Genomic DNA, 57,671 nt, shown 5'->3' on the forward strand with positions numbered 1-57,671 from the left:
AAGACCCCTTGAAGACGACGAGGTTGATAGGTTCGGGGTGGAAGCACAGCAATGTGTGGAGCTGACGAATACTAATCGGTCGAGGGCTTATCCTACAATCACCCCACAAAGTGAAGCAATTGCTACGAGGATTATTCCGAGTACTTTGCGGGGACCCCGGTGTAAGATCGGGAAAGAATTGACCAGCTAAGTTTTGCATGAATCATATTCAGTTTTTACGGTGTTATCTTTTTATATGAAGAAGCACCCACATTGTAGTGGGTTTTTTACTGCTCTCAATCTACTATTCCCTGATAGCTCAGTTGGTAGAGCACTCGACTGTTAATCGAGTTGTCACAGGTTCGAGTCCTGTTCGGGGAGCCATATAGAGAGGTGTCCGAGTGGTCGAAGGAGCACGATTGGAAATCGTGTAGGCTCTAACCGGGTCTCGAGGGTTCGAATCCCTTCCTCTCTGCCATTAACTTTTCTTACAATGTAGATCTTGCTTGGCAAATTTCAAGGCCCGTTGGTCAAGGGGTTAAGACACCTCCCTTTCACGGAGGTAACAGGGGTTCGAATCCCCTACGGGTCACCAATTACTTCATCCCAAAAAGTGAAGAAGTGCTTCGAAGGCTATTCCGATTACTTTTCGGGGATACCGGAGAAAATATGGAGGCTTAGCTCAGCTGGGAGAGCATCTGCCTTACAAGCAGAGGGTCGGGGGTTCGATCCCCTCAGCCTCCACCATATAATATTTTTTTCAATGACGCGGGGTGGAGCAGCCCGGTAGCTCGTCGGGCTCATAACCCGAAGGCCGCAGGTTCAAATCCTGCCCCCGCAACCAAAACTTTATCTTTGGTTTATACCGAGAACACGATGTGGAGCTGTGGTGTAGAGGCCTAACATGCCTGCCTGTCACGCAGGAGACCGCGGGTTCGAATCCCGTCAGCTCCGCCATTTTATCAAACATCAGGCTCGGTAGCTCAGTTGGTAGAGCAGAGGACTGAAAATCCTCGTGTCGGCGGTTCGATTCCGTCCCGAGCCACCATGTAAGATGGTTCAAAATTTCAATATGCCGGTGTAGCTCAGTTGGTAGAGCAACTGACTTGTAATCAGTAGGTCGTGGGTTCGACTCCTATCGCCGGCACCATAGTTTTTGGAGGGCTAGTGAAGTGGCTAAACACGGCAGACTGTAAATCTGCTCCTTCGGGTTCGGTGGTTCGAATCCATCGCCCTCCACCATTTTTCTTTTTGAGAGCCATTAGCTCAGTTGGTAGAGCACCTGACTTTTAATCAGGGTGTCGAAGGTTCGAGTCCTTCATGGCTCACTTTTACAAGTTTTTATCATGCGCGTATGGCGGAATTGGCAGACGCACCAGACTTAGGATCTGGCGGGCGACCGTGGGGGTTCAAGTCCCTCTACGCGCACCATATTTTTTTGCGGTCATGGCGGAATTGGCAGACGCGCTAGATTCAGGTTCTAGTGTCAGCAATGACGTGGAGGTTCGAGTCCTCTTGACCGCACCATAAGCGGAAGTGGCTCAGCGGTAGAGCATCGCCTTGCCAAGGCGAGGGTCGCGGGTTCGATTCCCGTCTTCCGCTCCATTTTTCGGGATGTAGCTCAGCTTGGTAGAGCACCTGGTTTGGGACCAGGGGGTCGCATGTTCAAATCGTGTCATCCCGACCATTTTGCATGATAGCGGGCGTAACGCCTGATTTTTAACGGAAGTCTCTTATCTAGTTATAGATAGGGGACTTCCTTTTTTGGTTTTTGTTAACTCCCTCCATTAGGCAGGATAAACAGGAGAGGCAGCGAATATTGTGTTGTTCCATACTTGTGTGTGAGGTGATGGAGGTGCAAGGCAAACGCATGTTCAAGTCTCCCGGAACGGTTCATAAGAAAATAGGCATTTTGTCCATGCTGCGTAATCGGTTTGTTTTCTCCTCTCTTCGCAAACGTATTATGGTGTTGCTGACGGTGGGCTTTGTAGGCTGCGCCATTCTGATGGCTTCCGTCTCCTACAATGCGATCTACACCATGCAACGCGATAAAATAAAGACCTCTATGGCTTTTGATCTGTATCAACAAACAACTAAGCAGAACCAGGTGTATAACAACCTGCTTCAGGTTACGCAACAAATGACGCCGGAAGGCACGGTGGGTCATCTGATGGAGACATATATCTCTACTGAAGACATTTATAGTCAGCGTGTTCTCTCCCGTGATATTTCCTATAATATTGGATTAGTTACTTTCTCAAATCCGGCTATGCAGCTGGTTATGTATTATAATCCCGCAAGCGGACGGGCGTCCTATTCGAATTTGCCGCTGCGCGCGGACTTTACGCTGCAATCTTTGCCTAATGTCGCCGGTATGGGAGAGCTAAAATACCAGTCTCCTCATAAATCCTTATGCCGGTTCAGCGATGATCTGGTGGTGTCGGTAACCCGGGAGGTCGAATTTCCGGACGGTACAGAGCTCGTTGTATATGTGGAAGCAAAGACCGATATCACGACAGATATGAATTCGCTTACAGAGAGCTTAAATATGCCGTATTCACTGATACTTACCGATACAGCGGGCACGGTGACCTATAGCAGCAATCCGACAGCCTTTGAGGCAGGCAGGCATCTTGAGCTTAAGGGGCAATCGGGCACAACGGATGATTATGTATGGAATCGAATGACGGGTGATTATGGCTATGACATTACGCTGCTTCTTCCCGTCTCTTATTACAACCATGAGCTCTATACGTGGAAAAATCATATGTACTGGATTCTCGCTATTGCCCTCTTAATGATGTTTATCCTTACTCTTGTCTTGCGCCGCCTCATCAACAGGCCATTTCTGTTAATCGAGAAGGAAATGAGGACGTTTGGCAAAGGATACATGGGCACCAGCCAATACCATACGGGGATTGATGAATTCGACCGGATATTCGATCAGTTTAATATTATGAAGCGGCAGATTCAGCAGCTCATCCTGGATGTGGAGCAGAAGGAAAAGCGCAGGCATCAGCTGGAGATCGAAAAGCTTGCCTACCAGATCAATCCGCATTTTCTGATGAATACGCTCAACTCTGTGCGCTGGCTGGCGGTCATGCATAAGCAGGAGGAGATTGAGAAGTTTGTATCCTCTCTCATTATTTTGCTGAACTATAACTTGGGGAAATCGGAGGAAAAAGCGACCTTCCGCTCAGAAATTCAGGTCATGAGAACCTATCTAGAGCTGCAGCAGATGCGGCATGATTTTGAAGTGAAGCTGGACATTGCAGAGGGAGCTTATCTGGACAGCCCGGTCGCGAGGTTCATCCTGCAGCCAATCGTGGAAAATGCCGTCTGTCACGGTCTCGACGATAACGGCATGCTGGAAATTAGCATTGACTCTGACGAGGCAACGCAGATGGTGCGTATTATAATCCGCGATGATGGCAAAGGACTTAGTCAGGAGACGCTGGCCCTGCTGCAGCGCGATACACCTGATCAGCAGCAGACGGGCTGGGGAATTGGACTCCGTTATGTCCGTTCCATGCTGGAATCCTTTTATGGCTACAAAGCTCATATGGGTATAGACAGCACTCCAAATCAAGGCACTACGGTTACGTTAAACCTTCCTTTTCTTGACCAACGAAAGGAGAGAGCCATGTGATACGTGTACTCATTGTTGACGATGACAAGTTGGCGCGCAAAGGCTTCATTTCCATTATGCCTTGGTCTAATCACGATATGATTGTTGTTGGAGAAGCAGCAAACGGCGCGAAGGCGCTGGAATTTATGGAGCAGCATGAGGTGGATCTTATGTTTGTGGATCTCTCGATGCCTGTAATGTCAGGAATGGAGCTGCTCCAGGTTACGCGTCAGAGATTCCCGGGTCTTCGTTCCGTCATTTTATCGTTTCATGAGGAGTTCGAGAACGTGCAGACGGCCTACCGAATGGGCGTGCTTGACTATATCTCTAAGGTGCGTCTGGAATCGGAAGATGACGAGCAAATCCTGAACCGAATCCAGCAGCAAATGGCAGGAGAGGTGATCCTTCGTACGTCGTCCAAGCCTCTCGTGACGGAGAAGCCTCTACATGCTTCCGAGCAAAACGTCGGTTCACAGGAGGAAGAGGAGTGGAGTGAGCTGGAGCAAGAATGGCGCACTCACTACTGGCTTTTTAATGAACCGGTCTTTCAGCGCTTATGCAAACAGACCGTTGCTACGAAGGTATCTTTTCGCCGTGTGGAAGGGCTGTTTATGCGTCTGCTGTCGCAGCTGGAGAGTGACCTGGCACTCCGTGCCGAGCTCCGTTCCGATGCGGATGACATCCGTTCGACGGTTGAGTGGCTGCGCGATTACAGGACACGGGTGTATGCGCAGGTTGCGGCCTCCGCCGAATTTACCAATACGACGACAAGTATTCTGAAGGCCGTGTTGTTTATCCGCGAACAGGCTTCAAATACGCTGCATGCTGAGGACGTCGCCGATCATGTGCACATGAGCCGGAGCTATTTCAGCCAATGCTTTAAGAAGCTGACAGGCTCGACGTTTAATGATTACTTGAAGCAGGAGCGGATCAGAGCCGCAGAGCGCCTGCTGTGCGAGACGAATCAGTCTATCGCATGGGTTGCGCATGCCGTTGGTTACAACGACTCCAAATATTTCTCCCAGCTCTTCTATGAACAGACCCGCTTGCTGCCCTCCGAGTTCCGAGCGCAATTCATAGGGGGGAAGATTGATTACAATTGACCGAACAAATACCTACCTTCGTTTTTACATCTCTCACAAAACAGGGCACAATCGTCCGACTCATTTTAAGCGCTTACATTGTACAATGAGTAGGCAAAGAACGAATGGTTCACAAAGAATGGCTTCACAAATCTTAAGTTAATGCTTACGAAGTAAGAATTTTTTTAGGAGGGGTTAGATGAAAAGGAATTTGGCATTATTGCTTTCTGCTGCATTACTTGGCGTAAGCTTGACAGCATGTTCTTCTTCCAATGATTCATCGAACAACAATGTGAAAGCGTCTTCAAGTCCAGATTCAGATAGTTCCGCAAGCCCAGCCTTGTCTGGGGATGACTTGGCCTTCTCCAAATTTCCGAAGCCTGTTGATGTTCACATCGGCATGGTGGTGGACCCGACGGACAAAACGCTGCCAGAAGGCGACAGCGTAAGCAACAACCAATATACCCGTTACCTCAAGGATAATTACAATATCAACGTTATTGTGGATTGGACCGCTGCTACCGGTAACGACTTCAAGCAGAAGGTCAGCCTGACTATCGCATCGGGCAAGCTGCCTGACGGTATGGTGGTCGACGACCGCTCCTTCATGACGAAAGCCGCAAGTTCAGGGCTGCTGTACGATATTGGCGATCTCTTTGATCAATATGCGTCCAAACAGGTTAAAGATATTATGGCAAGTACCGAAGGACGTGCCCTGGAAAACGCCAGCTATAAAGGCAAAATGGTGTCGCTCCCGAACATTACGGTAGACACCGACGGCGTGCACGTGATGTGGATCCGCAAGGACTGGCTCGATAAGCTGAGTCTGCCGGTGCCGAAGACGATTGCCGATCTCGAGAAAACGGCTAAAGCGTTTATGGATAACAAGCTGGGCGGGGACAAAACCATCGGTATTGCCGGCCCTTCCAAAAATACATTCCCTTATTCCACTTTCCTCGTATCTTCCAACAATATGGCTGGATTTGACCCGATCTTTGGCGCAAACGATGCGTATCCAGGCTACTGGCTCGACAATGGCGACGGGACGGTATCGTACGGAACAACGTCGGAGAATACGAAGAAAACATTGGCCGTGCTGGCTGACTGGTACAAAAAAGGACTTATCGATCCTGAAGTGGGCACTCGCGATAACACGGGGGATCCGATCAATGCCAACCAAACGGGCATTTTCTTCGGACCTTGGTGGAACGGCGGCTATGGCAATGGCGACTCCTTCAAGAACGATCCTACTGCGAACTGGCAGGCTTACCCCGTCTACTCCGATGACGGCAAATGGAATACGCATATGAAAACGACGGGCAGTACTTACACCATTATTAGCAAAAATGCGAAGCCGGACGTCGTGAAAGCGATTATGATCATGAACAATGCCCTTGTGCGCGATGAAGCGACATTTGACCTGTCCGTTGCAGTGGGGTGGTATCCGCTCCGTAACGTAATGGCTGCGGCTAACGAGACGGAATACGAGTACACCGAGCTGACGAAAGTTCTGAAGGGCGAGGCAGAACCAGAGGATTATAACGTACCGAACAGCTTGTACAAACTGATGTATGCGGATGCGAAAAAAGTAAGAGACGTCGTGAAGCCTCCGTATGACGAGCTTGGCGTCAGCAATTTCAGCACGGCCAACTTCGGCGACTTCCAGCGTTTGTATTCGCTCTTGATTGGCGATCGTCCGTTTGCAACAACTCCAATCGACAAGAAGGTCTACAGCGTCACTTACAACCAGACGCCAACGATGGAAACCAAATGGGCCAACCTGAAGAAGATGGAAGATGAGACCGTTCTGAAAATCATCCTTGGCCAGCAGCCTATCGACTCCTTCGACAAATTCGTGAAGGACTGGAAGTCTCAAGGCGGGGACGAAATCACGGCGGAAGTTGCAGAGCTCTTGAAGAAATAACGATGCGTAAAGCTTGCGGAGGGCACATATGTGTCAGTGCTTTTCGCAAGCTTTACATCCTGGTAGAGAGACAGGAGGTTATCCTTGATGAGAAAATTAGGCCATCAGAAGCACTATTATTTGATGCTGCTGCCGGGAATGGTCTGGCTTGTAATGTTCAGTATTGTGCCTATGTTCGGAATTCTGATGGCATTTCAGAATTTTAATCCGGGAATGGGGTTGTTCAAATCTGAGTGGGTAGGACTTGAAAACTTCAAGTATATGTTTCAGCTGAATGACAGCAAAACGGTTATCGTGAATACTTTTATTATCGCCATCGGCAAAATCGTGATGAATCTGATTGTACCACTTGTCTTTGCCATTCTATTGAACGAACTTCGCAGCCTTCGCTACAAGAGGCTGGTACAGACCGTTGTTTACCTGCCGCACTTTCTATCGTGGGTTATTATGTCCACGATTGTCATTGGAATCTTCGGCTATTATGGCGTTGTAAATACAGTTATCGGTTACTTCGGTGTTGACCCCAAGCTGTTTATGGCGGATTCGAGCATATTCCGTCAGTTGATCATCGGAACCGATGTATGGAAGGAATTTGGCTATAACGCGATTATTTACCTGGCGGCATTGACAGGCGTCAATCCTAATCTGTATGAGGCAGCCGCCATTGATGGGGCTAACCGCTGGCAGCTGGTCCGTAATGTTACGCTGCCTGCACTGACAACTACGGTTGTCCTGCTTGGGGTATTGAGCCTCGGCAACGTGCTGAACGCCGGCTTCGATCAGGTATATAACCTGTATAACCCACTTGTGTATTCGACCGGAGATATTTTGGATACATGGGTATACCGGCTAGGCCTGCAAAATCTCCAGTTCTCGCTGGCAACGGCGGCAGGGTTGTTCAAGTCGGTCATTAGCTTTGCGCTGATCTATATATCCTATCGTCTGGCATATCGTTATGCCGATTACACGATATTCTAAGAGGAGGACGCTGCAATGGTCAGAAATACAACGTTAGGTTCACGGGCGTTTGATATTGCTAATATTGTCCTCCTCGCTCTCCTGGTCATTAGCTGCGTATATCCTCTGTGGTACACCTTTTGTGTATCGATTTCCGAGAAATCGGCGGCTAATGCGGGCCTGGTGACGATTTATCCCATCGGATTTTCCTTGACGCCGTATAAGGAAATTATTAACGACAGTATGTTTTTTAACGCGTTTTGGATTTCGATTCAACGTACCGTGCTTGGTACATCGTTCTCCTTGTTTGTAACGGTATTAATGGCTTATCCGCTGGCAAGGCCTAAGAGAGATTTTAAAACGCGTAATATGTTCATGTGGATCCTGGTCTTCTGTATGTTGTTTAACGGGGGATTGATCCCGTGGTATCTGACCATTCAGAACTATCATCTGATCGATACGATCTGGGCGTTAGTGCTTGGCGCAGGTGTTCCGGTATTTGACGTCATCCTGATTATGAACTTCTTCCGAAATCTTCCGAAGGAGCTGAATGAGGCGGCTGTCGTTGACGGTGCTGGTCCATGGTCGGTCCTGTTCCGGGTATATATCCCATGCTCGATTCCTGTACTTGCTGCCGTAGCGTTGTTCATCAGCGTATACCACTGGAACGAGTTCTTTAACGGATTGGTGCTCAGTAACACGCAATCCAGCTATCCGCTTCAAACTTATATCCAGCAGCTTGTCGTCAACATTCCGGTTGGCACGAACCTAACGCCGGAGCAGTACAAGAAGCTCTCTGAGCTGTCTAACCGGACGCTTAATTCAGCGAAGGTGTTTATCGCAATGGTGCCGATGCTGATCGTCTATCCGTTCCTGCAAAAATACTTTGTTTCCGGTATTATGCTTGGTGCGGTGAAGGAGTAAGGGTTAGGTTTGAGTGGGGCGGCACCCCTCAACCACTAAAAACCACATCCATATGAGGATGTGGTTTTTGTTTTGCCTCGATAAGTGTCTTCACCTCCGTCTTATAATCATTAGCTCAGAAAACGCTGTGGGAAAAGGACGATATGAGCAAATGATTGTATCGGAACCGCCGTTTAGACTGATATGCTCTGAGTGCTTCAGAACGGTTGTTGTCTTAAAAACGGAATTTAGGGGAGGTGAAGGGGGAGTTTGCCGCAAGGGTGAAAATTCTTTTTGAGGAGGAATTAATTTTGAAGAAAAGATTAGCAAGTGTAACGGGTTTTGTAATGGCGATGGTGCTTACATTATCCTTATTGGGAGTGTTCAATCCAACTTTGCATGCTGCTGGCCTCGCGGTAACGGACAGTGGGGGCTGGAATGAGACGGCCTATGTAGAATGGTCACCTGTAAGCAATGCTCAGGGATATAATGTTTATGTGAAGCCTGCCAGTGCATCGGATGCAGGATATCAACAATTAGACAATGAATTGATACGGAAATATCCATCTAATTGGAGAGCGGATGCCGTAGGCTTGGCAGCTGGCAGCTATATTTTAAAGGTAGAAGCACTATTATCAGGCGGTTCAAAGGAAAGTGTGGTTACGAGTCCATTAACCGTGACGGCATTTGATCGATCTGGCTTTGCTTTTTCGTCCAACTCGCAATATGGTACGGGCTCAGGTGCTTATAACGATAATGGAACACTGAAGAATGGCGCTCAAGTGATCTACGTCACATCGGATACGGCCCAAACCGTCTCTCTTGATGTGAAGGTCAGCAGCTCCGGTACGGTACAAACTGCTGTTGGTCTAGGTGAAATTATGACACTCAGACAAAAAGGCTATGATATAACTCCATTGGCCATCCGATTGATCGGGAAGATTACTGCGAATGACTTAAGTGGACAGCTTAACGGAAGCGGATATCTTGAAGTCAAAGGGAAAAGCAATTACGCGGAAATGAACATGACATTTGAAGGTATTGGTGAAGATGCTTACGCATATGGCTGGGGAATGCTTCTTCGCTACGTCGGTAACGTAGAGGTCAGAAATCTAGGGGTGATGTTATTCCCTGACGATGGCATTTCGATGGATACAGGTAATGTGAATGTATGGGTGCATAACAATGATATCTTCTATGGAACAGCTGGGGGAGATGCGGATCAGGCAAAAGGCGATGGCTCCACAGACCTCAAGAAGGGTTCAACGTATATTACCATCTCATACAATCACTATTGGGACTCCGGAAAAGCAGCTCTTGTTGGTTTGAGCGAGTCAACCGAGTTTTTTGTAACCTTCCATCATAACTGGTTTGATCATTCGGACTCTCGTCACCCTCGTATAAGAGTGGCATCCACACATATTTATAATAACTTCTACGATGGTGTCTCCAAATATGGAGTTGGTGTTACAACAGGAGCATCCGCATTTGTTGAGTCGAATTATTTTAGACATACGAAAGATCCAATGATGAGCTCTCTGCAAGGTACGGATGCATTAGGGGAAGGCACGTTCTCGGGCGAGAACGGAGGGATGATTAAAGCTTATAACAATATCATTGTTAATGCTGACAGTCTGATCTATGCCAACTCCAATACCGGAACTGCTGCGGCTAATGCAACCTCGTTTGATGCATACTTAGCTTCGTCTAGAACGGAATCGGTTCCGAGCTCTTACAAAGCATTAGTTGGCGGGACCGCTTATAATAACTTTGATACGAGTGTCAATACGGGAGTTAATGTATCCAATATTGATAGCGCAAGCACGGTTGAGCAAGTGGTTACAGCAGAAGCGGGACGCCTGGGTAACGGAGATTTTACATGGGAGTTTAATGACTCTGTTGATGACACTTTGTATACGATTAATACAGCCCTGATGTCCAAAATAACCAGCTACACTACACAGCTTGTATCGGTTGGAGGCAACTCCGTCTCGACAGAACCGACACCTACTCCAACACCAAGTCCAACAGCTACACCAACACCGACGCCTACCCCATCAGCGACACCAACCCCAACCCCGTCGGAAACTCCAACACCGGGAGAAAAAGTTCATAACTTTACTACGAATGGAACAGCAAGTGACTTCTTCACTATTCAAGGCAATCTTTCTACCTCGAAGGGGACTGTGACTTATAATGGTCTAACCCTGACACAATGTTTGAAAATCGAGAGTGCGACGAGTATTTCGTTTACGGCGCCTGCAGCTTCAACTTTAACACTGGTGTTTAATACTGCAGACGGCACAAAAATCAAGATTGATGGAACAAGCTACGCCATGACCAATGGTATTGTCCAGGTATCTCTTGCGGCCGGAGCACACACGATTACAAAAGATGGCGTTACAAATCTTTTCTACATGAAGCTGGTGTAGAGCCCTATAATAGAAGGACCCTCAAGCCATTTGGCTTGAGGGTCCTCTTGTTATTACGGATTATCTAACCCGAATCTCGCCGTCATACGAGGCGATTACGCCGTACAGATCGGGACGGCGATCACGGAAGATGCCCCACTCGATGCGCTGCGACTCGAGCTGATCGAGATCGAATTCAGCAACAAGCACGCCGTGCTCATCGCGGCCAGCTTCTGCAATCAAGTTGCCTTGCGGGCCTGCAATAAACGATGAACCATAGAAGTTAATCGACGAGTCTTCGTCGATCTCTTCGCCGATACGGTTAGATGCGATAACTGGCATCAGATTGCAGGCCGCATGGCCTCTCATGCACATTTGCCAGTGGTCTTTAGAGTCGACAGTGCCGTCCTGCGGCTCCGAGCCGATAGCCGTTGGGTAGAACAGCAGCTCTGCTCCCATAAGGGCCATGCTGCGTGCTGCTTCCGGATACCACTGGTCCCAGCATACGCCAACGCCAATTTTGGCATATTTCGTTTTCCATACTTTAAAGCCAGTATCGCCCGGATTAAAATAAAACTTCTCCTCGTATCCAGGTCCGTCCGGAATATGGCTCTTGCGGTACTTGCCGAGTACTTCACCGTCGGCGTCAATAACTGCAAGCGAGTTATAACGTGCGTAGTTCTTCTTCTCGTAGAAGCTGATCGGAAGTACAACACCAAGCTCTTTAGCGATGCCACGGAAATGGTTAATCGCTTTGTTTTCCTCAAGCTCTGTTGCATAGACGTAATAGTCGGCTTTTTCCTTCTGGCAGAAGTACGGTGTCTCAAACAGCTCCTGCAGCAAAATAATTTGCGCGCCTTTCGCCGCCGCTTCGCGGACCAGCTCTTCCGCTTTGCGGATGTTTTCTTCTATATTGGATGTGCAGCTCATCTGTGTCGCTGCTACTTTAACAGTTCTCATGGGTATGCCCAGCCTCCTTGTAAGCCGAATCTCATTAATTTGTTGTTTAATCTGTTTCTATGCACGTCGAGCGGGCATCTGTTGTGTCGTACAGTGCACGTTGCCGCCTTCGCGGATAACAGCCATGCCGTCAATTGGACGAATGCGGAGATCCGGGAACGCTGCTTGCAGCTTCTCGATCGCTTTGCGATCGGCTTCCTCTGCTGCTCCGCCAAATACAGGCAAGATAATGCCGCCGTTAACGAAGTAGAAGTTCAGGTAGCTGAGCGTCAGACGAGTGTCCTCGTATTCCGCCAGTGGCGGCTGCTCGATCTCGATAATCTGGAGCTTACGGCCTTTTGCATCAACTGCTTCACTTAAGATACGGCGATTTTCCTGCGTGATCGCGTAGTTGTCATCAGATGGATCATCACATACCTGCAGGATCACCTTGCCAGGTGCTGCGAAACAGGCGATGTTATCAACATGCCCGTCCGTCTCATCCCCGCTAAGACCACGTTTCAGCCATACGATGGTGTCCACGTTCACGAATTCTTTTACATACGCTTCGATTTGCTCACGGCTGAGCTCCGGATTACGGTTCACGTTCAGCAGACATTCCTCAGTTGTGAGCAGTGTGCCTTCACCGTCCGTATGGATGGATCCGCCCTCCATGACGAGTGGAGCATCAAACTGTTTGACGTCAACATGCTTCAGAATCTGTGGAGCTACAGCGTCGTCCAAATCCCATGGCGAGTACTTGCCGCCCCATGCGTTAAACTTCCAGTTCACTCCGGCCAGCTCGCCGTCAGGACCCACGACAAACGTTGGGCCATTGTCGCGCAGCCACGCATCGTTATGCTCGATCGGCAGGCATTCCACCGCAGTATTATTTGCGAACAAGCTGCTTACTTTCTCCATATCTGCAGGATTAACAACAACCGTTACAGCTTCGAATTCTGCAATAGCATTGATCAGCTCGGCATAGCCGGCGCTCACCTGTTCATAATGCTCCGGATACACCATGGAGTCTTGGATCGGCCAAGAGATGAAGGTACGCTCGTGCGGCGTCCATTCAGCTGGCATTGTATAATTCAATTGTTTTGGATTCATATAGGGTAGTATTCCTCTCTCATCGCATGAACAATGTGTCATAAGCTTAATTAAACGGTTTAAACCATTTCCTATCATATAACAAAAAGTATGTCATCTCAATTACGAAGCGGCGAAATATCCTATGTTTCGCGGTGTGGCGAAATTTGTCATCTATTTATTATCCCTCATACGGTGGAAATCGATGTAATATCCTTGCTCAATAACTGCATTTGCGTGAAGTCATGTTATAATGAAGTATCCGATCGATTAGGAACAAGAGAGGAACCGATACATGAAGGTATTTGAAGACTGGAACCAAAAATTAAAAAGAGATTTTAACGCAACGAGCATCGTAGATGTATTTACTGTCACGGAGGCAGGCAAGTTACTTGGTCTCTCTAAAGACCAAATGAAGGTATTCGTGGATAAAAATAATCTCACCAAAGTTCCTATCATGAGAAATGTTCATAGATACTTGTTGCTAAAGAGTGAAATCGACCAGGTTTTAGAGAACAGGGTCGTATAGTATGGAACCCCGACCCCTTGAGGTCGGTTTTTTTTTATGTCATTTTTGTGGTGAATTAAAATAAAACAATTAGTTAATCTAATAATGGGATTCCAATGTTCTCGCTATAGTAAAGAGAATTGTAGTAAAATGATAACAAGGCAAGACTATATCATTAAGAGGTGTACGAATGGCACTTAGCTTCACTGCTCCTACGATTACTCGGTTAGAGAAAGAAATTGCTGATATACAGAAGCTTGTCCGCGAGAGTGAGACCAAACGTCAAAAGGCGTTGTCCACGATTAATAAGCTTCAGCGTGACCAGAAATTAAGTCGAAATGCTAATGACTTGAGCAATAAGATAACGCGTGAGAACAAGCTGAAAAAAGAAATTGAGGAGATCAACGGTTTCCTCAAACAATCTTCCAAACAACTTGCAGATAAGAACCAGTTGTTAACCCAGCTTCGTATGAAGACGGATGCAACGAAAAACCCGACCAAGTGAGGTCGGGTTTTGTTCTATTTTGCATTAAGATCCGGTTGATGGATGCCAATCACATTGCCTTCTGTGTCCGTGAAATATCCTTGCCACGCCATACCTGGCAGAGCGTGCTTCGGCAAGGCTAACTCGCCGCCGAGGCTGAGAATTTTGGCAGCCGTCGTATCAAAGTCTTCGACGCCCATTGTACAGGCAAAGCCGTTCATCGCTTGACCCGGCTGTGGAGCAGGTCCCATGCGCTTCATCAAAGCACCATTGATCCCCATGGCCTCCGCATCACCCGTTACGGCTCCGAAGTAAGGCATTCCGGCATAGTCGCTCCAATCCTCGAAGGTCCATCCAAATACCTCTCCGTAAAACTTCTTTGCACGTTCCACATCATCGACATGAATCTCGAAATGAATTACTCTTCCCATGATACCCTCCCAGGTTTTGGCTTCCTAATCTTTTTCTCTAATTAGGCTTTCCTTCCCTGCTTGATCTAAACGGTTTATAGAAATATAGTTTAGTATGAGATGCTGATAATTCAATTGGAGGGCAACAAGATGAGCGATAACCAGCAGGCAAATAACCTTCATACAATTACACTTGGCATGGGGTGCTATTGGAGCCCTGAGGCTTTATTTGGTGCGATGCCTGGTGTGATCAAGACACGTGTCGGCTTTGCCGGGGGGACATCACACGAGCCAACCTATCGTAATATGGGCGACCATACGGAGACAGTTGAGCTGATTGTTGACCCTGCACTCGTCTCTTACGACACGCTGTTAGAAACATTCTGGAACAACCATAATCCCTATAACATCAACGGATATAAGGATCGGCAATACCAATCGCTTCTTCTCTATCATGACGAGGAGCAAGAGGAGGCTTTCCGTAGGATTAAGAGCAGGATGGAGCGGGACAAGGGTAGTCTGGATACTGAATTAGCGCCGTTCCAAACCTTTTACCCAGCTGAAACCAGGCATCAGAAATATTATTTAAAAAGATTCCCAGATGCGGTTGCGAAGTTGAGCACCCTCTACACATCCGACGAGGAGCTGGAGAACTCGACCTTGGCGGCCCGATTAAATGGAGTGGCGAAGGGTTTTCTCAGCTTGGAGCGTCTGCAGCATGAAATAGATCAATGGCCAATAAGCACAAACGAGAAAGTCCAGATAATCTCCTTGATTCGACAAATTCGTTGGTAAGGGTAGTTCTTTTAACTTATTTAATATAACATGATATATCATTAATCTATAGTCTAAAGGATTTAAATACTTATGATATATTGACATAATATTAACCAAACATTATATTATTGAATGACTGAAGCCGATCGTATACATGCATGCGAATCGGCTTTTATTTTTTGCCCAATATAGAGGAGGGATGTTAGTGACTAGTAAAATTAGAAGGTCAAAGCTTATCGTGTTGCCCGTTGTTTTTGCACTCTCGATTAGTCCCTTATTTCCAAACGGAATACCTCAAGCCCATGCTTTCGATGCAGCAGATGCGAAGACAGCGATTGAAGCCTACAACGACACATTCTGGGATGCGAGCGCCAAGTATTTCTGGAAAAACTCCAATCATGACGGATATCAGGATTTTTGGGTGGAGGCTGAGCTGTGGGAGCTCGTGATGGATGCTTATCTCCAGGCTTCAGATCCGGAATTAAAAGCAAAGCTGCGTACCCAGATTGATGAGGTGTTCGACGGTGCTGTTGCGAAGTACGGCCAGGATTGGACGAATAACACGTTCAACGACGACATTATGTGGTGGGCGATGGCGAGTGCAAGAGCCTATACCATTACGAATGATGCGAAATACCTCGAGAGAGCGGAATATTATTTTAACTACGTCTATGATACGCAGTGGGACGATGAGTTTGCGAGCGGCGGTATTTGGTGGAAGAGCGATGACCGTACGACGAAAAATGCCTGCATTAACTTCCCTGCTGCCGAAGCCGCGGTTTTCCTATACAACGCAACACATAACGAACACTATTTGGATGCTGCCGCAACCATCTATCGTTGGAGTAAAACGATGCTGACGGATGGAAATGGCAAGGTATTCGACCGGATTGAAACAAAAAACGGATCTATTCAAGATGCGACTCACTATAATCAAGGCACGTTTATTGGAGCGGCAGTAGGTCTCTATCAGGTTACGGGAGACAAGGTGTACTTGGATGATGCGCTTAAAGGGGCCACCTTTACGAAAGAGCGGATGGTTGATGTGAACAAGCTGCTGCGCTATGAAGGTCCAAACGGCGATTTAAAGGGCGGCAAAACGATACTCGTTCGTAATCTCGGTTATCTTCAGAAGGCGGTAAACGAAAGAACGGAGAGTCAGTACAAAACCTTTGCCGACAGCTATAATGAATGGCTTGCTTTAAATACCGATATGGCTTGGAGTCATCGAAATGCAGATAATCTGGTTGACAGCAACTGGGCAGGTCAGCAGCTGTCCGGGACCTTTGAATCGTGGAGTTCTGCTGCAGCCGTGGAAGCATTGACTGTTCTTAAGCCGCAGAATGCGGGGGAACTGACCTATGCCGTTAAGAACCCATATAGCAGAATGGAAGCGGAAAACTTCAATATCGTAAATGGTCCTGGCCTGGAAGGCAGCATCGAAGGCTCGCTTCAGCTTGGAGGAATCCAAGACAGTAACTATGCCGCTTATAAAAATGTAGATTTTGGTTCGGAAGATGGTGCAAGCGGTTTCATTGCACGGGCATCAAGCGGAACCGGCGGCGGTAACATTGAGATCAGGCTGGATGCTCTAGACGGGCCGAAAGTGGGTACATTGAATGTCGAGGGTACCGGCAACTGGAATACTTTTATTGATGCGGTTACGCTGCTGAAGGATGATCAGGGTAATGCAAGCGCTGTGACAGGCGTCCATGATGTGTATCTGGTGTTCAAAAAAACGAATGATTCGTATTTGTTTAATCTGAACTGGTTTACCTTTACGAAGACAGATCCAACAAAGACGGATGCTTATGCCAAATTACAAGCAGAAGACTTTGTAAGCAGTGACGGATTGAGTATTAACTCAAGCGGAAAATATACAGACGGCATTCATCATAACGCTTATGCTTCTTATGAAGATATTGATTTTGGCTCCGGCGCTGCTGGAATTACGGCACATCTCACCAGTGGCAGTCAGGGCGGCTCGATTGAGGTGAAGCTGGACAGTCTGGACGGTCCGACGGCAGGAGTTATCGAGGTTCCTGCATTAGGCAGCTGGAATGATTGGGTCGACATTACTTCCATCATCGATGATTCGAAGGCTGTTGGTGTTCATGATGTATATCTAATCTTCCACGGTGCAGACGGCAGCGATTACCCTTGTAATCTGGATTGGTTCACCTTCTCTACGATTAAAGGTAAATCAAGGGATGCTTACGGAAAGCTTGAAGCAGAAAATTATACGAACAGCATAAACGCAGGTACGGAAAATGGCGGTAATCAGACGTACCTCGCAGGTATCTACGGTCCGAATAAGCCTTACGCGATGTACAATTATATTGATTTTGGCGATGCGAGCCCTACTCAATTCAACATTCAGGCTGCAAGTGATACGGCAGGAGGAACAATTGAAGCTCGTATTGACGGTATCAATGGACCTGTCATTGCAACGGCCGAAGTAAGCGGCACAGGTGGCTGGCAGAAGTTCCAGGTATTCTCCGGTAATGTAACCGCTCCTGTAACGGGTAAACATCTCGTTTACCTCCTATTTAAGGGGAATGACTGGTTATACAACTTCGACAAATTCACCTTTGGAGATCCCTCTGTCTTTACCGCAGAACCTCCTGCGCCTGAACCTGTCGAAGATCATGTTGCGCCGGGAGAGGTAGAGAATGTTCATGTTACCCGAGATAACAGCGAGCTGACGGTACAGTGGGATGGACCATATGCGGTGGATGGGGATGTTGTCCACCTTAAGCTGGTTCGTAATGGTCAGCAGGTTGGCGCAGTTAAAGAAGTGAAGCGTGGCGTTCAGACGACCGTATTGACTGGAATCGAAGCCGATCTGAGCTATAGTCTCGTTATAAGCGCTGCAGATAAGTCCGGTAATGAATCGGCAGGAGTGACAGTTGCTGTTCCTGCAGTTCCCGTCTATTCTTTGACGGCTAACGGGTCCAAATTGGTGGAAGGTGCGGTGCTTGAGGATGATTCGTATCTGCGCTTCCAGGTTGGTGATGGCAAGACCGCGATTCAATCGGCTAGTCTTATTTTTGATGGTAAGACGTATACAGTAACTCCTAAGAATTCACGGGAGCTAAGCATTGAACTTGCAGGTCATCTGGGAGAGAAATCGGTTGCCATTGCAGTAGAGGATGCAGCGGGGAACAAGCTTCAGAAGACGATTCATGTCCAGGTGAAGACGAGTATTAAGAGCATGAACAATCTGGTTGATCGATACAAAGCCTCGAATGAGGTGAGTAAATCACTAGCTTCACAGCTTTCGGCTAGTCTGAAGCAAGCTCAGCAGCATTTGGACAAAGGGAAGCGGGATCAGGCGATCAAGCAGATGGAGAACGTTATGAAGCAGCTGAATAAGGCAAGTAAAAAGGACGTTTCGGATCATGCTAAAAGTGTATTAAATATCGATGCGAATACCCTTATTGCTAGCTGGAAAAAGAAATAGAATAAAATGAAGGAAAGACGCTCCCGCCACACTTAACATGTGAAGGGAGCGTCTTTTGAATTAGGAAATTACAGCTTCCAGATGCGGTACAGAATGACTGCTGCTCTGCACGAGTGAGTTGATCTGTTGGTGCAAGCTTGCCGCCATTGCTTTTGCAGTTCAGGTGCTCTTACAAGAAGGGCGATATAATGGCTTTCGTCGGCCTCTCCGAAATACTCTTTTCGAGGCTCAATCACTTTCAAGCCTGTTCTCTGGCGGTCTATGCTTAACGTCTGAAATTGCTCTCAACCGTCCAAGACTGGGCTTGCCCTTAGCCTTTCCAAGCAGGATTTCCACCTACTAAACTCCACAACCAAGCTTAGTCGCACCGAATGTTGAGCTATAAAATATAGTAGTTTCTTCTTTAATTTGTATACTGTAAAGCGCTTTCATGTGGATTATCATTGAATTGACCTATCACGCAAGGAGGACATGATCGTGATACTATGTAAAGATTCGAAAGGGGGCCCCTTTTTTTATCATGTAAGTGTAAGCGCTTTACCTTGAGATGACCCTTATTTAAGGGAGATACAACATGTCCAAAAGGATTTTGGCGCTGCTATGCAGCCTATTGCTGGTCGTTGCATCGATACCCTTCGCCTCGTTGACAGTAGCGGCGGCTGACAGTTCCGGCAGAACGGTTCTTTGGTAGATGGAGTCGAACATGTTGGGCGCTCCGGGTATGACTAGACAATAAGATTGTGAGTCCCGCTGTCATGACAAGGAGCTACAGAATGGATGTGAAATGTGCTCATTCCTCTCGTAACAGGTTTGGTGGTAAAAGAAAACCCTTGTTCCGCAAGCCTCGGCGAATGGCCAAGAGGCTTTATAATATTTTTGGAGGGGAAGTAACGCGATGAATATAAGGTTAAAGCAGATTTTGATGATAGTGTTTGCGGTTACATTGTTGTTGCCGCAGTTTGGGATCGCCCAGAAGGCGAGTGCGGCAGATAGTTCCGGCAGCACGAATGAAAATTATACTTTAAAAGTTCAAACCACAGGCGGGAACCAGTGGGATGGCGCGCAAATAGACACAGGGGCAAGCGGCTTAAACCTCGTTGCCGGCACAACCTACACCTTCTCATATGACTTATACACCCCTGACCAAGATGTGGCGGGCATTGTTTTGCAGACCAACGGAAACTACAACTGGATTAAAAATACGGGAGCTTTAAGTGCTGCAAGCCCCGGTTGGACTTCATACACTGCGAATTATGATTACTTAGCCGCAAGCGGCGCACAGATTCAGTTTGTTAAAAGCGGTGATAGCGGTGCTACGGATGCAAAGAATATAACTTACTACATCGACAACTTTGTTGTTAAAGACACTACAACCGGCAATATTGTTTACACTGCCGACTTTGACGACCAATCTACTGATGGTTTTGCACCAAATGGGAATGCTACACTGTCTACTGTTGGTGCTGTAACAACACCAACGATCAACCCAGATGTACTCACCTTGCAAAGCATTAAGAATACGTACCCGAATTATTTGATGGGCAACATCATCGGCCCCTATTACATGCATGACCCAATCATGCCCGTCCTGAAAGCCCAGTTCGGCGTTGTGACGCCTGAAAATGCGATGAAGCCGGCTTCGCTGATCGGTACCAGCGCCTCTACGCATGATGTTGCGGATCTGAACTATACCGAAGCGGACACGGAGCTTCAGAGCGCGATCGACAATGGCCTAAAAGTACATGGGCATACGCTCGTCTGGGAAGGGCAATCGATTCCGTGGCTGAACAACGATAAGATCTCCGACTCCGACTCGACTCCGTCCAACCCAGGTCTGACCGCGGATGGGGCTTATGCGAACATGAACGCGTATATTAACACGGTGCTCAAGCATTTTGACGACAAGTTCAACGCGAGCACGCAGAACATTATCTCGTGGGACGTCGTCAACGAAGCGATGGGGGGCTCCGTCCGTGACAGCTCTCTTAGTCCGACAGACTGGCACAGCTACCTGAAATCCACCCCATGGCTGAAGGCGACGGACGAGAACTACGTCGAACAGGCGTTCAAGTACGCCCGTGCAGCGGAGCCGAATTACAACGTCCTGTTGTACTACAACGACTATAGCATGGACGACCAGAATAAGGCCGCGGCAGTTCGCGACATGGTAAAAGACATTAATGACCGTTGGGCTTTGGATAACCCTGGCAAGCAACTCATACAGGGCGTCGGCATGCAAGAGCATAACGGCCTCGGCACCAACCCTAACAATACGCGCAAGACGATCCAGATGTTCAAGGATATTGGCGTCAAAGTCTCGATCAGCGAGCTGGACATCTCCGCTGGCACGGGCGGAACGCAGACTGCCGATCAGAAAACAGCCCAAGCCGCACAGTACGCACGGTTGATGCAAGTTTATACCGATCCCGCTTTCAAGGACACAGTGCAGCGCATCACACTCTGGGGGCTGACAGACACTAACAGCTGGTTGGCTTCCGGTAGTCCGTTGCTGTTCGACGGCAACCTGTACCCGAAAGACGCGTTTTACGCCGTGATTGACCCGGCCGGATATCTTGCGGATTACCAAGCTCCGACAAAACCTGCTGGGGGCAAAACCTCAACAGCCGCAAAGGGAACGCCGACCATTGACGGCAATATGGACGGCATTTGGAATACAGCAACGCCTATCGATATCAATGTAACCCAGGCAGGCAACACGAAGGCAGAAACACACATGCCTGCGGCTACCGCTCGCATGTTGTGGGATAACTCGAACCTGTACGTAATCGCGCAGGTGACCAAAGATCCGTCCGAACCGTTGGACAAGGGGAACGCAAACCCTTGGGAGCAGGATTCAGTGGAAGTGGTTGTTGACCTGACGAACGGCTCCAGCGCCATGTACTCGAACGCTTCCGGGCATTATCGCGTTCGGTATGACGGCTTTGCGTCGGTAGACGCAGCCATGACGGATAATCAGGGTATTGCAACGAAGATGACTTCTGCGACGACGTATGACGAGACGACGAACTCCTACACCGTCGAGATGAAGATTCCATTTATCCAGATTACGCCTGAGATTGGCACTCAGATCGGCCTTGATGTTCAGGTGAATGACGCGAAGGCCGGTGCGCGCATTGGCGCGTTTGCTTGGAACGACGCTACCGGAACGGCTTATCAGGATCTATTCAAGATTGGCACGTTGCAATTTGCTGCAGCAGGGTCGATCACTCCACCATCAAGCGGCGGTACAACATCGCAGGGATCTAACATCACAGTTGATAAAAATCATATCACTGCGAAGGCTCAGCCGGACAGCAACGGTACAGCTTCCGTAACCATCAGTTCGAGTGATTTCCATCAAGGAGTCAGTCAATCAACAGACAAATCCGTGACGATTCAAGTGCAACTCGCTGCCGGCGTTAAAGAAGTTCAAGTCAACCTGCCGACAGATCAAGTTCTAGCGCTGTCGGATCAGATCAAATCGATCGCCATCGACACCGGTTTGGCCACTGTTTCAATCGATCCGAATTTGCTGAAGCACAGCGATGCGAGCGGAACCGGTAACGTTCAATTGTCCGTATCCGTCGTTGACCCGGCTTCGCTGTCCGACGCGGCAAGGAGCCAAGTAGGCGGAAATACCGTCTATAATTTCAACTTAAGCGTCAACGGCACAAAAATTACGAAATTTACCGGAAATGACGTTAAAGTCAGCATGGATTACACCCTGAAGCCGGGTGAAAATCCAAACAATGTCGTTGTCTATTACATCGATGATAACGGCAAGCTGGAAATCGTCAAAAACGGGAAGTACAACAAAGCGACGGGCAAAATCGAATTTACGCCGAAGCACTTCAGCAAATACGTCGCCAAGGTCAATGGTTCTACATTCAAAGACGTGAACAATATACCTTGGGCGGTGGAAAGCATCCAAGCTCTCGAAGCGCGGGGTATTGTTTCCGGAGTTAAAACTGGAACTTTCGCGCCCAACAATCAGGTTACCAGAGCCGAGTTCATCCAAATGCTGATGAATGCACTTGATCTGAACATTGATAAGGCAACCAGCACCTTTACAGATGTCAAGGAAGGCGCCTGGTATTATCAGGCCATTGCTTCGGCCCAACAGCTCGGTATCGTTAACGGGAAAGCGGATGGATCTTACGGCATCAACGATGCAATCAGCAGGCAGGAAATGGCCGCAATGCTGTATCGTGCCATAGCGAAGACAAATGTAAAACTTCCGAATTCTGTTAATGAACTCAAGTTTGCCGATGATTCAAGCATTTCGGCCTATGCAGCACAAGCAATTAAAGCATTGCAGCAAGCCGGAATCGTGAGCGGTATGGAGAACGGGACGTTTGCCCCTGCCAGCAACGCAACGCGCGCTCAAGCAGCAGTTATCATTTACGGATTGTTTAAATTAATGTAAGTTCAGACATCACAAAAAAAAGAAGCCTTCCTCCCCATTGCCGTGGGGGGGAAGGCTTCTTTTTAAAAGTCATGTTTTCGCGTTCTTATAGTCGAACCTTCTTTTTCTCCCGAAACAATAGAAAGAACAGCATCGAAGCCGTTACGTATAAGAACCCCGTAATGCTGAACGTAATGGCATATCCCCAGTAGTAGCCATAAGCCGTAATGAGATGGGAGTGGATTGGACCCATGGTGGCCCATCCCATCATGAAGGCAGTCTGCATGCAGGAATTAGCTAAGCTTTGTTTCTTGACCGAGACCCGGTCCATAAGAGTAGCGGATAGGAGCGGATTAGCTGCGTTCATAAGAGCCTGCCGGAACAAGAAGCTGATTGAGGCTACAATAAGCATATTCGTAAAGCCGGTTATGAGCAGGAATGGAAGCGACAGGGTCTGGAAAATCACGATCGCTTTCACTTGTCCAACCCGGTTGACCAGCTTTGGACCAATCAGCATGGAGAAGATCGTCATGACTTGTCCAAGCGCCAGCAGGAAGCTCATCCCGCTTAACGAGGTCGAGAATCGATTCGTGAAATACAAATTTAAATAAGGAATGACAAGTCCGGAACCAATTCCGATTAGCAGCTCTACAGCCGCAAACGCTGCGATAAAGCTAAATTCCCCTTTTGTCGGAGTAGATTGGTTGATGGTCGCTGTTACGGCAGGTTTCTCGGGATGCTTCGTTTCCTTCATAGCCTGCAGCGGCAGGAAGGACGCTATTGTCGCTATACTGCCTGCAAGTAACACAAGCTTGAACGAAAGCCTTTCGCTTAATCCCGCAGCTTGCAAGACATCGGATATGACACCTCCGCCAAGGCTTCCGGCCACTTGGGCAGCAAGGACAAAGGCAGAGTAGATACTGAATATGCGCAGCCTGTCCGTCTTCGCCACATTGGCGGCAAGGAAGGGGATCGCGAGTACTTGAAAGATGGTAGCAAATAAGCCAGTTAGGACGGCGGTGATAAGAAGGCTGCTCTCTGACTCGAAAAAAGAGCGACCAACGAGTACAACTCCGCTGCATAAGGCGCCAATGACGAGTAATCGCTTGCGGCTGGCTCGATCGCCAAATAAGCCAATTGGGATAAAACATAAAGCCGTGGCAAGTGACTGCATGCTGACAACAGTTCCGCTCATGGCATCGGGGTAGCCAAGCTCATGGATATATAAGTTGTATAATACCGAGAAAAGCCCCGTTCCGAATTGATATAACATGTTCGCTAGGAAGAATAGACGAATGTTGCGGGACCAGCCATTCCACTCTGCGGTGGTGGATTGAATGAATTTCATGATGTAAGTGCCTCCTGATGCTATTCCAACCTTCAACATTACTCCTGTGCCAACCGTAAAGCAATCGGAAATTATTGTGGATCATGGTATGCTAAAATGAATAATCACACATATAGTCCTGTTTGAGCTATATGTGATTATTCATACTTCGTAAGCATAATAGTAGATCACAAGAGAAGAGGGAATTAGATGCAGACGTTTGTTGTGCTTGGCAGTATTTTGATGGTCATTGCGGTTGCTATTGGTGCGTTTGGGGCGCATGCGCTCAAAAGCAAGATTGAGCCGGACAAGCTCAAAGTTTATGAGACTGGCGTGCAGTACCACATCATTCATGCCTTAGGATTAATTGGAGTTGGCCTTCTGGTGGACCGTTATCCGGATTCCGGAATGATTGTGACGGGAGGATGGTTCCTCGCCGTAGGCATTCTGTTGTTCTCGGGAAGCTTGTACGTATTAAGTATGAAGAGAGTACGGCTGCTTGGCCCAATCACGCCGCTTGGCGGATTATCTTTTATGATTGGCTGGGTATTGATTGCAATTGGCGTGCTGTAGATAGTGGAAACCGGCCTGATCGAGGCCGGTTTTTTATTTTAATAGTTGATCGCGATATTGTACAGTGATTCGTTTATTTCACAATAGACCGTCCGTCGAGCAGCATGATAAGTTAACCTTCAATAAAGTGGCGGCAATGCCTATGGAGGAAGGGGAACTATAGCATGTTTAAGATGGAACCACGTCTAGTTGTGACAAAATATAGAGGCAGTGAAGTGTTTAAGTCCTTTGATATTCCATTGACCGGGCAGGGAATGGATAACATAGCTTTAACCTCAGACTGGTCCGTAACGGTGAGAAGTGAGGGTTCTATCGACCATCCGAATGGACAAATGCTGGAGGCTGAATTTCAGTCAGACAGCATCTCAAACGAATCAACTGTTGCGTTGTCTTTTCATTTAAGTGGGTGGTCCGTAGAGAATTACGTACTTGTGCCTGGTGCCGTATATGCCGGTAATCGCTTTGAGGTCCGCGAATTATCCTATGCGCCCTGCTGGTCTCGAATCGATGATGCTGGACCTGATGTCCCTAATTTGATTACGGATGTTCCGCGTCTATCGAATGAAGCGGGAGTACCTTCAGCTATTCATCTCTTGACGGGGGATGCTGCAACACCTGCGATTGGGATTATCGATCAGAAGTCAGCAACGGGCTGGCTGTTCGTAACCAAGCAAGGTACAGCCCTTGGGGACAGCTCGATGCATGTGGTGGAAAATGAGGATCGAAGCTCAGTGCGGATTTCATTCCAAGCCCCAGGGGTCAGACCGTCTACGAAATATGAGATGACAACTACCAAAGTGCCAAGCGCCGATAGAGGGCATGACTTCAAGCCTGGAGACAAGGTCCAGCTGAGCTGCAGGCTCTACCGTTTTCCTTGCTCCAGCGTACAGGATTTATTCGAACGGTTTGCGGCGGTGCGCAGGCAAGGACTGCCTGCAGCCAGCTTGGCACCAAGTCTGCCATTCTCCGCTGCATGGGAGATCCAAGAATCGAAGTACAATGCGATGAACTGGAATAATGAGCTTGGTTATTACGCGGTTGGCACCGTTGATATGAAGCATCAGGATTGGCAGGTTGGCTGGGTAGGAGGCGGCATGTCGAGTCTGGCCTTGCTTCTAGAGGGCAGCGAACTCTCGGTGAGCCGGGCGTTAGACACGCTTCGTTTCCTGTTCAGCAGCCAGACGGAAGCGGGCTTTTTCCATGGCGTCTGTCATAACGGGCAATGGTACGGCGACGAATTTAATGATGATCCTGATCGCAGGTATCCGAAGCAGTGGCATATTTTGCGAAAAAGTGCCGATGCCTTGTATTTCATCATGAAGCATCTGCTTGCGCTTGAACAGGTACGGCCGGATTTTGAAATCCCGGCAGACTGGCTGGACGGCACGCGACGGCTTGCTGACGCTTTCGTAAGATTATGGCACCGATATGGCCAATTTGGCCAATGGGTCCATACCGGAACAGGGGATACCATCATTGGCGGCTCGGCAGCCGGAGGTATTGCGCCAGCAGGTCTTGCCCTATGCGGAGAATATTTTAATGAGGACTGCTATACGTTCGTAGCGGAACAATCCGCCAGACAATATTACCGGCAGTTCACCTCTCAGGGGATCACGACAGGCGGGCCGGGGGAAATCCTGCAATGCCCGGACAGCGAGTCTGCGTTTGCTTTACTCGAATCGTATATCGTTCTGTACGAGACAAGTGAAGACCAGGAGTGGATCGAGAGAGCTGAAGAGGCTGCGCTTCAAGCCATGACATGGTGCGTTTCCTATGATTTCGATTTTCCGAAGGGCTCGACCTTCGAGAGGCTGGGTATGCGTACGACAGGTTCGGTTATTGCTAATGTTCAGAATAAGCATAGTGCACCGGGGATTTGTACGCTGTCTGGTGACTCACTCTTTAAGCTGTATCGGGCTACCGGCAATAAGCGTTATCTAGAGCTGCTGCGGGAAATCGCCGGCAACCTGCCGCAATATTTGTCTCGGGAGGATCGACCAGTTAGGGGCTGGGATGGACGAGATATGCCGCCTGGTTATATGAGCGAACGGGTTAATATGAGCGATTGGGAAGGCGAATCTTTTGTCGGCGAGGTCCTGCCTCTTTCCTGCTGGTGCGAGGTATCGCTTATGCTTTCCTATGCGGAGCTTCCTGGCATTTATGTGAATAGAACCAGCGGAGATATCACGGTGATCGACCAAGTAAAATGCAGGTTGGAAGAGGGTGCGGAATTAGCCCTCGTGGTGACGAATCCAACAGCTTACCCGGCAGAAGTGAAGCTGCTTGCGGAAACAGAGGAAGAAGCGGCGATACCGCTTGGTTCATGCGGTCATGTAGAATGGAGGCGGGTTCAAGTTGGCCCTGGTGAGACCGTTCGAGTCGTGTTGTAGTTCATAGGAAACCTGGCCATTTATGGTCAGGTTTTCTTTTTTTCTTTTTTATGAACGATACCGTACAGAAGTATTACTTGGAAATTAATTAACATATACTGGTCTATCTAGACGCTGTCGTACAGCAGAAAGAAGTGATGGACGATGCCACGCATAATTGTGACTGAAGAACAGTGGATTCATCTTGGAGCAGAGCGGTTTGCACAAGGGGGGATTGAAGCTTTAGTGATCGAGAAGATGGCGTCAAAACTGAAATGCAGCAAAAGCAGCTTTTATTGGTATTTCTCCAATCGCAGCGAATTCGTTCGGAAGATCGTGGACTACTGGAATACGATTCTCACGCAGCAGGTGATGACGGCTTCATCAAAGGTGATGACAGCAGAAGAGAAACTATCCGTGTTGATGCATCATATGTTCTCAACGACACAGAAGGGCGATTTTCTATTTTATCTCCGAAAGCTGTCCCTGGAAGAGGCAGATTATCAGGAAGTGATTGAACGGCTGGAGACATTCAGAATGAACTTCGCCAAAGAGTTGTTCGTACAGACCGGTATGCCTGAGGACCTCGCAGAGCATAAATCATGGCTGCTTTATCATTATTTCATTGGCTGGTACGAAAGGCATAAGTCGCAGCAGCTTGCTGAGGAAGATGTGCATCATCATGTGACAAGGCTTCATAAATCCTTGTTATAGGAGTTACTTTGTATGCAGTCTCCACAAGGAAACGGGAAGAATTTGTTCATTTCACTAATAAGGTGCCAGGCAAATTGACGGGAAGTGAGCTGGAAAGCTATAGTGATGACAAATCTTTCAGAACCTGTTAGGAGGGGCCGTTGTGGAGAATAACCGTGCTGAACATGTTGCTTATTTGCAAAGATGTGTAGAATTGTCCTGGATGGCCAGAAGAGCAGGGAATACCCCGTTTGGAGCGCTGCTTGTTGGGCAAGAGGGTGACATTTTATTAGAACAGGGCAATATCGAAGTCACGGAATCGAACTGCACGGGACATGCAGAGACGACCTTAATGGAGGCCGCCTCCAAACGTTACAGCAAGGAGGAGCTCTGGAATTGCACCTTATATACGTCGACTGAGCCTTGTGCGATGTGTGCCGGAGCGATTTTCTGGGGGAATGTTGGACGCGTTGTATATGCCATAACCGAGAAACGTTTAATGGAGCTGACCGGTGATGCCGATCAGAACCCGATGCTGGATTTACCATGCAGAGAAGTATTTAATAGAGGCGCTAAAGCGATTGAAGTGATGGGACCTTTCCCGGAGGTTGAAACAGAGGCTGTAGCTGCCCATGAAGGATATTGGAAATAGTCATCTTATATAAATAAAAGCCAGCCGTATGAGCTGGCTTTTTGCTATGTGCTTGAATTAGAAAGTAGGGTAGGAACGAACGAAGAGGAATTACTCAGCTAATGCTTCTTTGGTGATGGTTTCAATATCGATCGGGGATTTGGCCCCTGCGCTAACGAGGTCGGGGAGAATGTGCTCCAGGAAGTAATCGACGCAATGAAGCGGGATTTGTTTGATTTTGATAAGAGCTGACCGGTACATAACGATAAATTCCTTCTCGGTATTCCCGAGTTGCAGTTCAGTGAACGCCTCGTAAATTTGATCCAGCTTATCGGCTACCTCAAGAATCTGACCTTCCACGGAATTGTCTTTGCCTTCACGCAGCTGTCTGCGAAATATCGATTTGAACTCCTCAGGAATATTGTCATCGATAAAATGAGCGACCATTCCTTCCTCGACTTGCTGCAGCATCGAGCGGAGCTCCAAGGAATAATGCTTCACGGGCGTTTTGATATCCCCGATAAAAATTTCTCCGTAATCATGACTGCTTGTAATTTCGTAAAGCTTCTTCCAATCGACAGTGACGCCATTCTTTTCTTCAATATCCGCTAAGGTCTTCGCATACTGAACGACCTTCCAGGAATGCTCCGAAACACTATGCTCCTGAAATTTAAATTTACCTGGGCAGCGGATAATTCTTTCCAGATCAGTCAGTGACTGAAAGTACGTATGAATTCCCATAAGTTATTGTCCTTTCTTGGATTTAGATTAGTCTGCTGCACAAGTTCAGTATAGATCCGGATTGTTAGGGGACCATTAACGCCCGGCTGGAAGTTTCAGGGCTGCAAAAATTGATAGAGTTCATAGTCGATAGGCTAGTTCGGTTTCACTCACCTTGAATATCCTAAATAAAGGAGTTGAGGTCAAAGTGAATCAAAAGTTAGTTCTCACTATTTTAGGAAGTGGAGGGGGTGTAGCTAAATCGGTTCTCGCCATCTTGGACAAAGCGTTCCAGGATACGAATGATCCGATTCATTCTTACATCAGTCAGATTGATCTTCATTTGGTGGACAAGAAGCAGAAGGACAAGTCATATTACGAGCAATTTATTCCGCATGTGGGCTTTACGCTGCATCAAATGGATTTGGGTAACCTGAACAGGTTCCGGCAGCATCTGAAGGATACTCACACAACCATGGTTATTGATGTGTCCTGGGCCGATACCGTGGAGATGCTGCAATGCTGCGATGAACTTGGAGTCCAGTATATCAATACGGCTTTGGAAAATACGATGGTGGATGAGAAGGAGGAGCTTGAAGGCTTTACGTTACTCGAACGATACCGGATTTTTGAGGAAAACAGAATACGGTTTCGCGGCACGAAGGCGATCATTGGCTCCGGAATGAATCCGGGTGTCGTGCAATGGATGGCTCTTAAGATGATGCAGCAAGTGCCAGACGAGCTTCCTATCGGTTGTTATATTGTTGAGCATGACGATACTTTTTATGCCGATCTGTCAAAGGTTAAGAAGAAAACGGTGTATACGACATGGTCACCGGAATGTTTTCTTGATGAGGCGATCTTGAATTATCCGATGTTTATGAAGCAGCATATGGCGATGTTTCTGTATAACGATGTATATGAGCTTGAATTCAAAGTGGCGCTGGGGGACAAGCAGTTTAACGGCTGCCTGATGCCGCATGAAGAGGTTGTGACGCTGGGCAAAGCTTTCGATATGGAGTTTGGCTTTATTTATCGGGTTAATGATTATACAACAAATGTGATACTGGATAATCTCAGTAACGCCAATGATCTGTGGAACTGGAATCATCAAGTGCTTGATCCGCTGGATGGCGAGCTGAATGGATCCGATTTGGTTGGTGTTCTGCTCGTGTACAAGGATAAGGAACGGTATATGTACAACGTGATGAGCAATAAGGAGATTTTTGCCGAGTACAAGACCAATGCGACGTATTTTCAGGTGGCATGCGGCATTTATGGGGCATTATCGACACTTCTGCTGGATGACATCCCAGATGGTATTTATTATGTAGATGAGCTGTTGCTTCAAACGGATTCCGGATATGGTCAGTATCTCACTTATTATATGAAGCATTTTGTGACTGGCGAGAATGACAAATCGGACGGGCTTCTGCTCGATCGCTTGCGCAAGTAAGGATTAGAAGGGGATGAATATGAAGAACAAAACAAATTTAACAGGTTACAATAAAGAAGAAAATGAGGAATTGTGGCTGTGGGATGATCTTCCTGAGCTTGATATGGAAGTCGGCTATAAAGTGCAGGAGCTGCTTCACTACGAGAAATCTCCGTTTCAAGAGTTAAGTATTGTGGAGACAAAAGGCTTTGGCCGCATGCTTGTACTGGATGGAACTCCACAAGTGACTTCTCAGGATGGCTTCATTTATAACGAGATGATCACGCATATTGCGATGACTACTCATCCTGCGCCAAAGCAGGTTGCGATGATTGGTGGAGGCGATTGCGGGCCGGCCCGCGAAGCAATGAAATATGAGAGTGTGCAGCATATTGACGTCGTAGAAATTGATGAACGAGTGATCGAGGTATGCAAGACATGGCTGACGAAAGAAGCCGAATCGGACAAGATACAAACGATTTTTAAGGATGGTTATGCATGGATTCAGGGGCAAAAGAATAAATTCGACGTTCTCCTGGTTGACCGTTCGGACGCTTATGGACCTGCTGTCAGTCTGTACAAGCCACAGTTTTATCAATACGTGCATGACAGCTTATCGAGTAATGGTATCGCAGTGTTCCAGTCCGGCTCCCCCTATTATAATGCGGGCAGCTTAGGCAAAACGATTCGTAACTTGAAAAAGCATTTTCCCATCGTACGGACTTATTTATGCGCGATCCCATCGTTCCCCGGTGGAATATGGAGCTTTACGATTGCCTCGAAAAAGTGGGATCCTCTTACGGCCGATTTGAATAATCTGCAGTGGCAGACAACGAAGTATATAACCCCTGATGTATACCGGTCGAGTTTTGTATTACCGCCTTATATTAAGAACGCTATAGAAGGAAAGTAAAGCTGAAGGTCCCGCCTGCTGCCGCTTAACTGCCGAAAAATGAAGAAACACATAGTTATGTGTTTTTTCTTTTGCATGGAAGGATTAATGGATAATAATAATTGCATATTGAGCAAAAATAATTAAATGTTTATTCTATTTTCGAGATATAGAATTTGTTATGATTATACATAGTGCATATAGAAACTTAGGTAGGAGCAATCATATGAATACACATGGCATTCCATTAGAAGGTTTTGCTGCATTCAGCAGAAAAGTAGCAGCAGAAGGTGCTGTTCTATTAAAGAATGACGGTCAAGTGCTCCCTATTCAGTCAGGCGAAAATGTTGCGATTTTTGGCCGGACGCAGGTCAACTATTATCGCAGCGGTACAGGATCAGGCGGAAGCGTTAACGTCACTCATACGACGAATCTGCTGGAAGGTCTGCGAAGCAAGACAACGATTACTGTAAATGAAGAGCTGGCAGCTGTATATGAACAGTGGATTGAACAAAATCCATTCGATAACGGCGGAGGCGGATGGGCGGCTGAACCTTGGCACCAGAAAGAAATGCCTTTAACCGCAGAATTAGTAGCACAGGCAAGAAGCCAATCGAGTAAGGCAATCGTAGTGATTGGGCGTACGGCTGGTGAAGATCAGGATAATGCTGATAAACCGGGCAGCTATCAATTAACGGATGAAGAGATCGATATGATTAAGGCAGTATCGGCCTATTTCGAGCAAACGGTTGTTGTACTGAATGTCTCTAACATCATTGATATGAGCTGGTTAAACGAAGCGGAAATGAAATCGATTCCAGCAGTTATTTATGCTTGGCAGGGCGGGATGGAAGGCGGCAATGCGATTGCAGATGTGCTTGCCGGTGAAGTAACGCCAAGCGGCAAACTAACGGATACGATAGCTTATTCGATCGAGGATTATCCGTCGACCCGCAACTATGGCAATGAGCTGAACAACCTGTATGAAGAGGATATTTATGTTGGGTATCGTTATTTTGAGACGTTCGCCCCGGAGAAGGTTCAATTTGAATTTGGCTATGGTCTATCTTATACCTCATTCACGAATGTACCGGAGCAAGCTAAGCTGACGGTTAAACAAGGACAACCATACCTCGAAATCGGCGTAACCGTTACTAATACAGGCTCGGTCTATGCAGGTAAAGAAACGGTACAGGTCTACTATGAAGCGCCGCAGGGCGAGCTGGGCAAACCGGCTAAAGCACTCGCAGCATTCGCGAAGACAAAAGAGCTTCAGCCTGGCGACTCAGAGCAGCTTATCCTTAGCTTTCCGGTTCACGCAATGGCTTCTTATGATGATGCCGGTGTAACAGGACATCCATCTGCCTATGTACTGGAAGCGGGTACGTACCGTCTCTATGTCGGGAACAGTGTGAAGCAGGTAGTGGCAGTAGGCGTTGAAGGAAAAGATGGCTACATCTTGGACATTCTTCAAGTAGTGGAACAACTGACGGAAGCAATGGCGCCAACGGTTGGTTTTACACGCATGAAGCCGGGGGCACAGAAGGAAGACGGCACGTATGAGCTGATCTCTGCAGAGGTTCCGGTGCGCAAGGTTTCGCTGGCTGATCGGATTGAGAGCAATTTGCCTGCGACAATTACGCCAACAGGCGATCAAGGCTATAAGCTGCAGGATGTTGCGGACGGCAAAGTGAGCATGGAGGCATTTGTTGCGCAGTTTAGCGATGACGACCTGGCTGCTATAGTACGGGGCGAGGGCATGAGCAGTCCAAAAGTTACGCCGGGTACGGCTTCGGCCTTTGGTGGTGTAAGCGACAATCTTCTTGGTTACGGTATTCCGGTAGCCTGCACAGCAGACGGTCCGTCTGGCATTCGGATGGACAGCGGACATAAGGCTACGCAAGTGGCAATTGGTACGTTGCTTGCTGCAACTTGGAACACAGATCTCATCGAAGAGCTGTATGTAATGGAAGGCAGAGAATTGCTGAGCAATGATATTGACGCTTTGCTTGGACCTGGCCTCAACATTCGCCGTAGTCCGCTGAATGGACGTAACTTCGAATATTTCTCCGAGGATCCGCTTATTTCCGGGGCGTTTGCAGCCGCATGTACACGCGGAATTATGAAGGGCGGCTCGAATGCGACACTGAAGCATTTTGCCTGCAATAATCAGGAGCAATACCGTCACCGTGTGAACGCGGTCGTATCGGAACGTGCACTTCGGGAGATTTATTTGAAAGGATTCGAGATTGCCGTCAAAGAGGGCGGTGCGAATTCCATCATGACTTCTTATAACCCGGTCAACGGGCATTGGGCAGCGTCGAACTATGATTTGAACACGACGATTCTTCGTGGTGAGTGGGGCTTCAAGGGCATCGTTATGACAGACTGGTGGGCTGTGATGAATGATGTAGTTGAAGGAGGATCTGCAGATCGTAAGTTTACGAACTGGATGGTCCGCTCCCAGAACGACCTGTACATGGTCGTCTCGAACTACGGCGCGGAATCGAATGTGTGGGGAGATAACACGCTGGAATCACTGGAAAACGGTACGTTGACCCGCGGCGAACTGCAGCGCAGTGCAATGAACATCTGCGATTTCATTATGAAAGCACCTGTATTCTCGAGAGAGCTGGTGACGGAGGAAAAGGCAGAGCGGTTTAATCCAAATGCTGCATTGTCTTCCGAGCATGTACAGTCGTTAGCGGCAGAGGCACAGGTGAAATTCACTGCTTCTGAGCCTGTTGTTATGAAAGTCGAGCAAAGTGGTGTTTACCGAATTACTGTTCATCTCATGTCGACCGAATTTGCGTGGGCGCAAAGCGCGTGTAATGTGTTGATTAACGATGAGCTGATGACAACGGTACAAACGAATGGTACCGAAAGCGCTTGGATCCGCCAGAAGCTTGTGAAGGTTGAGCTGGCGGAAGGGCTGTACGAACTGAAGCTTGATTTTGTGAAGCCTGGCATGCAGATTGATTGGATTGAATTTGTTCAGGAAGAGCGGTATTAACGCGAAAGGGATGCCTTCAGGGCATCCCTTTTTTTGAGGCTGATTTGAAATTAGTCAGCTGTAAGTGTATGGTAGAAACAGCATAGGTATGGATCGTTTATTGAAATTATACGTTAAAGGAATGGTGTAAAGCTTTGGATTATGTAGCAGAACTGCAACAGATGAACATTCAGAACGCGATAAAAGGCGGGGTTATAACGAAATTAGCCGAGATTCTGCCGCTTCTTACGAAAGAGAAGTTGAATCTTCTGGCCGGCAACTATGAGATTAAGGGGCGCTCCAAGCTGAAAAAGCAGGAGCTGGCCGATGCGCTTTATTCGTCCATATTGGACGTTCGTGAGATGAGCATGGGTTTGCTCATTGCAACGGCAAAGGAATGGGACCTGGTGAAGGAGCTTCTTGCTGTTCCGGCCCTGCAGGATGATACGTTGTTCCCGGGAACTTATCTATTCTTGATGAATGCGGGACTGTTGTACTCGTTCTACGATCAAGACAAGCTGTATTATGTCCTCCCCGAGGAAATCAAGGAAACGTATGCGAAGGTAGTCGTAGCATCGTTCCTTAAAGAGCGTGAGCGCTGCCAGCTGGTGCATCAGTACATTCTTGCCGCGATGAATCTTTATGGGGTCTGTCCTGTCGATAAGTTCAGGGACATCTTTAATGCTCAGAATGAAGAGCCGTTAACTGAGGATGAGTTTGATCAGATCACGGATCTGCTCACCAGACGAGAGCAAAGCTGGCATTTTGATGGTGAAAGATTGATCAGTGATTATTTTGACCCGGATAATGAAGAAGAGTTGGATGCTCTGCTCGAGCGAATGAAAGACAAGCCTTATTATATTCCAGCTAAGTTGGAGCTCTTGAAATATGCTGACCCTGGCTACTTTGAACAAACGCCTCAGTTGACAGGGCTAGAGCAATATATCTTACAGTTTGTATGTAAGGACAAAGAGCTTGTTACACATTTGATGGATGACATTCAGCTGGCCTGCTCAATGGAAGAGCCCGTTGAAGTCATTATGGCGGAGTTCGAGCGGCGTGGAATTGAGTTCGAAACAAGAGATCAGCTGGAGATGACCATTCAACTGATCATTAATGTTTATAACCATACAAGAGTGTGGTCGAATGGCGGGTATTCACCTGTCGAATTGCGCCAAATTACTTCAGGAGAAGCTCCTGTTGATAATATTGTACCTTTCAACCGGCCAGCTGCTGCGGGCAAAATCGGGCGAAACGAGCCTTGTCCTTGCGGAAGCGGGAAAAAGTATAAGAAATGCTGCGGTTAATAATATAACAAAATCAAAAAAGAGCGCTGCATGCTGCGCTCTTTTTTGATTCAATTTATAAGGTTTATTTACTTCGAGCTTTATTGATCTTAAATCCTGCCTTTGTTAAATCTTTAATAAGCTTCTTTTCTGATACGTTTTTATAGTAGGAATCCATTTTAGTTTTCCATGATGTAATCTTGTTATTGGAATTGGACATAAAAAATCCCCCTCGGATAAATAATACTAGATTACTAGTATTACCTTACCCAAGAAGGCTTAATCATGAACTACTTTCTATTAATTGGCCGTCTGTGTCTTTGGAAGGGGGAGCGGTTCTCCTATAACCTCAGTCTCATTTGAGGTGGCAACTTCTCTAAAGCTTACCTCAATTTCAATAGAGCCAACATTGACATTATTTATAGTAGTCTCATCTTGTTCAACTATAAATCCGGCAGTAGCGAGGTCCGATTTTAAGAAGTCGGTACTTAACCCCGTATAATAACAGTCCATTATATATTTCCAACGTATAGTGTTGCTCATTGATTTCACCTCATTTAGTAAGAGGATTTCCCCCGTATGCCACTTTCTCGAATGAACTTACAATATGCGGTGTTACAATACAATACTGTTTCTCGGTTCGGAAGTGTCTTGTAATTCCATAGGGCTTGCTTTTTTGATTCGAAAAGAGTGGGGGAAAACTATCATGTTTATCTTTGTATGAAAAGGTTTTTGAAATCAATTCTAGGACTAAGATATTAGCCAAGTGATTACACATGAATGCATCATTATATTCTTGAATGGAAATTTGTCTGTTATAGAGAAGTAGTTTTAAACGATGCATTTCTTCAAAGAAAAAGTTTTGATTTTCCCGTAAATCAAGATCCATATAATTCTCTTCATTTACTCTAATCTTACACTTAAGTACGGCCCAATTCTCATGTTTATACTTTTCATTGCGAGTCACTTTCATCATGGCCCAAGTTTTAGCTTGTTCTTCATCGTGGTAAAAGTAATACCCATCGCCAAGATAATGTTTATCTCCGGAGGATTTATATGCTGGTAATAATGATTGGGAATCTACAGTTTGATCAATAACAGATTCAGTATTTCCATGAAATAGAATGATCTCTAGCATGAACGGATCCTCTCCGAAGGTAGATAGGTCTATTATATCATTAAATGGAAAAATCGACCATATATTTGGTGGACTAATCAAATGTTCGCAGCAAATAATGACCTCAACCCCTCGCCCTTTACCGGTGTTTTTGCCCAGATGGAGGAGATTGGAAGGGACATGTCGAAATTTAAGGAAAATTAGGGAAAATTGTAGGAAGACTTTTCAAAAAATAGTCGAAAGACATCATGTTTGTTTTTCGGAGCCGGTTAGTCCTAAAGTTAGCAGTTATTATATTGGCCATCCTTGTAATTCTGTCGTCTTCCTTAATCTACATCCAGGTTCAGAACACCAAGAAGGCTAGTGAAGAGGCGATAGGCAGCTTTAATATTCATATGGCGGAGGCTTATGCCGGGCAGTTTGATGTAAGCGCTTATGCAGAATTTTTGAAAGATCAGAAGGAATCCGAGCTTTACTGGACGATTCGGGAGCAGATGAATCAATACCGTGAGCGTATTGGAGCGATGTACGTCTATTCCGTTCAGATTAATGATAAAGGGGAACCGATTCTACTGATCGACGGTCAACCGAAGGATTCAGATTCCGCTTCCCCTATAGGTGAAGTGACGGATATACCAAAAAATGCGATTACAGCGTTATTAGAAGGACAGTCAGCAAAGTCCGGCATTATACATAATGAAGATTACGGCGATTATATTTCGGCTTATGCTCCTTTACATGATTCTGGCGGTGCCGTTATTGGCTTGATTGGGATCGATACGGATGTCTCGGTGTCCAAGACGATCTATAAGGAAGTTATTCAGGATAGCATGCCGCTCTTTATCATCATGGGGGTACTCACTCTTGTTGTCTTTCTGTTCATTGCCTTCTTCCTGGCACGGACACTGAGACCACTAGGCGTTATTGTAAAAGGTGCCGAAGCGATAGCATTAGGAAATTTTGCGGAAGCGAAACAGCGTCTTGGCGGAGCCAAAGTGAAGTCAAAGGATGAGATTGGACAAGCTTATTCAGCAATGATTCAGATGAGTGAACGTTTAGGGGTAACGCTGGAGGGTGTTGTCCGAGATATGGCTGTTACGACCCGAAGCATTGTGCACTCCACGAAGCAGTTTGGCACGGAGGCCGCTCAGATGGTTGCCCTGAATGAGCAGCTTGGGCAGTCGGTATCTATAATGGCGGATGGTGCGAGGCATCAACGGCTTGGAGCAGAGGAAAGTGCAAGCTCCATGGAAGATATCACGCAAGCGATTCAGCGGGTATCGGAAGCCTCCATGCAAGTTTCAAGTGTGTCTCATGAAGCGCTGGAATCTGCTGAGCAAGGAAGAGATTCGATTCATGGTTTACGGGAACAGGTTGAACTCATGTCTTCGGTTGCGAAGCAAACGGCAGAATCTGTTGAGATGCTTCATACCTACATGCAGCAGATTGAGCCGGTACTGCAGTCGATTACCAGCATCTCTGATCAAACCAAGCTGCTGGCTCTAAATGCTTCTATAGAAGCAGCACGGGCAGGCGAGCATGGCGCAGGATTTGCGATTGTAGCGGGAGAAGTTCGGAAGCTGGCGGAAGCATCGTCCATCTCGGCTGCACAGGTCACCTCGCTGCTTGTGCAGATTGGGCAGGAATCTATCCATATAGGGGAAAGAATGCAGGCAGGAAGCATCGAGATTGAGAAGGGAACGGAGTTGTCCGGCCGGGTGGAGGCTTTGTTTAATCGGACATTGGATCAATTTGTACTCGTGAACAGTCAGATTCAGGAGATTTCCGCGGCTGCGGAAGAGGTGTTGGCCGGTTCCGAAGAGGTGGCTGCTTCGGTAGAGCAGATTGCTCAGATTTCCCGAACAACTGCAGACAGCTCGGCTTCCCTTGAACAGATGTCGAGACATCAGGTGGAAGCGGCGAAGCGAATTGCCGATACAACGGATCAACTGAAGGAGAGAAGTACGGGTCTGGAAGCAGCGGTTGGCAAGTTTAAGCTCAATAGTGGTGAATGTCAGGGAGTCCGGCCTTTCAGAAGGTAGGGCTTTTTCATTATGTACGGCGCCTTACAATCAGGCGTCCGCTTGATGCTGCATAGCACTAAGCGCCATCACAATTCGATCCCGTGTAGTTTTGGTCTGGAAATACTTACGATGAGAGAACGGTGTCCAGCTTAGTAAGCCTGCACATTTCACTTCCATATCCTCGGTGACGACTTTTTTGTATAGAGCGTTTAACGGTTTGATTGGGTACGCAATGACATCATCGGTATCATAAAAGTTAACCCATTCTCCTATACCACTTCCCTGAATTGGAGGAGCAGGCACCGTGATGGGGACTCCAAGGTCTTCAAAGCGCATAGCCCATACGGCTAGGGGACTGCCCATCGTATAAAAATGAGTCAGCGTTTCGCCCCGCACAAGCTTGGAGTTACTTGCCTCAATAATGGGGAGCACCTTTGGTGCCAGCTTATCGTTTTGCAGATCATAGAAAAAGTTGCTGGCAATGATGGACCCTAAGGAATGAGAGATAATACATAACGGTGCATCTTGTCCGGCTTGATCAGACAGACGCTGCAAACAGGCTGCGAAACGCCCATGAATCTCGTCGTAAATATAATCATCGGGAGCAGGATCATTATCCCGCGGAATCGCTTGATAGGCGATGGCCTCGCCTACTATATTAACGAAGAAGGAACGAAGCCTTATCCATTTGGTCCAACGAAGCTTGTTTCCTTGAAGCCGGCTCCATAACCTTTTCTCCAGCCGGTTCACAATATCTCCCCAGTAAATGCCCTCGATATACAGCTTTACGTTCGGATTGACGACTGCCATTTGCGTATGCAGATCTTTCGCCAAATCAACATAGAAATCCTCACGGGTTTGACCGATTCCATGAATGACAGCAACTGCAATGTTCACTGGGACCACCCCTTCCCTCGTGATTGGCTTATACGATAATGTATTCGCTTTCTCTCTAAATCGACTCACTTAATGAACCCAATTGCTGAAGCGGGTTCCCTAACTAGGTGCGGGCAATCGTCCGGATGAAAAGCCGCGGGACAACCTTCATGCTGGTTACCCTGCTCAAATTCCAAACGCCCAGCCGCTTATTCCTGCCGCGGATCTTTGACTAAATAGCTCGCAACAAGAAGCTGTCCCAAGTGGGCCGGCCTCTTTGTTGTCTTCATTTGCATATGCAATGTTTGTAGAGAGGGGCTGCTTTCTAATATTAAGCTACGTTGGATTTTGTACAGCAAAAGTTTGGCTGGAGGAGTGTATGAGGTTCTAGGCTGTACTTCATACAGTAGAATTTGTTTCAAAAGGATGTAGACGCCTCAAAGGGAATGTTTTTATTGTATAGAATCCAACGCAGCTTTCCTCCAACGCTTCTGTACGTCCTTTCTACTGTATGTAATCCACTGTAGCTATCGGATTCTCATGTTTAAACAAATAATACCTGTGTAAAATCATTAATTAAGTTGACACTTAATTAAGTTGACACTTAATTAAGTTGACACTTAATTAAGTGTATGCTAAATTAATATTATGATAGATAAAGCCATCCAAGCCATTACGGAACCAAGGCGCCGAGATATTCTAAATCTCGTCCGTGACAAGGAGCTGACCTCCAGCGCCATTGCGTCGCAGTTTGACGTTTCAGCACCAGCTATATCGCAACATCTTAAAGTTCTGGAAGAAGCAGGACTTGTCGTAGTTAGGCGTGCCGGCACCAAAAGATATTATGGCCTCAGGAGAGAAGGCTTCGCAGAGTTAATGCAATATTTGGAGAGCTTCTGGGATGACAGCTTGCTGCGCCTTAAGGAAGCGGCCGAAGAGGAAGAGAGGAAGCAATATGAGCGTGAACAGCAACAATAACACGATTAGGAAGGAAGTATTTATTGAATGCCGTCCGGAGACGTTATTCTCTTTTTTTACGGACCCTGCCAAATTAGTTCGATGGATGGGTCGCCAAGTATTACTCGATCCGAGTATCGGCGGCAAATTTCGGATTGATTTGAATGGCACCAACATTGCGCTGGGGGAGTATAAGGAGATTATTTTGAATGAAAAAATCGTCATGTCATGGGGCTGGGAGCAGTCGAAGATGGTTCCTCCCGGATCGAGTACGCTTGAATTTACGCTCACTCCTCAAGATAATGGCACGCTGCTCGTGTTAACCCATTATGACCTGCCGGAAGAAGAGGTTGCTTCGCATGTTAAAGGCTGGACACATTTTATGTCTCGCTTGCAAGCGGCAGCTCAAATCGAAGATCCTGAAGTCGATCCGTTATCTGTAGAAGCTTCGTATGAATAAGTGAGAAAGACCCTCGACCTCTATAACTTGAGATCGAGGGTCTTTGTTGTCTGGCTACAGCTTCCCGAAAAACGCGACTGCGAATTCACGGAAGTGCAGGGCAGCTTGGGAAAGGTAATGCTTCTTGTTCCAGGCGATGCCGAAGGTGCGCTGGCAGACAGGATCGGTTATTTTCAGCTGGACGGTATCTGGATTGGAGGCTCGTTTGCCAAGTGAAAGGGGAAGAGCAAAGGTTAGACCAAGACCCATCTCGACAAGGGTCTGGACAGAGCTCGCCTCCTCCAGCTCGAATGCAATATGTGGCTCAAAGCCGGCTTTACGGCAAAAGTCGTCGGTAATCTTCCTGAAGTTTGACCGCTGAGATAAAGCGATAAACGGCTCATTAGCCGCTTCGCTAAGCGCAATACTTTCTCTCGAGGCGAAACGATGTCCCTTCGGAACCGTCAGACATAGTTCTTCTTGGGCAAGGGTCTGCCACTCGATATCCGGCCCGGTTATGGCAGTGGAAGTGATGCAGAAATCGATATCGGCGTTCTCCAGCTCACTTCTAATCTCATGGGCGGAGCCCAACTGCCGCTGAATGATCCGGACATGGGGATGTGCAGTCAGAAATTCCTTCAGCAGAGTAGGCAGCACATAGGGCAGCGTAATCGAGATCGAGACGACGCCATGCTCCAGTCCAGCCATATCGATAATTTCCCGCTCACCTTCTTCTAATTCTAGAAAGGCACGTTCGATGCGGCGCAGATACGTTTTGCCAAAAGCATTCAGCTTCACATGTCTGCCATGCCGCTCGAAGAGTGGAACGCCAAGTCGCTTCTCGAGCCGAGAGATGGAGTTGCTGAGCGACGGTTGTGAAACGTTCAGCTCTTTGGCTGCTTGCGTGATATGTTCTAACCGTGCAACGGTTTGAAAGTATTTTAATTGAAGGAATTCCATAGAGCTCGTCCTCTCCTATATAACTTGAATGTGATGATTTCATTATAAAATTAGTATTATACTTTATAAGTTTCTAATTTTATAATGAGTCAACATATAGAAAGATACAATAGGGATTGGAGAGCGTTAATCTTGCTTAGAGAGAAAATCTGGACGAGAAACTTTATTGTCATTTGTGTGAGCAGTTTTTTTATGTTCCTGACCTTTTATGTCCTAACGACGGCTTTTCCACTGTATATTCGAGACAGCTTAAATGGTAACCAGCAGCAGATGGGTCTCGTCATTACGATTTATGTAATTGGCGGCGTGCTGATCCGGCCGTTCTCCGGACAGTGGGTCGACCGCTTCGGCAAACGAAAAATGGCGATTATCGGGATGATTATTTTCCTGCTCGCCTGTATTTGTTACTTTGGGACAAAAGGAATTATTCTGTTCCTTATTGTCCGTTTCATTCACGGCATGAGCTATGCGATTGCATCTACGGCCATGAGTACAGTTGCTGCAACAATTGTTCCGACTTCCCGGCAAGGGGAAGGAATGGGCTACTACACGATGTTTATGAGCATCGCGATGGTTGTGGGGCCAGCACTTGGGCTGTTCTTGTGGAAAGATAAGAACATTAACGTCCTGCTGATCGCGATCTGTATTATTGCCGCTCTGTCCTTGGTTTCTGCAATCGGACTAAAAATGCCACGAGAGAAGGGGAGCGGCTTGGCGGAAGCTGCCACTCAAGCTGGACCAGCAGCAGAAGTTGATGCTGAGCCAGTCAAGAAAGGCTGGAGCTGGAGCAACCTTGTTGAACCGGCGGCACTGCCGATCTCGCTGGTTGGTTTTATTCTTTCTTTTGCCTATAGTTCCTTATCCAGCTTTATGGCTTCGTTCACCGAAGAAATACATCAGTCACAAGTGACGGGCACGTTCTTTATGGTGTTTGCCGTTATGATTGTTGCTTTCCGGCCTGTCATTGGCAAAGTATTTGACCGATATAAAGAGCATTACTTGTATTATCCGGGCATTGGTCTATTTGCAGTTGGTATGTTCCTGCTTAGTCAGGCTCATTCGGCAGCAATGGTGCTGATCGCAGGAGTAATTATGGGGATTGGTTATGGCGCATTGCTGCCATGCTTCCAGACGCTTGCGATTAAGCTGTCTCCTGAGCATCGGCGGGGCAGTGCAAACGGAACCTTTTTCCTGATGTTCGACCTTGGTTATGGGCTTGGCTCGTATTTCATGGGGATGATTGCTTCCTTCACGGATTATCGGATGATGTATCTCGTAGCGGGCTTCGTAGCGGTCATCTGTGCCGTTGGTTATTACATGCTGCATCATCGTCCGAGGGCCAGGGAAATCGCATGTGGTCAGAAGGCGAATGTGGCTTAAATAGGTTAATAAAGAATTTGAAAAATCCCCACACTCGTGGGGATTTTTTTATTACAGGCTATTTGGTCTGTGTGGCCAGCACCTGCGGGATGTTAAAGAATGAATTTCCACAGCAACCAGCAAATAAGGACAGAAACCCAAGAAATGAATCCAAATACCATGACGATCTTATTCTCGCTCCAGCCATATTTTAGACTGAAATGATAATGAATTGGAGCCATTTTGAATAGCCGCAATTTGGTGCGCTTATAGTACCAGACCTGCAGCATGACAGAAAATTGTTCAGCCAGATAGACGGAAAACAGGATAGGGATTAAAATCTCAACCTTTTCAATAACGGCTAGAATGGAAAGCGAGCCCCCGATGGCTAGCGATCCGGTATCGCCCATAAATGCCCTGGCGGGATAAATATTATAGAGAAATAAACCAAGTAGACAGCCAATCATAACAAGCGAGAAGGTTTGTACTTCAGGCTTGTTTGTAATCAGGAAGAAGAAAAAATAAGTGGGGATTGCAACGTTGATTAACAGCCCGTCCAGACCATCGGTGAAATTAATAGCGTTCGCTGAACCAACTACAAATAGGAGCATGATGACGATGTACACGTAAACGGGCAGGTGTAGTTGAAACCCTTGGAACAACGTAATATCACTCGTTAGGGAGAAAGAATGGAACAAGGTGAACAGCAGCACGCCAGTAAAAGCGAATTGCAGCACCAGCTTGGTCCGACCGGAAATACCAGATGGATCCTGCCATGCTGCCTTTTTAAAATCATCCATAAAACCAATTGAGCTGAATAGCAGGAAGGTAACGCACAATAACGTCATTAATGGGGCGGGATGAAACTGTAGAGACGTTCCCACGCCGATAAGCAGGATCAGGCCAGCCATCAGCGGTGTGCCCCGTTTGGCTTGATGATCAGGAGGCAGCTCCGTGCGGATTGGTTGCGTTAGCTTAAGAACACGCAGCCCCCAAATGAGTAATGGTGTGAAGAACGTTACAAGCAAGAAGGATAGACCAGACACGCCAAATATTCCAGCCATGCTCATTACACCGCTTTCTTTCTGGATTACCTTTTTTATTATTGTAATTCTATTTCATGGACAAATATTCCTTTTACTTGTCCTTAGAATGACTAAGCTTCGGAAAACAAACAGGGATGCCGCCCGCGGCATCCCTGTTTAATATCTCAACAGCCAAGCTACGAACGTGTCTGCTTCGCCATTTCTCGGGGATGGCGGCGGATTAATTCCTCCACGGCATCTCCGCGTCCTGTTTCCTGAAGCCGCTTGGTGTACTGGGGCAGGAAGCCCTTGGCATGGTAAGGCCCTCCTTCCTTAATGACCGTCCAGAGGGGATCGACGTCATGCGGCATCGTTGCCATCATGTTGTCATGCCACTCATTCAACAGGTAAACAGCCTCTCGGCAAAGGTCTGGCCGATCCTTGGCTAAGTTATGCTGCTCATGTGGATCTTCTGCCAAATGGAACAGCATCTCCTTATCGAACAAATGATAACCGTCGTGATAAGTGCGGATATACAGCCAGTCCCCGAAACGTACGCTGCGCTGGCAGACATGGGCACATTGTGAGACAACGAGATAATCCCTGCCGCTTTCTTCGCCGGTTTTTAGCACACTTGCGTAGCTGCTTCCGTCCCAGCTTGGCGCTGGAGCGCGGTCAAGCAGCTCAGCTATTGTAGGCGGAAGATCAAGATGATAATGCAGACCTTGGTCAACCGTTCCTTGCTGCATGCCCGGCCAACGAATAATCATTGGGATGCGACAGGTTCCCTGATCCGCCGTTCCATGCTCGCCATAGATGCCAAGCTCGCCCATGTTCTCGCCATGATCAGCCGTGATGATGATGACCAGATCCTCCATTACTCCTTTTTGCTCCAGGAGGTTAAAAATCGTGCCAATATTTTCGTCCATGTAACGAATACCGCAGTCGTATCCGTCGATCATGGTACGCAAGCCGTCCATCGATCGAATCTCCCCGGGATGGCGAGGATAGTCCGGTGATGTCTCGCTATTGTACATGTTGATTTCACTCGCGCTATGCGGTCCCACCTTGCGCATATGCCCGTCCAGCACTTCTTCGTTAATCCATGCTGGCAGCGGATCATTCTCGAACGGATTGCCGAAGGACGCCGGTGCCCGATAGGGTGTATGCGGATCCCAATAGTTGACGTAGAGCATCCAATTGTCTTCCGCTGCATTGCGCTCGATCCAGTCCAATACGACGGGGGTGACCGTTTCAGCGGATTCTGATCCGCCTTGTCCAGTGTTGTGGATTTCGTTGAAGCCCGCGTAGAACGTCCATGCAGAGTGTCGTTCGCCAAATGGACTAACGAGCGCTGTCTTCATGCCCGCCTGCCGGAAGAGCGCTGGGAAGCTCTCGGATGCCAGTCGGTCGCGGAATTGTCGCTCTGCTCCTTCATGTCGAACATCTGCGGCCGTTCCTCCATGTCCCACGACGCCGTTATGAATGCCGAATCGGCCGGTCATCAGTGCTGTGCGGGACGGGAAGCAAGGTGCATCCGACGTGTAATAATTATCGAAGCGCACGCCTTCGGCGGCAATTCGGTCGATGTTCGGAGAGGTATTCCGGCCGTAGCCGTAGCAGCCCAAATGGTCGGGCCTCGTCGAATCCAAATCCAGCAATAACACTCTCATGCGCGTATCCGCTCCTTTTTCGATCAAGATTAGGAATAGGGTAGATATTTAGCAATATTATAGGTTTCGATTGCTCGGAGCGTCATGTACAATTCAATTCAAGGATGTACATTTCTATTTTTGAATTTTTCATTGTGGGACGGAGGGTTATAGTAGGATGCAATTGGTCAATGTACATTTCGATGATCGGATTCCCGAGTGGGGTACACCGGAGGCCGTGCTTACGTATAACGTTCTTGTGCTTGTCATGGAAGGTAAGGTCAGGTATCGGATTAATGGGGAAGACCTGATCGCCGAGCAGGGGGACCTGCTGTACATCCCGGCATCGACCCTTCGCCGAGGCGGAAATGACGAAGGAAGTACGCATCGCAAATATACCGTCTTGTTCACATTCGACCATAACGCCGCAACAGGCATTCCCCTTTTGGACCGCAGGCGGTTCATTCGTTTTCGGCTCGCAAACCTTGAATACGTCAAGCGGCGATTCGAGCGCCTTCATGAAGAGATGCGGAGCAGTGAACGTTTCCGCTCCTTCATTTGCCTTGGTATCGCGCAGGAGCTTATTGGCATTTTGTCGCGGGAGCTGGACAAGCCGGAAGTATTGCCGGGCAGAATGCAATTCGCGCAGACGCTAAGGCGTTATCTGCTTGAGCATTACCGTGAACCGATTGAGATTGACCAGCTGGCCGGGCTTATCCACCGCTCGCCTAACTATACGACAGCCTTGTTCAAAGAAGTGTTTGGGTATCCACCTATCCAGTTCATGCACCAATTGCGAGTGCGCGAAGCCTGCAATCTGCTGTTAGAATCCGATATGACCATCGCGGGCATTTCACAATACTTGGGCTATTATGATTCTTCTTACTTCTTCCGGATGTTCAAGAAACATACCGATCTATCACCTGCAGACTTCATCGCCCGTGGACGCCAATCGGAGCTGTCGCAGCCGTTCGGATGATAATAGCAGCATACACAAGGAGGACACTGCGTCATGCAGTGTCCTCCTTGCTCTTACCACATCGGAATGTTTAAGTTCTTTAAAGCGATAAAGCGTAAAGGAAATCATTCCGATTGGCGATAAAAACTTCCGCTAAAACGCGGTCGCTCATCTTCGAAGTACTCCGATAGGAGTTTTTCTCATGAAATGACCATATAACTACATGAGGATCGAGCGTACAACACTGTAGATCTTGGCATCGAGCAGTTGTCCATACGACACAAGGTCAGGCTGATGGAGCGCTCCGAGGAAGGAAGAAGGCCGGTCGAACGAAATAATAGCGCCATGCGGGCTGCCGTTATCGTACAGGGTGACGCGGAAAGGAACATACAGGCTGGCTCTCCGGTCAATGGATAGGATGGGCTCTGTGATGATCGGATTGCCTACCAAATACAGCCGGCAGCGTTTTATGCCACCATGAAGCGATAGAAGTTCACCCTGATTCACTTCTGACATAATCATCAGCCCATGGGGGCCTTCCAATTGTTTGACAGCAGCTTCTACCTGCTCCCAAGTGACCTGATTTCCGATTCCAAAATCAGGTTCCCATCTTCCCATCTGCCGTTCGAATGCAGCAACAAGCGCGTCATAGCGAAGCCCCGTCGGGATATCTTCTCTTACAATCATGGCATAGCCAGCCGTTATCGGCTCCCCGTGTCTCACATCGCGATCCTCCTTTTAATATTCGGGTAAGGAGTCAGCAAATTAACTATATGAAGAAAGCAGCGAGGATATGACACTTGTATCAAGAAAGACCAAGCAGCTTGAGGCCAAGCTGGACGCTCTTATGATCATGCTGGTCCGTTAAATAGAGGGCGTATGCCTTGATGGACGGGATCTCAAACGCACAAGTCAGCTCGAATAAGGTCTGTGAATCGAGGTAAGGCTGTGCGATAGAACGCGGCAGAAAACCAAACCCTGCTTCCTGCAGAAGCATCGTCAGCATAATAGTCGAATGGTCGGTTTCCAGCGAAGGGACATAGCCTGCACCTACAATATCCGCGAACCATTCCGGAAAAGGGGCACCCCAAGCAAGATGGCAGTAATCTGGCGATAGAAAATCGGAGGCTGTAACTGGTGAAGTGTGCTGCGTCTTTGATATAAGGAGGATATCATCCTCAAATAGCAGCTGTTTGGTCACCTTCGGATGATCTGGCGGATCAAACTTGATAGATAGGTGGACGATCCCGTCGAGCAGCAGATCACGAATCATATAGCTGGGATCAATATTGCTTAGAAACTTGACCGCTACCTGCGGATTCTCTCGTTTAAAGGCGAGAATATGAGGCAGATAGCGGTAATGCCAGACTGACCCCGGACCGCTTAAGATGAGCGAATGCTCGAAAATGTCGGACAACATCAGCTTGCTTTCCTCGGATAGCCTCAGCATCCGTTCGGCATAGGGATAGAAGGCAATACCCGCCTGCGTCAAGCTGACATTACGGTTGTCGCGCTCGAACAATTCTTTGCCGACAGAAGCTTCCAGAGCCTTGATTCGTGAGGTAATGGCCGATTGAGAAATATGAAGATGCTCGGCGGCTTTGGTGAAGTTGAGAATTTGAGCGATAGCGATAAATGCTTCAAGTTGAGAAGAGTCCATTTCTTAACGCCCTTTCATTATCGAAAATTTCAATTATAGTAACATATATTATTCGTTATACAAATGATCAATATGCTTCTATGATAGGGCTATAAAGTTTGGAGCACACTTCAAGATGGAGGGAATCAACATGAATCAATCGGTTATTATCGAACAATTATCATCGATAGATACCTATATAGAAGAGCTTTCGGAGCTGCTAATTGAGGTGGTGGAGGATGGAGCATCTATCGGTTTTTTGCCGCCTTTAAGCAGGGAAGAGGCGGAGAATTACTGGAGAAATGTTCCGAGTTCTGATGTTGTACTCTTAGTTGCAAAAGTTGACGGCCATATCGCGGGAACCGTTCAGCTCCAGCTATGCGGCAAAGCTAACGGCTCTCATCGTGCAGAAATCGCCAAGCTGATGACCCATCAGAACTTTCGGCGCAGAGGAATTGGCCGAGTGTTGATGGAGATGGCAGAAGGGATTGCCCGGAAGGAGAACCGGTCACTGCTGGTGCTGGATACAAGGGAAGGGGATTCATCGAACCTGCTCTATACTTCCGTTGGATACCTTTTAGCTGGTAAAATCCCTAACTTTGCGAGATCGGCGGACGGCGGATTGGATGCTACGATGATTTATTATAAGATTATTTCTGAATAGTCAAAAACCCGGTCTCCTTTTATAAGGACGCCGGGTTTTTGCGTTTGCCGCCGGGCTTCCAGACGGACAGAATGTACATCACAACAATTGAAATGGTCTGCAAAGCAATACCAATCATTAACCAGGTATGATGCACCGTTAAGGTGCCATGATCCAATCCGCGGAGAGTCCATTCGTACATTCCGATAAGGCCGATTCCGATAGCTAGCAAGGTTAGTACTTCTTTGGCAATAATCCAGTAATAGCGGAACAGCCCCCAGGAGGTCATCACCGACAGCATAATACCGGTTATGGTCGTCCCGATCGTCGAGGCTCGTACACTTGTATCCGCCAGCAGATGCATAATCGTGTAACAGGACTGCAGTACATCAGCGTCATCTGTCACAGATGCTGTTAAGCCTAGAATAATAAAGGCAACTTGCACACCCAGCATGATCGCCGCAAAAATAATATGAAGGAGCAATAAAATCCGACGCTGCTGCAAAGTGATCTTTTTCAAAACAGGAGCCTCCTTACTTTGTAAGCATTGACTTAAATGTTAAAGCGGTATCCAACGCCCCAGATCGTCTCGACGTATTGAGGCTTGGACGGATCACGTTCGATCTTTTCCCGCAGCTTGCTGATATGGACAGTTACTGTCGCATGATCGCTGCCAATAGCGTCCATGCCCCAAATACGCTCGAACAGATCTTCCTTGCGGAATACCCGGTTCGGATTGGTCACGAGAAAGAGAAGCAGGTCGAATTCTTTTGCGGTAAAAGAAACCTCCTGTTCATTCACAAACACTCGCCGGGCTTGTTTGTCGATGCGGATTCCGCTTAGCTGCAGCTCGTCCTTACGCCATTCTCCTTGTCCAACTAACCGATCATACCTCGATAGGTGGGCTTTCACGCGGGCTACCAGCTCACCTAGTCCAAACGGTTTCAAAATATAATCATCGGCTCCAAGTCCAAAGCCTCGAATTTTATCAATCTCCTCTTTCTTGGCCGAGACAATCAGAATGGGGACATTACTTGCCTCTCGGATCCGCCGGCATACCTCAAAGCCGTCCATCGATGGGAGCATCAGATCAAGAAGGATAAGATCATACCCGCCTTGCAGGGCCATCTCGAGTCCCAGATCACCACGCTCTGCAATAGATATATCAAAACCATGAGCATGCAGATAATCCTTCTGCACCTCAGCAATAACCGGATCATCTTCAATGATTAAGATTCGTTTCATCATAAGCCTCCTTCTGTAGCAGGGGGGAATCGAAGCAGAATAGTCGTTCCTTCGCCGTTACAACTTGCTGCCTCCACTGTCCCGCCATGTGCTTCTATAATTTGCTTCACAATGGCTAAGCCAAGTCCACTGTTGCCTTTACCTGGGCTGCGAGAGGATTCTGCCCGGAAGAACCGGTCGAACACGCGGGGCAAAGCGTCCTCGGGAATGCCTTCGCCATTATCTTGGAACTCAAGAACAATCATGCCGTCAGCCTGTTGGCCGAGTACGAATTGAATGCTCTTAGGTTCAGTCTTCATATGCTGGAGGCTGTTATCTACCAGATTCATCAAGACCCGGTGCAGCTTCTGACGGTCAGATTGGATCATCACAGACTCAGACTCGGATCTACAGATGCCAAGCGACAGCGATACCTGAACACCACTTAAGCGAGGATCATGCCTTAATTCCTTGACCATCTGGTCGAGGTATAAGGTTAAATCAACCGATTCCCAGTGGAAAGGCAGCTTGCCGGTATCGAGGGTCGAATAGAGCTGCAGCTCCTCAATCATCCGGTTCATCTCGGTTGTTTTGCCAGCAATCATCTGCACATACTTCTGCCGCTTCTCTTCTGTATCGGCAATGCCGTCGCGAAGACATTCTGTGCAGCCTTGGATGGCTGTTATGGGTGTCTTCAGATCATGAGAGATATTGGCCAGCAGCTCTTTACGATTCTGTTCGAGCTGAAGCTGGGCGCCAATGGATGACCGCAAGCGTACGCGCATCTCTTCGAATGCAGATCCAAGCTGTCCAATTTCATCTTGTCTTCGAAGCTTCACGGCATGATCCAGGTCACCTTCGCGAATCCGACCCGCTGCCTCTTGCAAGGCGTACAGCGGTTTAATGATGCTGCGAGAAACGAGATAAGTCAGCAGGCCATTGGTTAGAGCAAGCGCCGCTAGAAGAGTGAGCAATACGAGTGGAAACAGCCGTTTGAAGAAATTAGCAACCGGGTCCATATCAGTCACAATAATGAGCATGCCGATCGTTCCATCAGGGCTTGTATAGGGAATTGCTTCCCATTCATCGCCACTTGGCGGGCCGGGATGATTAGTCTCCTGGCGGGTTGCTCCTTTGCGGACTTGGCTCAGAATAGCAGCTGCGGATAATCCGGGTGAGGCGTAGGTGGCTTCCTCGTTATGAACAACGATAATACCGGACTCTACCTGCTCAAGCTCGGCTTCTGTGTTTTTAAGGAAAGTGGGATCGGAGAGCAGCTTTGGATCATACTGCGCCACGAATTTTAATCCGGATGACAGCTCGGTACGACCCATGAACAGATCACGAATCGATGAGAATGGAAAAGCATGTTCGAACTTATTATCACCGCCGCCGGCTCCCGGCATGTTGTCTTTTATAATCAGATTTCCTAGCAGCGCGAACGTCAGGCCAAACATTAAAACCGGAACAGCGACCATCGCGGCATAGGACAGAATCAGCTTTTTTCGAATCGACATGTTCGTAAAGCACCTCATTTCTCTTCCATTGTAGCGTGTGCATTCAAATATTCCGTAAACCAAATCTAAAAAAAGTATAAAGCATCAGAATAACTCTATAGGATAAGACTGAATTTCTATAAAATAAGTCTGAAAAAAGTATAAATAACTGAGGTATCATTCGTGTATATACTCCGTTATACTACATTTAAATACACTATTTTCACGAAAAAGCAAGAATCATATACGTTAGGGAACTAGTTAATGGCCCTTATATTTAGGAGGATTCTAATGAGTGAGTTGAAGTGGCAAATTTCGAACTGGGCTTTTAAAAATAGGGATGAGCAAGAGTGGAGACCGGCATTTGTGCCCGGCTGTGTGCATACGGACCTGCTTAAGAATGAGCTCATTCCCGATCCGTTTGTTGGGACAAACGAGAAGGACCTGCAATGGATTGATAAGAAAGTATGGGAATATGAATCCGTATTTGACGTATCGGCTGAGCTGCTTAGCCATTCCCGGCTGGAGCTGGTTTTTGAAGGCCTCGACACGTATGCCGACGTTTATTTGAATGATGTATCGATTCTGTCAGCTGATAATATGTTCCGGACTTGGACAGTTGATGTTAAGCCTTATGTTCGTGAAGAAGGTAACCGTCTGTTTATTCGCTTCCGTTCCCCAATCGAAGAGGGATTAGCTAGGCTGGATGCGTATGGCCCGATTCTTCCGGCATCTAATGATGACTCTGTAACTGGCGGTTTAGAAGACAAAAAAGTAAGCGTATTCTCGCGCAAAGCGCCTTATCATTATGGCTGGGACTGGGGTCCACGGTTTGTAACGAGTGGCATTAGCAAGCCTGTATATTTAAGAGGCTGGAGTGGGGCAAGAATCTCTGACTTGTATATTCGCCAGGATGAGATCTCGGCAGCAGAGGCTAAAGTGACAGCCCTTCTGGAGATTGAATCAGAAGCAGGAGGCGAGTTCGAGCTTCGTCTGAGTACGGCTGGCCAGGAGTGGACAAGCCAGGTTGTGTTAGAGCAAGGTATACAAGTCATTCCTGTGCCGCTTACCATTGAGCAGCCTAAGCTGTGGTGGTCACGTGGTCTTGGTGATCCTAATTTGTATACGTTTACTTCAGATCTCTCGCAAGGAGAGACGGCAGTGGCGACTGCCTCGGTTACGACTGGCCTTCGTTCCATTAAGCTCATTCGCAAGCCGGATGAGAAGGGGTCAACCTTTTATTTTGAAGTAAACGGTATCCCTGTATTTGCGAAGGGCGCTAACCATATTCCAAACGACAGCTTCTTCAGCGAAGTAACGCCTGAGCGTTACCGCCATGAGATTGCGAGCGCAATCGAATCCAACTTTAATATGCTTCGTATATGGGGCGGGGGAATCTACGAGCAGGATATTTTCTACGAGCTGTGTAACGAGAACGGTATTCTTGTCTGGCAGGACTTTATGTTTGCCTGCAGTATGTATCCCGGGGACGAAGCTTTCTTAAGCAGCGTGCGGGCGGAAGCTGAGGACAACGTACGGCATCTGCGTAATCATCCAAGTATCGCGCTGTGGTGCGGAAATAATGAGATCGATACGGCTTGGTCGCAATATGTGGAAGATGGCGGCTGGGGCTGGAAAAAGCTATATACGAGCGAGCAGCGGGAACGGATCTGGGCAGATTATGAGGCGGTGTTCCATCAGCTTCTGCCGGAGGTTGTAGAGGCAATGGCACCGGACATCGCTTATTGGCCATCTTCCCCTATGCAGAGTGTAACAGGCAATGCCGATCAGCATGCTACGAACAACTCTTCTCACGGCGATATTCATTACTGGGCTGTGTGGCATGCGCAGGAGCCATTCGAGCAGTACAACCACAATATCGGGCGCTTCATGAGCGAATACGGCTTCCAATCGTTCCCGGAATATAAGACCGTACGTGCTTATGCGGAAGAAAAGGATATGGCGCTGGATTCTGAGGTGATGCTGCATCACCAGAAGAATGGCAGAGGTAACTTCCTGATCAAGGATTATGCGGACCGTTATATGAAGGATTCGAAGGATTTCCCTTCTTTCCTTTATATCAGCCAGGTGCTGCAGGCCGAAGCGATGAAGCAGGCTATCGAAGCTCACCGCCGGAGTATGGACTATTGTATGGGATCGTTATATTGGCAGCTTAATGACTGCTGGCCGGTTGCTTCCTGGGCAAGCATGGATTACTACGGCCGGTGGAAGGCAGCACAATACCTGATCATGAATAGCTTCGAGGATCTATTGCTGTCGATTGACCAAGTGGATAATACGGTTAATTTCCACGTTGTTTCGGATCTTGGGGAGTCCGTAGAAGGTACGCTGGAGTGGAGCTTGTATACTTTTGACGGGGAGCTGCTGAAGCAGGATTCCGTTGCTCTTGCGGTGTCGCCGCGTACGGCTTTAGTCGCGTTATCGTTAACGACTGATGAGCTGGGCTCTTACGATCCGAGCCGCACCGTATTGGTTGGACGCATTGTGAAGGCAGACCAGGAGCTCGCGCGTTCGGAGCATTATTTTGTTTATACAAGACAGCTTGACCTTATTGATCCTGAGATTACAGTTGAGGCCGTAGAAGGAAGTAGGGGATCGGCATTTGTATTGACGGCAAAACATCTGGCTAAGCATGTATGGGTTCAAGCGGAGGAAGAAGGCATCTTCACGGATAACTTCTTCGATCTGATTCCAGGCATTCCGGTCACTGTTCAGTTCAAGCAGAGAACGGCGGATCGCATTGAATTTGTTCCTGCTGTACCGGGCTTGGTTGCTGTGCAATCGATGTTTAACTACGCGAAATAACAGACGAATCTGATACTAGGAAAGCCCTTAAGGCCATTGAGCCTTAAGGGCTTTTTTTGTTGGCATGGCGCGGGCGCACGCACAATCAATAAGACCCTCGGAGGGTCTTAAATGATGTTAACGGAGTAAACTTGGCTGGGATAAGACCCTAGCAGGGTCTTATTTGCATGAGGGGGCGGCGAAACCGGTGTGTTATGGGATCATGCGCAATCAATAAGACCCTCGGAGGGTCTTATATGGCGTTAATGGAGTAACTTGTGAGGTGATAAGACCCTGGCAGGGTCTTATTTGTATGGGGGACGGCGAAACTGGTGTGTTACGGGCGATTATGGCGTCTTAAGGTCCCCGAGGGACCTTAAGTCTGAGAAAGTAGCAGCTAGTTAAGTGTTTAAGGTCCCTTAGGGACCTTAAATCAGGCGGAGTGGCAGATTTCGACGTTGAAATGAGCATAAACGTGTGAGATACGGTCCCCGAGGGACCTTAAGTCTGAGAAAGTAGCAGCTAGTTAGGTGTTTAAGGTCCCTTAGGGACCTTAAAGCGGGCGGAGTGGCAGATTTCGACGTTGAAATGAGCATAAACGTGTGAGATACGGTCCCCGAGGGACCTTAAGTCTGAGAAAGTAGCAGCTAGTTAGGTGTTTAAGGTCCCTTAGGGACCTTAAAGCAGGCGGAGTGGTAGATTTGGTCGTTGAAATGAGCATGGACGTGTGAGATAAGGTCCCCAAGGGACCTTAAATTTGAGAAAGTAGCAGCTAGTTGGATGATTAAGGTACCTTAGGGATCTTAAAACGGGCGGAGTGGCAGATTTGGACGTTGAAATGAGCATGGACGTGTGGGATAGGGCCCCCAAGGGACCTTACGTTGGAGAAAAGAGCAGTAGGTCCCTTAGGGATTAAAACGGGCGGAGTGGCAGTTTTGGACGTTGAAATGAGCATGGATGTGTGGGATAAGGTCCCCAATGGACCCTACGTTGGAGAAAAGAGCAGCTAGTTACGTTTGGCTGTGTTATTCCTGCGAATGATGGATTAGGTGACGTGCATTCTAACGCGGGTCTCGATTGGGCCTCCTGAGTTACAGCTGGAGGAGGAAGAAGTAGAGTGAACGTGGTACAAGTTAATAGCTGAGTAAAACCTGATTTCCTGCTACTATGAGAGATAGATAATCAACGAGAGGAAAGCAGGAAAGCCAATGAAGAAAAGTGAGACAAAAACAAAGTCTACAATGGGTAAAGCGGGTTTAGCGGATAAACTGTCCAAGTTGACGAAAGATGAGCTGGTAGCGCTGTTGATTCATTTTTCTAAAGAAATGAAGGAAGTGGAGCAGGAGCTCGTGTTGCGGTTTATGAGTATGGACACGAAAGCAAACATGGCTTCATATAAGAAAATTATACGTTCCTCTATTAAGGACAATGCAGATCGTTATGGCTTTGTAGCTTATCGGCAAGTATCTGGTGCTATCGACGGTGCCGAGAAAGTAATGCGGAAAGCAGAGGAAGCCTTAGCTCAAGGACAGTATCTTCATGCTGCCGAAATTGTCTTTTGTATATTGCATGAAATGGGAGATTTGCTTCAGTGCTCAGATGATTCCGACGGTATTGTTGGTGGAATGATTAGGGAGTGCTTGGATGTCATTCATCATATTGCTGTTAATCTCGATATTGAGCAGGATGTGAAGAAGGACCTGACAGCTTTATTCCGGTTGATTCTTAGGGAAGCTCTTCATCCTCTTTTGGATGGTTGGAGTGAATGGCAATTATCCCTTATGGAGAGTGCTATGTTATTCCTAACATCTCAGACAGAGAGAGAACTTTGGGAAAAGCAGTTGATGGTGCTAAAAGACAAGAACAGCAATTCTTCCTATTTTGAGGAACATGCTGCTAATCTTCAGTATTTGGTGATACAGTCATATGACGGCGAACAGGAGGCTGAGCGTTATTTAGAAGAGCATCTCAGCTTAACTGTTTTCCGAGAGATGGCTATCAAGCATGCTATAAAGAATGCAAACTTTGAACGGGCGCTGCAACTGGCTCAGGACGGAGAAGAGCAAGATGGTAAGAATAGCCTTCCAGGTCTTGTTGCGACATGGAAAGAGTTTCGCTATGAGGTCTACAAAGCCACCAATCAACGGGAGCAGCAGCTGGCACTCGCGGAAGAGTTCGTCCTGTCAGGGAAGTATGCCTATTACCTCGAGTTGAAGGAATTGTGTAGCCCTGATGAGTGGGAGCCTGTCTATCATCGGGTATTGAATAGTTTGGCTAATGGCGGCAAAGGTTACTGGTCCACGGAGAGATTGTACACTCGAATTCTCATTGAGGAGAAGGAAGTAACGAGGCTTCTCGAGTATGTCCAGAGCAGAAAAAGGGAAATCGTCGAATACTATCCTCATCTTATTAGCCAATATGCCGATGAAGTATATCAGCTATTCCAGGAATGGATTACAGAATCCGCTGCAGAGGCTTCGAGCAGGAATCAATATAAAAAGGTCTGCGGTACAATTAAGCATCTTATTAAGGCAGGCGGAGCTTTAAAAGCGAAGGAAGTAATTGAACAGCTCATACTTGCTTATCCGTATCGTACAGCCCTCAAGGATGAACTAAG

43 protein-coding genes, 14 tRNA genes and 1 rRNA gene (1 of these 58 running past the window's edge) are annotated in these 57,671 nt (G+C 47.5%); 42 read left to right on the plus strand and 16 right to left on the minus strand.

Annotated features, from left to right (window positions below):
• From FHS17_RS09605 to FHS17_RS09705, 21 genes are all read left to right on the plus strand, one after another.
• Positions 1-95, plus strand: a 23S ribosomal RNA gene (locus FHS17_RS09605); the annotation flags it as partial.
• A gap of 192 nt (positions 96-287) precedes the next feature.
• A tRNA-Asn gene (locus FHS17_RS09610) sits at positions 288-363 on the plus strand.
• A gap of 3 nt (positions 364-366) precedes the next feature.
• A tRNA-Ser gene (locus FHS17_RS09615) sits at positions 367-457 on the plus strand.
• Positions 458-499: 42 nt separating this feature from the next.
• Positions 500-574 (plus strand) — tRNA-Glu (locus tag FHS17_RS09620).
• Positions 575-650: 76 nt separating this feature from the next.
• A tRNA-Val gene (locus FHS17_RS09625) sits at positions 651-726 on the plus strand.
• 20 nt (positions 727-746) lie between these two features.
• A tRNA-Met gene (locus FHS17_RS09630) sits at positions 747-823 on the plus strand.
• Positions 824-859: 36 nt separating this feature from the next.
• Positions 860-936: transfer RNA gene (locus FHS17_RS09635), tRNA-Asp, on the plus strand.
• 15 nt (positions 937-951) lie between these two features.
• Positions 952-1,027 (plus strand) — tRNA-Phe (locus tag FHS17_RS09640).
• Positions 1,028-1,053: 26 nt separating this feature from the next.
• A tRNA-Thr gene (locus tag FHS17_RS09645) sits at positions 1,054-1,129 on the plus strand.
• A gap of 8 nt (positions 1,130-1,137) precedes the next feature.
• Positions 1,138-1,221 (plus strand) — tRNA-Tyr (locus tag FHS17_RS09650).
• A 13-nt stretch (positions 1,222-1,234) separates the two neighbouring features.
• Positions 1,235-1,307: transfer RNA gene (locus tag FHS17_RS09655), tRNA-Lys, on the plus strand.
• A gap of 20 nt (positions 1,308-1,327) precedes the next feature.
• Positions 1,328-1,410, plus strand: a tRNA-Leu gene (locus FHS17_RS09660).
• 9 nt (positions 1,411-1,419) lie between these two features.
• Positions 1,420-1,506, plus strand: a tRNA-Leu gene (locus tag FHS17_RS09665).
• A 3-nt stretch (positions 1,507-1,509) separates the two neighbouring features.
• Positions 1,510-1,584 (plus strand) — tRNA-Gly (locus FHS17_RS09670).
• A 5-nt stretch (positions 1,585-1,589) separates the two neighbouring features.
• Positions 1,590-1,666 (plus strand) — tRNA-Pro (locus tag FHS17_RS09675).
• Positions 1,667-1,834: 168 nt separating this feature from the next.
• Positions 1,835-3,628: a histidine kinase gene (locus tag FHS17_RS31060; protein WP_167278221.1), complete on the plus strand. Its 1,794-nt coding sequence runs from the start codon at positions 1,835-1,837 to the stop codon at positions 3,626-3,628.
• Positions 3,625-4,710, plus strand: a complete 1,086-nt coding sequence (locus FHS17_RS31065; protein WP_167278222.1) for a response regulator — start codon at positions 3,625-3,627, stop codon at positions 4,708-4,710. The genes FHS17_RS31060 and FHS17_RS31065 overlap by 4 nt, the downstream gene beginning before the upstream one ends.
• 178 nt (positions 4,711-4,888) lie before the next feature.
• Positions 4,889-6,613 (plus strand): extracellular solute-binding protein, encoded by a 1,725-nt coding sequence (locus FHS17_RS09690; protein ID WP_167278223.1) that lies wholly within the window; start codon positions 4,889-4,891, stop codon positions 6,611-6,613.
• 87 nt (positions 6,614-6,700) lie between these two features.
• The gene (locus FHS17_RS09695; protein WP_167278224.1) at positions 6,701-7,591 is read left to right on the plus strand and encodes an ABC transporter permease; all 891 of its coding nucleotides are present in this window, start codon (positions 6,701-6,703) and stop codon (positions 7,589-7,591) included.
• 15 nt (positions 7,592-7,606) lie between these two features.
• Complete coding sequence (locus FHS17_RS09700) at positions 7,607-8,494, plus strand: carbohydrate ABC transporter permease (protein ID WP_167278225.1); 888 nt, start codon at positions 7,607-7,609, stop codon at positions 8,492-8,494.
• Between the two features lie 326 nt (positions 8,495-8,820).
• Positions 8,821-10,905, plus strand: coding sequence for a pectate lyase family protein (locus FHS17_RS09705; RefSeq protein ID WP_415639902.1), 2,085 nt, complete (start codon positions 8,821-8,823; stop codon positions 10,903-10,905).
• Between the two features lie 60 nt (positions 10,906-10,965).
• On the opposite strand, the gene aguB is transcribed toward FHS17_RS09705, so the two are convergent.
• Positions 10,966-11,844 (minus strand): N-carbamoylputrescine amidase, encoded by an 879-nt coding sequence (gene aguB / locus FHS17_RS09710; protein ID WP_167278227.1) that lies wholly within the window; start codon positions 11,842-11,844, stop codon positions 10,966-10,968.
• Between the two features lie 57 nt (positions 11,845-11,901).
• A complete protein-coding gene (locus FHS17_RS09715; RefSeq protein WP_167278228.1) occupies positions 11,902-12,936 on the minus strand; it encodes an agmatine deiminase family protein in 1,035 nt (344 codons plus the stop codon).
• A 274-nt stretch (positions 12,937-13,210) separates the two neighbouring features.
• Between FHS17_RS09715 and FHS17_RS09720 the strand changes: the two genes are divergently transcribed.
• Positions 13,211-13,444 carry a helix-turn-helix domain-containing protein gene (locus FHS17_RS09720; protein WP_167278229.1) on the plus strand — a complete coding sequence of 78 codons (234 nt, stop codon included), beginning with the start codon at positions 13,211-13,213 and terminating at the stop codon, positions 13,442-13,444.
• A gap of 169 nt (positions 13,445-13,613) precedes the next feature.
• Positions 13,614-13,928 (plus strand): hypothetical protein, encoded by a 315-nt coding sequence (locus FHS17_RS09725; protein ID WP_167278230.1) that lies wholly within the window; start codon positions 13,614-13,616, stop codon positions 13,926-13,928.
• Between the two features lie 14 nt (positions 13,929-13,942).
• Here FHS17_RS09725 and FHS17_RS09730 read toward each other — a convergent pair whose 3' ends face one another.
• Positions 13,943-14,338, minus strand: coding sequence for a VOC family protein (locus tag FHS17_RS09730; protein ID WP_167278231.1), 396 nt, complete (start codon positions 14,336-14,338; stop codon positions 13,943-13,945).
• 129 nt (positions 14,339-14,467) lie between these two features.
• Here FHS17_RS09730 and FHS17_RS09735 point away from each other — a divergent pair, with 129 nt between their 5' ends.
• Together FHS17_RS09735 and FHS17_RS09740 are read left to right on the plus strand one after the other, a co-directional pair.
• A complete protein-coding gene (locus tag FHS17_RS09735) occupies positions 14,468-15,112 on the plus strand; it encodes a peptide-methionine (S)-S-oxide reductase MsrA (RefSeq protein ID WP_167278232.1) in 645 nt (214 codons plus the stop codon).
• A gap of 187 nt (positions 15,113-15,299) precedes the next feature.
• Entirely contained in the window at positions 15,300-18,557 is a 3,258-nt protein-coding gene (locus FHS17_RS09740) for a carbohydrate-binding protein (protein ID WP_341805814.1), read from the plus strand.
• Between the two features lie 68 nt (positions 18,558-18,625).
• Here the strand turns inward: FHS17_RS09740 and FHS17_RS09745 are convergent, their stop codons facing one another.
• Positions 18,626-18,793, minus strand: a complete 168-nt coding sequence (locus FHS17_RS09745) for a hypothetical protein (protein ID WP_167278234.1) — start codon at positions 18,791-18,793, stop codon at positions 18,626-18,628.
• Positions 18,794-19,479: 686 nt separating this feature from the next.
• Between FHS17_RS09745 and FHS17_RS09750 the strand changes: the two genes are divergently transcribed.
• Positions 19,480-22,983 carry an endo-1,4-beta-xylanase gene (locus FHS17_RS09750; RefSeq protein WP_243865323.1) on the plus strand — a complete coding sequence of 1,168 codons (3,504 nt, stop codon included), beginning with the start codon at positions 19,480-19,482 and terminating at the stop codon, positions 22,981-22,983.
• Between the two features lie 85 nt (positions 22,984-23,068).
• Here FHS17_RS09750 and FHS17_RS09755 read toward each other — a convergent pair whose 3' ends face one another.
• Positions 23,069-24,310, minus strand: coding sequence for an MFS transporter (locus FHS17_RS09755; protein ID WP_167278236.1), 1,242 nt, complete (start codon positions 24,308-24,310; stop codon positions 23,069-23,071).
• Between the two features lie 189 nt (positions 24,311-24,499).
• Between FHS17_RS09755 and FHS17_RS09760 the strand changes: the two genes are divergently transcribed.
• The 4 genes from FHS17_RS09760 to FHS17_RS09775 all read left to right on the plus strand — a co-directional run bounded on the left by FHS17_RS09760 (position 24,500) and on the right by FHS17_RS09775 (position 28,576).
• Complete coding sequence (locus FHS17_RS09760; protein ID WP_167278237.1) at positions 24,500-24,862, plus strand: DUF423 domain-containing protein; 363 nt, start codon at positions 24,500-24,502, stop codon at positions 24,860-24,862.
• A gap of 164 nt (positions 24,863-25,026) precedes the next feature.
• Positions 25,027-27,252 carry a hypothetical protein gene (locus FHS17_RS09765; RefSeq protein WP_167278238.1) on the plus strand — a complete coding sequence of 742 codons (2,226 nt, stop codon included), beginning with the start codon at positions 25,027-25,029 and terminating at the stop codon, positions 27,250-27,252.
• Between the two features lie 144 nt (positions 27,253-27,396).
• Positions 27,397-27,945: a TetR/AcrR family transcriptional regulator gene (locus FHS17_RS09770; RefSeq protein ID WP_167278239.1), complete on the plus strand. Its 549-nt coding sequence runs from the start codon at positions 27,397-27,399 to the stop codon at positions 27,943-27,945.
• 142 nt (positions 27,946-28,087) lie between these two features.
• Positions 28,088-28,576, plus strand: coding sequence for a nucleoside deaminase (locus tag FHS17_RS09775; protein WP_341805815.1), 489 nt, complete (start codon positions 28,088-28,090; stop codon positions 28,574-28,576).
• A gap of 90 nt (positions 28,577-28,666) precedes the next feature.
• Here FHS17_RS09775 and FHS17_RS09780 read toward each other — a convergent pair whose 3' ends face one another.
• Positions 28,667-29,296 (minus strand): HD domain-containing protein, encoded by a 630-nt coding sequence (locus FHS17_RS09780; RefSeq protein WP_167278240.1) that lies wholly within the window; start codon positions 29,294-29,296, stop codon positions 28,667-28,669.
• A gap of 187 nt (positions 29,297-29,483) precedes the next feature.
• On the opposite strand from FHS17_RS09780, the gene FHS17_RS09785 reads away from it, so the two are divergent.
• From FHS17_RS09785 to FHS17_RS09800, 4 genes are all read left to right on the plus strand, one after another.
• The gene (locus FHS17_RS09785; RefSeq protein ID WP_167278241.1) at positions 29,484-30,731 is read left to right on the plus strand and encodes a saccharopine dehydrogenase NADP-binding domain-containing protein; all 1,248 of its coding nucleotides are present in this window, start codon (positions 29,484-29,486) and stop codon (positions 30,729-30,731) included.
• A 19-nt stretch (positions 30,732-30,750) separates the two neighbouring features.
• Positions 30,751-31,623 carry a polyamine aminopropyltransferase gene (speE, locus tag FHS17_RS09790; RefSeq protein WP_167278242.1) on the plus strand — a complete coding sequence of 291 codons (873 nt, stop codon included), beginning with the start codon at positions 30,751-30,753 and terminating at the stop codon, positions 31,621-31,623.
• 205 nt (positions 31,624-31,828) lie between these two features.
• On the plus strand, positions 31,829-34,615 hold the full coding sequence (locus tag FHS17_RS09795; RefSeq protein WP_167278243.1) for a glycoside hydrolase family 3 C-terminal domain-containing protein: 2,787 nt from the start codon (positions 31,829-31,831) through the stop codon (positions 34,613-34,615).
• 161 nt (positions 34,616-34,776) lie between these two features.
• Positions 34,777-35,901, plus strand: coding sequence for a YecA family protein (locus FHS17_RS09800; protein WP_167278244.1), 1,125 nt, complete (start codon positions 34,777-34,779; stop codon positions 35,899-35,901).
• A gap of 532 nt (positions 35,902-36,433) precedes the next feature.
• Here the strand turns inward: FHS17_RS09800 and FHS17_RS09805 are convergent.
• Positions 36,434-37,018, minus strand: a complete 585-nt coding sequence (locus FHS17_RS09805; protein WP_167278245.1) for a hypothetical protein — start codon at positions 37,016-37,018, stop codon at positions 36,434-36,436.
• A 275-nt stretch (positions 37,019-37,293) separates the two neighbouring features.
• Here FHS17_RS09805 and FHS17_RS09810 point away from each other — a divergent pair, with 275 nt between their 5' ends.
• A complete protein-coding gene (locus tag FHS17_RS09810; protein WP_167278246.1) occupies positions 37,294-39,039 on the plus strand; it encodes a methyl-accepting chemotaxis protein in 1,746 nt (581 codons plus the stop codon).
• A 30-nt stretch (positions 39,040-39,069) separates the two neighbouring features.
• On the opposite strand, the gene FHS17_RS09815 is transcribed toward FHS17_RS09810, so the two are convergent.
• A complete protein-coding gene (locus FHS17_RS09815; protein WP_167278247.1) occupies positions 39,070-39,918 on the minus strand; it encodes a chemotaxis protein in 849 nt (282 codons plus the stop codon).
• 627 nt (positions 39,919-40,545) lie between these two features.
• Between FHS17_RS09815 and FHS17_RS09820 the strand changes: the two genes are divergently transcribed.
• Positions 40,546-40,875, plus strand: coding sequence for an ArsR/SmtB family transcription factor (locus FHS17_RS09820; RefSeq protein ID WP_167278248.1), 330 nt, complete (start codon positions 40,546-40,548; stop codon positions 40,873-40,875).
• A complete protein-coding gene (locus FHS17_RS09825; protein ID WP_167278249.1) occupies positions 40,853-41,314 on the plus strand; it encodes an SRPBCC family protein in 462 nt (153 codons plus the stop codon). The genes FHS17_RS09820 and FHS17_RS09825 overlap by 23 nt, the downstream gene beginning before the upstream one ends.
• A gap of 54 nt (positions 41,315-41,368) precedes the next feature.
• Here FHS17_RS09825 and FHS17_RS09830 read toward each other — a convergent pair whose 3' ends face one another.
• Positions 41,369-42,253: a LysR family transcriptional regulator gene (locus FHS17_RS09830; protein ID WP_167278250.1), complete on the minus strand. Its 885-nt coding sequence runs from the start codon at positions 42,251-42,253 to the stop codon at positions 41,369-41,371.
• Between the two features lie 132 nt (positions 42,254-42,385).
• On the opposite strand from FHS17_RS09830, the gene FHS17_RS09835 reads away from it, so the two are divergent.
• Positions 42,386-43,633 (plus strand): MFS transporter, encoded by a 1,248-nt coding sequence (locus tag FHS17_RS09835; protein ID WP_167278251.1) that lies wholly within the window; start codon positions 42,386-42,388, stop codon positions 43,631-43,633.
• A gap of 92 nt (positions 43,634-43,725) precedes the next feature.
• On the opposite strand, the gene mraY is transcribed toward FHS17_RS09835, so the two are convergent.
• Positions 43,726-44,676, minus strand: coding sequence for a phospho-N-acetylmuramoyl-pentapeptide-transferase (gene mraY / locus FHS17_RS09840; RefSeq protein WP_167278252.1), 951 nt, complete (start codon positions 44,674-44,676; stop codon positions 43,726-43,728).
• A gap of 158 nt (positions 44,677-44,834) precedes the next feature.
• Positions 44,835-46,310, minus strand: coding sequence for a sulfatase family protein (locus tag FHS17_RS09845; RefSeq protein WP_167278253.1), 1,476 nt, complete (start codon positions 46,308-46,310; stop codon positions 44,835-44,837).
• Positions 46,311-46,467: 157 nt separating this feature from the next.
• On the opposite strand from FHS17_RS09845, the gene FHS17_RS09850 reads away from it, so the two are divergent.
• The gene (locus tag FHS17_RS09850) at positions 46,468-47,268 is read left to right on the plus strand and encodes a helix-turn-helix domain-containing protein (RefSeq protein WP_167278254.1); all 801 of its coding nucleotides are present in this window, start codon (positions 46,468-46,470) and stop codon (positions 47,266-47,268) included.
• A gap of 198 nt (positions 47,269-47,466) precedes the next feature.
• Here the strand turns inward: FHS17_RS09850 and FHS17_RS09855 are convergent, their stop codons facing one another.
• Together FHS17_RS09855 and FHS17_RS09860 are read right to left on the minus strand one after the other, a co-directional pair.
• Positions 47,467-47,970, minus strand: coding sequence for a DUF302 domain-containing protein (locus FHS17_RS09855; RefSeq protein ID WP_167278255.1), 504 nt, complete (start codon positions 47,968-47,970; stop codon positions 47,467-47,469).
• An 82-nt stretch (positions 47,971-48,052) separates the two neighbouring features.
• Entirely contained in the window at positions 48,053-48,907 is an 855-nt protein-coding gene (locus FHS17_RS09860; RefSeq protein ID WP_167278256.1) for a LysR family transcriptional regulator, read from the minus strand.
• Positions 48,908-49,037: 130 nt separating this feature from the next.
• Here FHS17_RS09860 and FHS17_RS09865 point away from each other — a divergent pair, with 130 nt between their 5' ends.
• A complete protein-coding gene (locus FHS17_RS09865) occupies positions 49,038-49,550 on the plus strand; it encodes a GNAT family N-acetyltransferase (RefSeq protein WP_167278257.1) in 513 nt (170 codons plus the stop codon).
• Positions 49,551-49,569: 19 nt separating this feature from the next.
• Here FHS17_RS09865 and FHS17_RS09870 read toward each other — a convergent pair whose 3' ends face one another.
• From FHS17_RS09870 to FHS17_RS09880, 3 genes are read right to left on the minus strand one after another with little or no spacing between them, the layout of a single operon-like run.
• The gene (locus tag FHS17_RS09870; protein ID WP_167278258.1) at positions 49,570-50,049 is read right to left on the minus strand and encodes a hypothetical protein; all 480 of its coding nucleotides are present in this window, start codon (positions 50,047-50,049) and stop codon (positions 49,570-49,572) included.
• Positions 50,050-50,081: 32 nt separating this feature from the next.
• Positions 50,082-50,774: a response regulator transcription factor gene (locus tag FHS17_RS09875; protein WP_167278887.1), complete on the minus strand. Its 693-nt coding sequence runs from the start codon at positions 50,772-50,774 to the stop codon at positions 50,082-50,084.
• On the minus strand, positions 50,774-52,270 hold the full coding sequence (locus FHS17_RS09880; RefSeq protein ID WP_243865284.1) for a sensor histidine kinase: 1,497 nt from the start codon (positions 52,268-52,270) through the stop codon (positions 50,774-50,776). The genes FHS17_RS09875 and FHS17_RS09880 overlap by 1 nt, the downstream gene beginning before the upstream one ends.
• A 270-nt stretch (positions 52,271-52,540) precedes the next feature.
• Between FHS17_RS09880 and FHS17_RS09885 the strand changes: the two genes are divergently transcribed.
• Positions 52,541-55,075, plus strand: coding sequence for a beta-mannosidase (locus FHS17_RS09885; protein WP_167278259.1), 2,535 nt, complete (start codon positions 52,541-52,543; stop codon positions 55,073-55,075).
• Positions 55,076-56,262: 1,187 nt separating this feature from the next.
• A protein-coding gene (locus FHS17_RS09890) for a hypothetical protein (RefSeq protein ID WP_167278260.1) crosses the window boundary here: on the plus strand, positions 56,263-57,671 show its 5' portion. Its footprint extends 19 nt past the window's final position; the window shows 1,409 of its 1,428 coding nt (coding positions 1-1,409); its start codon is at positions 56,263-56,265; its stop codon lies off the right edge, out of view.

The sequence above is a fragment of the Paenibacillus lupini genome (assembly GCF_011761355.1).
GTDB lineage: Bacteria > Bacillota > Bacilli > Paenibacillales > Paenibacillaceae > Pristimantibacillus > Pristimantibacillus lupini.

What these genes read in the sequence shown, in the direction of transcription:
- FHS17_RS09690 (WP_167278223.1), top strand. Translation starts at nt 4,889, where the DNA reads ATGAAAAGGAATTTGGCATTATTGCTTTCTGCTGCATTACTTGGCGTA.
- FHS17_RS09695 (WP_167278224.1), top strand. Translation starts at nt 6,701, where the DNA reads ATGAGAAAATTAGGCCATCAGAAGCACTATTATTTGATGCTGCTGCCG.
- FHS17_RS09700 (WP_167278225.1), top strand. Translation starts at nt 7,607, where the DNA reads ATGGTCAGAAATACAACGTTAGGTTCACGGGCGTTTGATATTGCTAAT.
- FHS17_RS09705 (WP_415639902.1), top strand. Translation starts at nt 8,821, where the DNA reads ATGGCGATGGTGCTTACATTATCCTTATTGGGAGTGTTCAATCCAACT.
- aguB (WP_167278227.1), bottom strand. Translation starts at nt 11,844, where the DNA reads ATGAGAACTGTTAAAGTAGCAGCGACACAGATGAGCTGCACATCCAAT.
- FHS17_RS09715 (WP_167278228.1), bottom strand. Translation starts at nt 12,936, where the DNA reads ATGAATCCAAAACAATTGAATTATACAATGCCAGCTGAATGGACGCCG.
- FHS17_RS09720 (WP_167278229.1), top strand. Translation starts at nt 13,211, where the DNA reads ATGAAGGTATTTGAAGACTGGAACCAAAAATTAAAAAGAGATTTTAAC.
- FHS17_RS09725 (WP_167278230.1), top strand. Translation starts at nt 13,614, where the DNA reads ATGGCACTTAGCTTCACTGCTCCTACGATTACTCGGTTAGAGAAAGAA.
- FHS17_RS09730 (WP_167278231.1), bottom strand. Translation starts at nt 14,338, where the DNA reads ATGGGAAGAGTAATTCATTTCGAGATTCATGTCGATGATGTGGAACGT.
- FHS17_RS09735 (WP_167278232.1), top strand. Translation starts at nt 14,468, where the DNA reads ATGAGCGATAACCAGCAGGCAAATAACCTTCATACAATTACACTTGGC.
- FHS17_RS09750 (WP_243865323.1), top strand. Translation starts at nt 19,480, where the DNA reads ATGATAGTGTTTGCGGTTACATTGTTGTTGCCGCAGTTTGGGATCGCC.
- FHS17_RS09755 (WP_167278236.1), bottom strand. Translation starts at nt 24,310, where the DNA reads ATGAAATTCATTCAATCCACCACCGCAGAGTGGAATGGCTGGTCCCGC.
- FHS17_RS09760 (WP_167278237.1), top strand. Translation starts at nt 24,500, where the DNA reads ATGCAGACGTTTGTTGTGCTTGGCAGTATTTTGATGGTCATTGCGGTT.
- FHS17_RS09765 (WP_167278238.1), top strand. Translation starts at nt 25,027, where the DNA reads ATGTTTAAGATGGAACCACGTCTAGTTGTGACAAAATATAGAGGCAGT.
- FHS17_RS09770 (WP_167278239.1), top strand. Translation starts at nt 27,397, where the DNA reads ATGCCACGCATAATTGTGACTGAAGAACAGTGGATTCATCTTGGAGCA.
- FHS17_RS09780 (WP_167278240.1), bottom strand. Translation starts at nt 29,296, where the DNA reads ATGGGAATTCATACGTACTTTCAGTCACTGACTGATCTGGAAAGAATT.
- speE (WP_167278242.1), top strand. Translation starts at nt 30,751, where the DNA reads ATGAAGAACAAAACAAATTTAACAGGTTACAATAAAGAAGAAAATGAG.
- FHS17_RS09795 (WP_167278243.1), top strand. Translation starts at nt 31,829, where the DNA reads ATGAATACACATGGCATTCCATTAGAAGGTTTTGCTGCATTCAGCAGA.
- FHS17_RS09800 (WP_167278244.1), top strand. Translation starts at nt 34,777, where the DNA reads ATGAACATTCAGAACGCGATAAAAGGCGGGGTTATAACGAAATTAGCC.
- FHS17_RS09805 (WP_167278245.1), bottom strand. Translation starts at nt 37,018, where the DNA reads ATGCTAGAGATCATTCTATTTCATGGAAATACTGAATCTGTTATTGAT.
- FHS17_RS09820 (WP_167278248.1), top strand. Translation starts at nt 40,546, where the DNA reads ATGATAGATAAAGCCATCCAAGCCATTACGGAACCAAGGCGCCGAGAT.
- FHS17_RS09825 (WP_167278249.1), top strand. Translation starts at nt 40,853, where the DNA reads ATGAGCGTGAACAGCAACAATAACACGATTAGGAAGGAAGTATTTATT.
- FHS17_RS09830 (WP_167278250.1), bottom strand. Translation starts at nt 42,253, where the DNA reads ATGGAATTCCTTCAATTAAAATACTTTCAAACCGTTGCACGGTTAGAA.
- mraY (WP_167278252.1), bottom strand. Translation starts at nt 44,676, where the DNA reads ATGGCTGGAATATTTGGCGTGTCTGGTCTATCCTTCTTGCTTGTAACG.
- FHS17_RS09845 (WP_167278253.1), bottom strand. Translation starts at nt 46,310, where the DNA reads ATGAGAGTGTTATTGCTGGATTTGGATTCGACGAGGCCCGACCATTTG.
- FHS17_RS09850 (WP_167278254.1), top strand. Translation starts at nt 46,468, where the DNA reads ATGCAATTGGTCAATGTACATTTCGATGATCGGATTCCCGAGTGGGGT.
- FHS17_RS09860 (WP_167278256.1), bottom strand. Translation starts at nt 48,907, where the DNA reads ATGGACTCTTCTCAACTTGAAGCATTTATCGCTATCGCTCAAATTCTC.
- FHS17_RS09865 (WP_167278257.1), top strand. Translation starts at nt 49,038, where the DNA reads ATGAATCAATCGGTTATTATCGAACAATTATCATCGATAGATACCTAT.
- FHS17_RS09875 (WP_167278887.1), bottom strand. Translation starts at nt 50,774, where the DNA reads ATGAAACGAATCTTAATCATTGAAGATGATCCGGTTATTGCTGAGGTG.
- FHS17_RS09880 (WP_243865284.1), bottom strand. Translation starts at nt 52,270, where the DNA reads ATGTCGATTCGAAAAAAGCTGATTCTGTCCTATGCCGCGATGGTCGCT.
- FHS17_RS09885 (WP_167278259.1), top strand. Translation starts at nt 52,541, where the DNA reads ATGAGTGAGTTGAAGTGGCAAATTTCGAACTGGGCTTTTAAAAATAGG.